The sequence below is a fragment of the Pseudomonas gingeri genome (genome assembly GCF_013385635.1).
In the GTDB taxonomy this organism is placed as follows: Bacteria; Pseudomonadota; Gammaproteobacteria; order Pseudomonadales; family Pseudomonadaceae; genus Aquipseudomonas; species Aquipseudomonas gingeri_A.
This window is the reverse complement of sequence record NZ_JACAPR010000003.1, coordinates 1-55,634: the sequence shown is the minus strand read 5'-3', so window position 1 is coordinate 55,634 and position 55,634 is coordinate 1. Positions and strand designations below refer to the sequence as shown.

54 protein-coding genes (1 of these 54 running past the window's edge) are annotated in these 55,634 nt (G+C 63.1%); 25 read left to right on the top strand and 29 right to left on the bottom strand.

What is annotated here, in order from left to right; genetic code table 11:
- On the bottom strand, positions 1-34 hold the beginning of the coding sequence (locus HX851_RS02815; RefSeq protein WP_177062934.1) for a DUF4879 domain-containing protein. Its footprint begins 410 nt before the window's first position; only the first 34 of its 444 coding nucleotides appear in the window; the start codon lies at positions 32-34; its stop codon lies off the left edge, out of view.
- A 237-nt stretch (positions 35-271) separates the two neighbouring features.
- Here HX851_RS02815 and HX851_RS02810 point away from each other — a divergent pair, with 237 nt between their 5' ends.
- Together HX851_RS02810 and trmA are read left to right on the top strand one after the other, a co-directional pair.
- A complete protein-coding gene (locus tag HX851_RS02810; protein WP_177064908.1) occupies positions 272-1,567 on the top strand; it encodes an NCS2 family permease in 1,296 nt (431 codons plus the stop codon).
- A complete protein-coding gene (trmA, locus tag HX851_RS02805; RefSeq protein WP_177064907.1) occupies positions 1,564-2,643 on the top strand; it encodes a tRNA (uridine(54)-C5)-methyltransferase TrmA in 1,080 nt (359 codons plus the stop codon). Before HX851_RS02810 ends, trmA begins: the two co-directional genes overlap by 4 nt.
- A gap of 250 nt (positions 2,644-2,893) precedes the next feature.
- Here trmA and HX851_RS02800 read toward each other — a convergent pair whose 3' ends face one another.
- The 3 genes from HX851_RS02800 to HX851_RS02790 form a co-directional block, all read right to left on the bottom strand.
- Positions 2,894-3,733: an amidohydrolase family protein gene (locus HX851_RS02800; RefSeq protein WP_177062931.1), complete on the bottom strand. Its 840-nt coding sequence runs from the start codon at positions 3,731-3,733 to the stop codon at positions 2,894-2,896.
- A 133-nt stretch (positions 3,734-3,866) separates the two neighbouring features.
- On the bottom strand, positions 3,867-5,150 hold the full coding sequence (locus tag HX851_RS02795) for an MFS transporter (protein ID WP_177062930.1): 1,284 nt from the start codon (positions 5,148-5,150) through the stop codon (positions 3,867-3,869).
- Positions 5,151-5,191: 41 nt separating this feature from the next.
- Positions 5,192-5,923 (bottom strand): GntR family transcriptional regulator, encoded by a 732-nt coding sequence (locus HX851_RS02790; protein WP_177064906.1) that lies wholly within the window; start codon positions 5,921-5,923, stop codon positions 5,192-5,194.
- A gap of 272 nt (positions 5,924-6,195) precedes the next feature.
- Between HX851_RS02790 and aroQ the strand changes: the two genes are divergently transcribed.
- Complete coding sequence (gene aroQ, locus HX851_RS02785) at positions 6,196-6,636, top strand: type II 3-dehydroquinate dehydratase (RefSeq protein ID WP_177064904.1); 441 nt, start codon at positions 6,196-6,198, stop codon at positions 6,634-6,636.
- 5 nt (positions 6,637-6,641) lie between these two features.
- A complete protein-coding gene (locus tag HX851_RS02780; protein WP_177062928.1) occupies positions 6,642-7,496 on the top strand; it encodes a shikimate dehydrogenase in 855 nt (284 codons plus the stop codon).
- A 90-nt stretch (positions 7,497-7,586) separates the two neighbouring features.
- Here HX851_RS02780 and HX851_RS02775 read toward each other — a convergent pair whose 3' ends face one another.
- The 4 genes from HX851_RS02775 to quiC all read right to left on the bottom strand — a co-directional run bounded on the left by HX851_RS02775 (position 7,587) and on the right by quiC (position 12,209).
- Positions 7,587-8,873, bottom strand: coding sequence for a type II toxin-antitoxin system HipA family toxin (locus HX851_RS02775; RefSeq protein WP_177064902.1), 1,287 nt, complete (start codon positions 8,871-8,873; stop codon positions 7,587-7,589).
- A complete protein-coding gene (locus tag HX851_RS02770) occupies positions 8,870-9,388 on the bottom strand; it encodes a helix-turn-helix domain-containing protein (RefSeq protein ID WP_177064901.1) in 519 nt (172 codons plus the stop codon). Before HX851_RS02770 ends, HX851_RS02775 begins: the two co-directional genes overlap by 4 nt.
- A 115-nt stretch (positions 9,389-9,503) precedes the next feature.
- Complete coding sequence (locus HX851_RS02765) at positions 9,504-10,193, bottom strand: TetR/AcrR family transcriptional regulator (protein WP_177064898.1); 690 nt, start codon at positions 10,191-10,193, stop codon at positions 9,504-9,506.
- A gap of 105 nt (positions 10,194-10,298) precedes the next feature.
- Positions 10,299-12,209, bottom strand: coding sequence for a 3-dehydroshikimate dehydratase QuiC (quiC, locus tag HX851_RS02760; protein WP_177064896.1), 1,911 nt, complete (start codon positions 12,207-12,209; stop codon positions 10,299-10,301).
- Positions 12,210-12,654: 445 nt separating this feature from the next.
- Here quiC and HX851_RS02755 point away from each other — a divergent pair, with 445 nt between their 5' ends.
- Positions 12,655-13,911 carry an MFS transporter gene (locus HX851_RS02755; RefSeq protein ID WP_256262799.1) on the top strand — a complete coding sequence of 419 codons (1,257 nt, stop codon included), beginning with the start codon at positions 12,655-12,657 and terminating at the stop codon, positions 13,909-13,911.
- Between the two features lie 175 nt (positions 13,912-14,086).
- Here HX851_RS02755 and pcaG read toward each other — a convergent pair whose 3' ends face one another.
- From pcaG to pcaQ, 3 genes are all read right to left on the bottom strand, one after another.
- Positions 14,087-14,692 carry a protocatechuate 3,4-dioxygenase subunit alpha gene (gene pcaG, locus HX851_RS02750; protein ID WP_177062922.1) on the bottom strand — a complete coding sequence of 202 codons (606 nt, stop codon included), beginning with the start codon at positions 14,690-14,692 and terminating at the stop codon, positions 14,087-14,089.
- An 11-nt stretch (positions 14,693-14,703) separates the two neighbouring features.
- A complete protein-coding gene (gene pcaH / locus HX851_RS02745) occupies positions 14,704-15,423 on the bottom strand; it encodes a protocatechuate 3,4-dioxygenase subunit beta (protein ID WP_177064892.1) in 720 nt (239 codons plus the stop codon).
- Between the two features lie 129 nt (positions 15,424-15,552).
- A complete protein-coding gene (pcaQ, locus tag HX851_RS02740) occupies positions 15,553-16,482 on the bottom strand; it encodes a pca operon transcription factor PcaQ (protein ID WP_177062920.1) in 930 nt (309 codons plus the stop codon).
- A gap of 179 nt (positions 16,483-16,661) precedes the next feature.
- On the opposite strand from pcaQ, the gene ypfJ reads away from it, so the two are divergent.
- On the top strand, positions 16,662-17,555 hold the full coding sequence (gene ypfJ, locus HX851_RS02735; RefSeq protein ID WP_177064890.1) for a KPN_02809 family neutral zinc metallopeptidase: 894 nt from the start codon (positions 16,662-16,664) through the stop codon (positions 17,553-17,555).
- Positions 17,556-18,545, top strand: coding sequence for an alpha/beta hydrolase (locus HX851_RS02730; RefSeq protein ID WP_177062918.1), 990 nt, complete (start codon positions 17,556-17,558; stop codon positions 18,543-18,545).
- A gap of 136 nt (positions 18,546-18,681) precedes the next feature.
- Here the strand turns inward: HX851_RS02730 and HX851_RS02725 are convergent, their stop codons facing one another.
- The 3 genes from HX851_RS02725 to HX851_RS02715 all read right to left on the bottom strand — a co-directional run bounded on the left by HX851_RS02725 (position 18,682) and on the right by HX851_RS02715 (position 20,897).
- Complete coding sequence (locus tag HX851_RS02725; protein WP_177062917.1) at positions 18,682-19,275, bottom strand: HAD family hydrolase; 594 nt, start codon at positions 19,273-19,275, stop codon at positions 18,682-18,684.
- Positions 19,272-20,141, bottom strand: a complete 870-nt coding sequence (gene tesB / locus HX851_RS02720; RefSeq protein WP_177062916.1) for an acyl-CoA thioesterase II — start codon at positions 20,139-20,141, stop codon at positions 19,272-19,274. Before tesB ends, HX851_RS02725 begins: the two co-directional genes overlap by 4 nt.
- Before the next feature lie 186 nt (positions 20,142-20,327).
- Positions 20,328-20,897: a GNAT family N-acetyltransferase gene (locus HX851_RS02715; protein ID WP_177062915.1), complete on the bottom strand. Its 570-nt coding sequence runs from the start codon at positions 20,895-20,897 to the stop codon at positions 20,328-20,330.
- Positions 20,898-20,990: 93 nt separating this feature from the next.
- Here HX851_RS02715 and HX851_RS02710 point away from each other — a divergent pair, with 93 nt between their 5' ends.
- The gene (locus HX851_RS02710) at positions 20,991-21,911 is read left to right on the top strand and encodes a histone deacetylase family protein (protein WP_177064888.1); all 921 of its coding nucleotides are present in this window, start codon (positions 20,991-20,993) and stop codon (positions 21,909-21,911) included.
- Between the two features lie 272 nt (positions 21,912-22,183).
- Complete coding sequence (locus HX851_RS02705; protein ID WP_177064999.1) at positions 22,184-23,422, top strand: TIGR03862 family flavoprotein; 1,239 nt, start codon at positions 22,184-22,186, stop codon at positions 23,420-23,422.
- Between the two features lie 91 nt (positions 23,423-23,513).
- Here HX851_RS02705 and rhlE1 read toward each other — a convergent pair whose 3' ends face one another.
- Together rhlE1 and yedA are read right to left on the bottom strand one after the other, a co-directional pair.
- A complete protein-coding gene (rhlE1, locus tag HX851_RS02700; RefSeq protein WP_177064886.1) occupies positions 23,514-24,854 on the bottom strand; it encodes an RNA helicase RhlE1 in 1,341 nt (446 codons plus the stop codon).
- Positions 24,855-24,911: 57 nt separating this feature from the next.
- Complete coding sequence (yedA, locus tag HX851_RS02695) at positions 24,912-25,802, bottom strand: drug/metabolite exporter YedA (RefSeq protein ID WP_177062912.1); 891 nt, start codon at positions 25,800-25,802, stop codon at positions 24,912-24,914.
- 158 nt (positions 25,803-25,960) lie between these two features.
- On the opposite strand from yedA, the gene HX851_RS02690 reads away from it, so the two are divergent.
- Positions 25,961-26,434, top strand: a complete 474-nt coding sequence (locus HX851_RS02690; protein ID WP_177064884.1) for an Lrp/AsnC family transcriptional regulator — start codon at positions 25,961-25,963, stop codon at positions 26,432-26,434.
- Positions 26,435-26,617: 183 nt separating this feature from the next.
- On the opposite strand, the gene HX851_RS02685 is transcribed toward HX851_RS02690, so the two are convergent.
- From HX851_RS02685 to HX851_RS02660, 6 genes are all read right to left on the bottom strand, one after another.
- Positions 26,618-26,908 carry a type II toxin-antitoxin system RelE family toxin gene (locus HX851_RS02685; protein WP_177064882.1) on the bottom strand — a complete coding sequence of 97 codons (291 nt, stop codon included), beginning with the start codon at positions 26,906-26,908 and terminating at the stop codon, positions 26,618-26,620.
- On the bottom strand, positions 26,898-27,185 hold the full coding sequence (locus HX851_RS02680; protein WP_177062962.1) for a type II toxin-antitoxin system Phd/YefM family antitoxin: 288 nt from the start codon (positions 27,183-27,185) through the stop codon (positions 26,898-26,900). Before HX851_RS02680 ends, HX851_RS02685 begins: the two co-directional genes overlap by 11 nt.
- A 149-nt stretch (positions 27,186-27,334) precedes the next feature.
- Entirely contained in the window at positions 27,335-27,832 is a 498-nt protein-coding gene (locus tag HX851_RS02675; RefSeq protein ID WP_177062909.1) for a BRO-N domain-containing protein, read from the bottom strand.
- A 441-nt stretch (positions 27,833-28,273) separates the two neighbouring features.
- The gene (locus HX851_RS02670) at positions 28,274-28,885 is read right to left on the bottom strand and encodes a 3'-5' exonuclease (protein WP_177062908.1); all 612 of its coding nucleotides are present in this window, start codon (positions 28,883-28,885) and stop codon (positions 28,274-28,276) included.
- Between the two features lie 131 nt (positions 28,886-29,016).
- Positions 29,017-29,493 carry a LabA-like NYN domain-containing protein gene (locus HX851_RS02665; RefSeq protein WP_177062907.1) on the bottom strand — a complete coding sequence of 159 codons (477 nt, stop codon included), beginning with the start codon at positions 29,491-29,493 and terminating at the stop codon, positions 29,017-29,019.
- A 282-nt stretch (positions 29,494-29,775) separates the two neighbouring features.
- Positions 29,776-30,549: a DUF2076 domain-containing protein gene (locus tag HX851_RS02660; RefSeq protein WP_177062906.1), complete on the bottom strand. Its 774-nt coding sequence runs from the start codon at positions 30,547-30,549 to the stop codon at positions 29,776-29,778.
- Between the two features lie 180 nt (positions 30,550-30,729).
- Between HX851_RS02660 and HX851_RS02655 the strand changes: the two genes are divergently transcribed.
- Together HX851_RS02655 and HX851_RS02650 are read left to right on the top strand one after the other, a co-directional pair.
- Positions 30,730-31,392 carry a YciC family protein gene (locus HX851_RS02655; protein ID WP_177064881.1) on the top strand — a complete coding sequence of 221 codons (663 nt, stop codon included), beginning with the start codon at positions 30,730-30,732 and terminating at the stop codon, positions 31,390-31,392.
- An 88-nt stretch (positions 31,393-31,480) separates the two neighbouring features.
- Complete coding sequence (locus tag HX851_RS02650) at positions 31,481-32,563, top strand: endonuclease/exonuclease/phosphatase family protein (RefSeq protein ID WP_177062904.1); 1,083 nt, start codon at positions 31,481-31,483, stop codon at positions 32,561-32,563.
- 112 nt (positions 32,564-32,675) lie between these two features.
- Here the strand turns inward: HX851_RS02650 and hrpB are convergent, their stop codons facing one another.
- Positions 32,676-35,207, bottom strand: coding sequence for an ATP-dependent helicase HrpB (gene hrpB, locus HX851_RS02645; RefSeq protein WP_177064879.1), 2,532 nt, complete (start codon positions 35,205-35,207; stop codon positions 32,676-32,678).
- 109 nt (positions 35,208-35,316) lie between these two features.
- On the opposite strand from hrpB, the gene pmcY reads away from it, so the two are divergent.
- Both pmcY and HX851_RS02635 read left to right on the top strand, forming a co-directional pair.
- On the top strand, positions 35,317-35,736 hold the full coding sequence (gene pmcY / locus HX851_RS02640; RefSeq protein ID WP_017123380.1) for a periplasmic Zn2+ metallochaperone PmcY: 420 nt from the start codon (positions 35,317-35,319) through the stop codon (positions 35,734-35,736).
- Positions 35,737-35,779: 43 nt separating this feature from the next.
- On the top strand, positions 35,780-36,685 hold the full coding sequence (locus tag HX851_RS02635) for a cation diffusion facilitator family transporter (RefSeq protein WP_177062902.1): 906 nt from the start codon (positions 35,780-35,782) through the stop codon (positions 36,683-36,685).
- On the opposite strand, the gene HX851_RS02630 is transcribed toward HX851_RS02635, so the two are convergent.
- Positions 36,686-37,831: a DUF6515 family protein gene (locus HX851_RS02630; protein ID WP_177062901.1), complete on the bottom strand. Its 1,146-nt coding sequence runs from the start codon at positions 37,829-37,831 to the stop codon at positions 36,686-36,688.
- A 427-nt stretch (positions 37,832-38,258) separates the two neighbouring features.
- Here HX851_RS02630 and HX851_RS02625 point away from each other — a divergent pair, with 427 nt between their 5' ends.
- Complete coding sequence (locus HX851_RS02625; protein WP_054052470.1) at positions 38,259-38,738, top strand: Lrp/AsnC family transcriptional regulator; 480 nt, start codon at positions 38,259-38,261, stop codon at positions 38,736-38,738.
- 216 nt (positions 38,739-38,954) lie between these two features.
- Positions 38,955-39,164 carry a DUF2788 domain-containing protein gene (locus HX851_RS02620; protein WP_017123375.1) on the top strand — a complete coding sequence of 70 codons (210 nt, stop codon included), beginning with the start codon at positions 38,955-38,957 and terminating at the stop codon, positions 39,162-39,164.
- On the opposite strand, the gene HX851_RS02615 is transcribed toward HX851_RS02620, so the two are convergent.
- The 4 genes from HX851_RS02615 to HX851_RS02600 form a co-directional block, all read right to left on the bottom strand.
- The gene (locus tag HX851_RS02615; protein ID WP_256262573.1) at positions 39,159-39,791 is read right to left on the bottom strand and encodes a pseudouridine synthase; all 633 of its coding nucleotides are present in this window, start codon (positions 39,789-39,791) and stop codon (positions 39,159-39,161) included. The two genes, HX851_RS02620 and HX851_RS02615, sit on opposite strands and share 6 nt — an antisense overlap.
- A 277-nt stretch (positions 39,792-40,068) precedes the next feature.
- Positions 40,069-41,541, bottom strand: a complete 1,473-nt coding sequence (amn, locus tag HX851_RS02610) for an AMP nucleosidase (RefSeq protein ID WP_177062900.1) — start codon at positions 41,539-41,541, stop codon at positions 40,069-40,071.
- A gap of 217 nt (positions 41,542-41,758) precedes the next feature.
- Positions 41,759-43,408 (bottom strand): acyl-CoA dehydrogenase family protein, encoded by a 1,650-nt coding sequence (locus HX851_RS02605; protein ID WP_177062895.1) that lies wholly within the window; start codon positions 43,406-43,408, stop codon positions 41,759-41,761.
- Positions 43,409-43,486: 78 nt separating this feature from the next.
- Positions 43,487-45,868, bottom strand: coding sequence for a hybrid sensor histidine kinase/response regulator (locus tag HX851_RS02600; protein ID WP_177064877.1), 2,382 nt, complete (start codon positions 45,866-45,868; stop codon positions 43,487-43,489).
- Positions 45,869-46,154: 286 nt separating this feature from the next.
- Between HX851_RS02600 and HX851_RS02595 the strand changes: the two genes are divergently transcribed.
- The 4 genes from HX851_RS02595 to HX851_RS02580 all read left to right on the top strand — a co-directional run bounded on the left by HX851_RS02595 (position 46,155) and on the right by HX851_RS02580 (position 49,722).
- Positions 46,155-46,952: a hydroxymethylpyrimidine/phosphomethylpyrimidine kinase gene (locus HX851_RS02595; RefSeq protein WP_177062893.1), complete on the top strand. Its 798-nt coding sequence runs from the start codon at positions 46,155-46,157 to the stop codon at positions 46,950-46,952.
- 71 nt (positions 46,953-47,023) lie between these two features.
- Positions 47,024-47,647: a thiamine phosphate synthase gene (thiE, locus tag HX851_RS02590; RefSeq protein WP_177062892.1), complete on the top strand. Its 624-nt coding sequence runs from the start codon at positions 47,024-47,026 to the stop codon at positions 47,645-47,647.
- Positions 47,648-47,664: 17 nt separating this feature from the next.
- Complete coding sequence (gene hemL / locus HX851_RS02585) at positions 47,665-48,948, top strand: glutamate-1-semialdehyde 2,1-aminomutase (RefSeq protein ID WP_177064875.1); 1,284 nt, start codon at positions 47,665-47,667, stop codon at positions 48,946-48,948.
- A 225-nt stretch (positions 48,949-49,173) separates the two neighbouring features.
- Positions 49,174-49,722, top strand: a complete 549-nt coding sequence (locus HX851_RS02580; RefSeq protein WP_177062890.1) for a tetratricopeptide repeat protein — start codon at positions 49,174-49,176, stop codon at positions 49,720-49,722.
- A 159-nt stretch (positions 49,723-49,881) separates the two neighbouring features.
- On the opposite strand, the gene HX851_RS02575 is transcribed toward HX851_RS02580, so the two are convergent.
- Positions 49,882-50,208 carry a DUF1820 family protein gene (locus HX851_RS02575; RefSeq protein ID WP_003215457.1) on the bottom strand — a complete coding sequence of 109 codons (327 nt, stop codon included), beginning with the start codon at positions 50,206-50,208 and terminating at the stop codon, positions 49,882-49,884.
- Between the two features lie 132 nt (positions 50,209-50,340).
- Here HX851_RS02575 and miaB point away from each other — a divergent pair, with 132 nt between their 5' ends.
- The 5 genes from miaB (at position 50,341) to lnt (ending at position 55,607) form a co-directional block, all read left to right on the top strand.
- Positions 50,341-51,669, top strand: a complete 1,329-nt coding sequence (miaB, locus tag HX851_RS02570) for a tRNA (N6-isopentenyl adenosine(37)-C2)-methylthiotransferase MiaB (RefSeq protein WP_177062889.1) — start codon at positions 50,341-50,343, stop codon at positions 51,667-51,669.
- A 73-nt stretch (positions 51,670-51,742) separates the two neighbouring features.
- The gene (locus HX851_RS02565; RefSeq protein WP_177062888.1) at positions 51,743-52,750 is read left to right on the top strand and encodes a PhoH family protein; all 1,008 of its coding nucleotides are present in this window, start codon (positions 51,743-51,745) and stop codon (positions 52,748-52,750) included.
- Positions 52,743-53,201 carry an rRNA maturation RNase YbeY gene (gene ybeY / locus HX851_RS02560; protein ID WP_177062887.1) on the top strand — a complete coding sequence of 153 codons (459 nt, stop codon included), beginning with the start codon at positions 52,743-52,745 and terminating at the stop codon, positions 53,199-53,201. Before HX851_RS02565 ends, ybeY begins: the two co-directional genes overlap by 8 nt.
- 34 nt (positions 53,202-53,235) lie before the next feature.
- Positions 53,236-54,075, top strand: coding sequence for a CorC family transporter (locus tag HX851_RS02555; protein WP_017123364.1), 840 nt, complete (start codon positions 53,236-53,238; stop codon positions 54,073-54,075).
- Positions 54,076-54,083: 8 nt separating this feature from the next.
- Entirely contained in the window at positions 54,084-55,607 is a 1,524-nt protein-coding gene (gene lnt, locus HX851_RS02550) for an apolipoprotein N-acyltransferase (RefSeq protein WP_177064873.1), read from the top strand.
- Positions 55,608-55,634: the final 27 nt, after the last annotated feature.

Below are 55,634 nucleotides of genomic sequence, written 5' to 3'. Positions count from 1 at the left end.
CACACAGGGCCAGGCGATTGAGTACTTGTTTCATCATTTGTTCCCTAAGGAATCCCCTCGTCTGCCGCAGAGTATGCCTCAGGCACGGATTTCGCAGTAGTTCGTGCCAGGCGGTCACGCGATGACCGCACCACCGCGCCCCATTCCCGCCACCGGCTGGTATGATGCGCGGCTTTTTCCCGCAGACGAATTTCATCAGGCCGCCAGAGTCTGTGCTTTGCTGTTGGGACCGATTCATTCAAGGCGCCGAACGCGCCATTGGGGAGCAGAGATGCTGGAAAGGCTGTTTCAACTCAAGGCACACAATACCAATGTGCGCACCGAGATTCTCGCGGGCGTCACGACCTTCCTGGCCATGGCCTACATCCTGTTCGTCAACCCGAGCATTCTCGGCGAAACCGGCATGGACAAGGGCGCGGTGTTCGTCGCGACCTGCCTGGCAGCCGCCATCGGCTCGACCGTGATGGGCCTGATCGCCAACTATCCGATCGCCCTCGCACCGGGCATGGGCCTGAACGCCTTCTTCACCTACACCGTGGTCCTGCACATGGGTCACACCTGGCAAGTGGCCCTGGGCGCGGTGTTCATCTCGGCGGTGTGCTTCTTCCTGCTGTCGATCTTCCGTATCCGCGAATGGATCATCAACAGCATCCCGCTGCCGCTGCGCTCGGCGATTGCCGCCGGTATCGGCCTGTTCCTGGCGCTGATCGCCCTGCACAACGCCGGTATCGTGGTCAGCAACCCCGCGACCATGGTCGGCCTCGGCGACCTCAAGCAGCCGGCGCCGATCCTCGCCACCCTGGGCTTTGCCGCCATCGTCGCCCTGGACGCCCTGAAAGTCCGCGGCGCGGTGCTGATCGGTATCCTCGGCGTGACCATCGTCTCGATCCTGATGGGCTTCAGCCCGTTCGGCGGCATTATCTCGGCACCGCCGTCGCTGGCGCCGACCTTCATGCAGCTGGACATAAAGGGCGCCCTGGACATCGGCCTGGTCAGCGTGATCTTCGCCTTCCTGTTCGTCGACCTGTTCGACAACTCCGGTACCCTGATCGGCGTCGCCAAGCGCGCCGGGTTGATGGGCAAGGACGGCCACATGCCGAAAATGGGCCGCGCCCTGATCGCCGACAGCACCGCCGCCATGGCCGGTTCGCTGCTGGGCACCTCGACCACCACCAGCTACATCGAGTCGGCCGCGGGCGTCAGCGCCGGTGGCCGCACCGGCCTGACCGCCATCGTGGTCGCCGTGCTGTTCCTCCTGGCACTGTTCTTCGCCCCGCTGGCCGGCAGTGTCCCGGCTTTCGCCACCGCCCCGGCGCTGCTGTTCGTGGCCGTGCTGATGGCTTCGGGGCTGGCCGAGATCAACTGGGATGACGTCACCGAGGCGGCGCCGGTGGTCATCACCGCCCTGGCCATGCCGTTCACCTATTCCATCGCCAACGGCATCGCGTTCGGCTTCATTGCCTGGACCGCGATCAAGCTGCTGTCTGGCCGCGCACGCGAGCTGAACCCGGCGCTGGTGATTCTGTCGATTCTGTTTGTGATCAAGTTGGGTTGGTTCAACGCATGACTTTTGATTCCTCGACCTACGCCGTCCAGCTCAACGACAAGGTCGCGCGCCTGCGCGACCTGCTGGCGCCGTTCGCTGCACCCGAACCGCAAGTGTTCGACTCGCCGCTGCAGCATTTCCGCCTGCGCGCCGAATTCCGCCTGTGGCGCGAAGCCGGCGAACGCCACTACGCGATGTTTTCCCAGGACGACAAGCGCACGCCGATCCTGATCGAAGAATTTCCCATCGCCAGCCTGCGCATCAATGAACTGATGCCCCGGCTCAAGGCGGCCTGGCAAGCCAGCGCGCCCCTGAGCCACAAGCTGTTCCAGGTGGAGTTCCTGACCACCCTGGCCGGCGATGCGATGATCACCCTGTGCTATCACCGCCCGCTGGACGAGCACTGGCAAACCGCTGCCGAACAACTCGCCGCCGACCTGGGCGTGAGCATCATCGGTCGCTCCAAGGGCAAGCGCGTGGTGATCGGTCATGACTACGTAGTGGAGAAGTTCGAGATTGCCGGTCGTACCTTCAGCTACCGGCAACCGGAAGGTGCCTTCACCCAGCCCAACGGCACGGTGAACCAGAAGATGCTCAACTGGGCCTATGAGGCACTGGGCGAGCGCTCCGACGACCTGCTGGAGCTGTACTGCGGCAACGGCAATTTCACCCTGCCGCTGGCGACCCGGGTGCGCAAGGTGCTGGCCACCGAGATCAGCAAGACCTCGGTCAATGCCGCCCTGAGCAACCTCGACGAGAACGCCGTGGACAGCGTCACCCTGGTGCGCCTGTCCGCCGAGGAACTGACCGAGGCGCTGAACGACGTCCGGCCGTTCCGCCGCCTGCACGGCATCGACCTGAAAAGCTACGAATTCGGCAGCGTGTTCGTCGACCCGCCGCGCGCCGGCATGGACCCGGACACCTGCGAGCTGACCCGGCGTTTCGACAATATCCTGTACATCTCCTGCAACCCAGAGACTCTGGCGGCGAATATCGCGCAACTGCACGATACCCACCGCATCGAACGCTGCGCGCTGTTCGATCAGTTCCCCTGGACCCATCATATGGAATCCGGGGTCTTGCTGACTCGCCGCTGAATCGGCACTACCACATAACCCTGCAGGAGCCGGCTTACCGGCGATGGCGTCCGCACAGGCGAGGCAAGGCTTGCTGGCCTCATCGCTGGCAAGCCAGCTCCTACACGGGCCGTGGCAGCAACGATATTGTGTGCCGAGGCGCAAACTTGTAGGAGCCGGCTTGCCGGCGATGGCGTCCACACAGGCGATGCAAGGCTTACTGGCCTCATCGCTGGCAAGCCAGCTCCTACAACATAAAACACCGTCGCGTTCAGTCGCGCACAAACCCGAACAGCTCCGCCGCCGTGTTGCACAGCAGATGCTGGCGCAACGGCGCGGCGCAGGCCAGGTGGCGCAGGCGATCGAATTCGGAGGCGAAATCCACCTCTTGCTCATGCTGGGTATGGGGCCAGTCGCTGCCCCACAGCAACCGGTCCGGTCCCACGGTCTGCAGCATCAGCGACAGGGACTTCTCGGCGAAATGCAGATTTTCCATCGGCGTACCACCGAGCCGATAGATAGCCGAGACCTTGATCCACAGCCGTCCGCTTTCCCCCAGTGCCAGCAAGCGGGCAAAGGCGGGCTGCTCGACCCCGAGTCGCGCGTCGGGACGGCCAAAGTGATCGACCACCACCCTGCAGCCCTGCTCCAGCAAGGGCTGGATCAACGCCGGCAGATCCTCCAGTTGACGATGCACTTCGACATGCCAGTCCAGGCGGCGCAGATGCTGGAAGAACACCTGCCACGACGCCAGGGCAAAGTCCGGCAGCGGCTGTCCCATCAGGTTCAGGCGTACGCCCGCCACCCCGAGCCCGGCCATCCGTTGCAGTTCCTCTAAGGCGATGTCGCGCTCGACCACCACCACACCCCGCAACCGCCCGGCCGCCTGCTGCAGCGCCGCCAGCAGGTAGCTGTTGTCGGTACCGAGAAAACTTGGCTGCACCAGCACGCCGTGGCTCAGGCCGTTTTCCTGCAAACACGCCAGGTAATCGGCCAGGGTGGCATCGTAGTCCGGCGCATAACGGCGCCCGGTCGCCAGCCCCAGGCCGCGCTCGAATACATGGGCATGGGCATCGATGCCGCTAATCGGCAATGGGCAAATCTCGGACATGGAACTCATCTATGCAAAGGTGGATACGGTACGTGTAGGAGCCGGCTTGCCGGCGATGGCGGCCGATCAGGCGATGCAAGGCTCACAGGCCCTATCGCCGGCAAGCCGGCTCCTACAGGGGGTTGTGGTGCTTTCAGGACAGCTGGCTGGCATCCGCGCGTCTGGCCGGTGCAGTGTCCATCGCCACGCCCTGCAGGTTGCGGCCTCTGGTTTCCGGCAAGGCCAATGCGGCCAGCACCGCCACGCCATAGGCGATCCCGGCATCGATACCGATGGCCGAACCGAGGGACATCGACTCGCTCATATGCCCGACCATGAACGGAAATACCGCCGACAGCACCCGGCCGAAGTTGTAGCAGAAGCCCACGCCGGCGCCGCGCACGTCCGCCGGGTACAGCTCGTTGAAGAAGGAACCGAGGCTGGCCGGGATACCCGCGGCGAAGAAGCCCAGGGGGAAGCCGAGGAACAGCATCTGGGTATTGCTCAGCGGCAGGAACAGGTAGCACTGCACCGTGACCACGCAGCAGAAGGCAAAGAGGATGATGTTCTTGCGCCGGCCGATACGATCCAGCAACAGGCCACTGACGATACAGCCGAACCAGAACGCGACGATGATCACCGCCAGGTAGCCGCCGGAGCTGAGTACCGAGAGGTTACGTTCGGTCTTGAGGAAGGTCGGCAACCAGGTCATCACCGCGTGGTAACCGCCGTGGGCGCCCAGGCCGAGGATGCCGCCCAGCAGCGTGACCCGCAGCAGCTCGGGACGGAAGATCCCCGCCATCGAGGCCAGCAGGCCGCGACCTGCGGCCTTGGCCTGGCGTTGCGTGCCGTCCGGCTCGACCACGCTGCGGCGGACATAGATCACCAGCAGTGCCGGCAACAGTCCCACCAGGAACATCACGCGCCAGGCCATGGCCTCGGGGACGAAGGTGTAGATCAGGGTGAAGACCCCGACCGCCGCGCCCCAGCCGATCGCCCAGGCACTCTGCACCGCGCCCATGACCTTGCCGCGGTAGCGGGCCTGGATGGTCTCGGCCATCAGCACCGCGCCCGCCGCCCACTCGCCGCCGATGCCGAAGCCCTGCAACGCCTTGACCACCAGCAACTGGTTGAAACCGGTGACAAACGCCGAGAGGAAGGTGAACAGCGAGAACCAGAGGATCATCCATTGCAGGGTGCGCACCCGACCGTAGCGGTCGGACAGCGTACCGCCGAGCCAGCCGCCGATGGCCGAGGTGATCAGAGTCACGCCGCTGACCAGCCCGGCATCGCCCTTGCTCAAGGCGAAGGCGGCGATCAGCGCCGGAATCGCCAGGCCGAACATTTGCACTTCCAGTGCATCCAGGGACCAGCCGCCGAAGCAGGCCCAGAATGTCTTGCGCTCGCGCGAAGTGATGTCGCGATACCAGCTGAACATGATTTCTTATCCTTATAGGTGAACAGGGGGTCGATCAGGACTCAGCGGATCTCGACGCTGTAGCGGAAGTGTCTGGCATGGCCACGGGAGCGCCGCCATTCCAGCGGCCGACCGGCGTAGTCGCGGGCCAGTCGCTCGATCACCACCACCGGGCTGTCGGGCTCGATCTGCAACAGTCGTGCATGCACTTCGCCCACGGCTTCGGCGGTGAGGGTTTCCTCGGCACAGGCGACCACCTGGCCGCACAGCGCTTCGTAGATCGGATAAAGCAGCGGCCCCTGGCGATCCAGGTCGACCGTCAGCAGGGCCTGGAACGGCGCTTGCGGCAGCCAGATTTCCTCGGCCAGCAGCGGTGTGCCTTCCAGCAACCGCAGGCGGACCAGGCGGATCACTTCGGCCTCGGGCGGCAGCCCCAGTGCCTGGCTGACGGCGGAAGGTGCGGGCAGGGAATCGACGGTGAGGATCCGGCTTTCCGGCATCTGCCGTTCACCGGCCAGGCTCTGGAAGCGGAAAAAGCGGAACAGCGAAGACTGGAACTGCGGGCGGCGGATAAAGGTGCCGCGGCCCTGCTGGCGTTCGAGGATGCCTTCCTCCACCAGCTTGTCGATGGCCTTGCGCACGGTGCCGATGGACAGCTGGTACTCGCCGGCCAGTACGGCTTCGGTGGGAATCGCTTCGCCCGGACGCCAGCGGTTGTTGGCAATCTGCCGGGCCAGCTCGTCGCGCAGGCGTTGATAGAGCGGAAGACGTTCGTCGCTGGAAAGTGTGTTCATTTTTGTAGTTATCCAGTCATCTATATGAATTTTTCCCGAGTATTCTCCTTGAACGAGACAGCGTCAAGTCGCAGACCGATCACTGGTCGTCAACGCCGCATGTCTTTGCCCTCCCCCAATCCGACACTGTTCGCTGATCGAACACTAAAGCGCGCGGTTTGCGCCGGGTTGATTGCTGGCATTTGACTTGGATTAACCAGTTAGTACATTTTATCCAAACAGACCCGAATGCCTTGCGGTCGACGCCAAGAACAACAACGGAGACTCCCCTGATGCCGCCTATCGTGCTGGTGCTCAACGGCCCCAACCTGAACCTGCTCGGAACCCGCGAGCCGGCCACCTACGGCCATGAAACCCTGGCGGACATTTCCGCCTTGTGCGGTCGTACCGCCACCGAGTTGGGCCTGACCGTGGAATTTCGCCAGACCAACCATGAAGGCGAACTGCTGGACTGGATCCACGCGGCGCGCGGGCGTTGCGCCGGAATCATCATCAACCCGGCCGCCTGGACCCACACCTCGGTGGCGATCCGCGATGCACTGGTGACCAGCGAGTTGCCGGTGATCGAAGTGCACCTGTCCAACGTCCATGCCCGCGAACCGTTCCGCCATCACTCGTTCGTCTCATCCATCGCCAAGGCGGTGATGTGCGGCTTCGGCAGCCACGGTTATCGCCTGGCGCTGGACTATTTCAGCCAGACATTGAAGGGGTGAGCGCAATGTCCCGGAGCAATAGCACCAGCGTACTGGCCGGACTGATCGGCGCCGGTATCCAGGGTTCGCGCACGCCCGCCCTGCATGAGCACGAAGGCGATGCCCAGGGCTTGCGTTACCTGTATCGGCTGATCGACCTGGATCAGCTGCAACTGGGCATCGATGCCCTGCCCGACCTGCTGCTGGCCGCCGAGCGCATGGCATTCACCGGCCTGAACATCACCTTTCCCTGCAAGCAGGCGATCATTCCGTTGCTCGACGAATTGTCCCCCGAGGCACGGGGGATTGGCGCGGTGAATACCGTGGTGCTCAAGGACGGCAAGAGGGTGGGCCACAACACCGACTGCCTGGGCTTCGCCGAAGGCTTTCGGCGCGGGCTCGAGGGCGTCGCGGTGGAGCACGTGGTGCAGATGGGGGCCGGCGGCGCGGGGGCGGCGGTGGCTCATGCGCTGCTCGCCGAAGGTGTGCGGCAACTGACGATATTCGATGTCGACAGCGACCGTGCGCGCAGCCTGGCGGACAACCTCAACCGGCATTTCGATGGCGGCCGGGCCAGGGCCGGAAGCGACCTGGCCGCCGCCATGGCCCGTGCCGATGGCCTGGTGAATACCACCCCCATGGGCATGGTCAAGCTGCCGGGCATGCCGGTGCCGCTGGAACTGCTGCGGGCCGCACTGTGGGTGGCGGAGATCGTCTACTTCCCCCTGGAAACCGAACTGCTGCGCAACGCCCGCGCCCTGGGTTGCCGCACGCTCGATGGCGGCACCATGGCCGTGTTCCAGGCGGTGAAGGCGTTCGAACTGTTCAGTGGCGTGATACCGGATACGCAGCGGATGGTGGAGCACTTTCAGCGCCTATAAGGCTCACCGGGGTGAGTNNACTCACCCCGGTGAGCCTTATGGGTCAGAAAGTCCAACACAGGCCAGCCCGACGCTGCAAGCCAGGGAAGCTCAGGCACCGGATCCCGGGCCCGCCGATAACCGGAACGCTGGTGCCATGCTCTCTTGCTCGCGTCTCGACAGTCCCAGCGCGTCCGCCACCGTCGGCCACTGCCTGACCACTTCCTGAAAGTCCGCGATGATTTCGTCGGCCTCCGCGCGCCGTACCCGGAAATATCCGGCGACTTCCCGAGCAAGTTCAAGGTCCAGGGCATTGTCCGCATCGGTGATATTGAGTTTCAAGCCATCGGCATGCGCAACCGGGTTCAGGTCGTAGGCCGCGGACAACCGCCAACCTCGACCCGGCTCAAGGATGAAGCCATGGTTAAGCAAGTGATCGTCCGTGTTGGACACCAGGAGGTTGAAGACAATACGCGACCACAGTTCCCGCAGATCCGCGTTCGTTTGCGCCCCTTGCCGTATCAACACCTCTGCCAACTCCAGATAGCTCGCGCCCACGGATGCGTCATCGCCATCAATCCGATCGGTCAGGGTCATGGCCGAAGCAAAATGCAGCCGCCCTCCCGCCTCCGTCCGGTCAAAACGCTTGACCATGAAACAGTGATGATCGCTGGCGAAACGATGGGCCATGCCGCTTGCCACCCGCAGCCCACAACTGTTGCCGAGGGCGTTGACCACCATCTCCCAGCCACCGACGTCATAATCGTCACGCACGCTCGGAAACTTGGCGATCCACAGATGCCCGCTATCATCGACGACACTCGCTTTCGGCCTGGCGCCGCCCAGGGAGCCTCCTGGCGCAATCAACATTCTCAACCAGTCGCGCCCGTCGGGCGAGGTGTTGTCCGGATCGCTTTCCAGCGCACGGCTGGCCCGCTCCAGGGCCCGCAACTCCACGAAAGGCGGAGCGGCGACGCCATCGCGATCATCCAGAAACCCACCTTCGTCATTGAGCCTGTAGCGAATGGCTCCCACGCGATAAAGATCGTGGACGCCCAGCAGAAAATCCGACTCGTGAAGCTTGCTCCCCCTGGGAACCAGCCCTTCGCGGATATCCCGTTCCAGGCGGCGCTTCATCAGCAGTTGCCCCCAACGATCAGGACTCGAGTCGGCAAATACGCCAAACCGGCTCTGATGCTGTCCAGGGTACTGAGCACCCTCGAAGAGCCCGATACGAGGATCCAGTGGGGTGCTACTCAATCCGGGATCCTTCAGTGCCCCGGAGTCATACTCAAACTCGAACACATCGGCAGCCCGAGCTCTCCTGACGTGCAACATGCCCAGGCGTCGGGGTCCCCCCAGCCCTTCCCAATCGGCATACACCGCAATCTCAGTCATTCGTCACCTGTCGCAGGTTTGCGCTTTGGTCTCTTCGCCAACATGCTGGATAGCTTCTGCGACACCAATTGGGATAGCGCTTGTGTATTGCTGGAGAATTCAACCGGGGGATCTATCGGGTAATCGGGGGCGGACTCCTGGACGGCCCCCCCCATCGGGTCGACCGGCTGCCCCGGGGCTACCAGGGAGGACGGGGCACGTCCGCTCCTGCTTCCCGAGCGGGCTGGCCGGACAAGCTGGGCATCCTGCAGATGGCGGCCGACTTCATCGGCGGCGGCAACCTTGACCAGATCCTTTTCCAGCCCAAGTACCTGCATCACCGAGAGGTAAGCCCCTATCGTCACTCCCGCGCCGCCCGACTCCAGGGAGCGCAAGGTCATCAGGGACATTCCGGCGCGCTCGGCAACCTGCTTGGCGGTCAGCTTGCGACGTAGACGGGCAAGCTTGAGCCGCTCCCCAAGATCAGCGAGCAATTGGCTGGTGGCCGGTAGCAGCGGCGCAGTCTTCTTGGCCATGATGCTATTATTCCTTCACTTCCTGAAGATAACTGCCAGAATAATAGCACTCCGTTGATTCTACTGCGGTAAAATCGGACAACAGGCATGGCAGCGCCCGTCCCCGGACAATCGATCACGCCTGCAGATACCTCAACACCGACTCGCAGATCATCTCCCGATGCCGCGCCTTGATCTGCTCGTCCGGCAAGTCGATCTGGAAGATCTCACCGATGGTATGGCGGTTCGAGACCCGGTAGAAACAGAACGAACTCACCAGCAGATGCACGTCCAGCGGGTCCAGGCCGCTGCGGAACAGTCCCTGCTGCGCGCCCCGTTGCAGGATCTCGCCCAGCGCGCCGAGGATGGTCACGTTCATCGAGCGGATCGCCCGGGACTGCTTGACGTACTCGCCCTTGTGGATGTTTTCGATGCTGACGATCCGCACGAAATCGACATTGCGGTCGTGGTGGTCGAAGGTGAACTCGACCATCCGCCGAATCGCCTCGCGCGGTTCCAGTTCCGTCAGGTGCAGGCGACTCTCGGTGCTGCGAATCTCGCCGTAGAGTTTCTCCAGCACCTCGACGTAGAGCTGCTCCTTGCTGCCGAAGTAGTAATAGATCATCCGTTTCGAGGTGTGGGTCCGCTCGGCGATCGCGTCGACCCGCGCACCGGAAAGCCCCTGCTGGACGAACTCGACAATCGCTTCCTGGAGGATGTTCTCGCGGGTCTTCTCTGGATTGTTCTTGCGACTCTTGCGCGGCGCGGCGGCGGGTACGGTCAAGGACACGTCAGGCGCGGCGGGAAGTTCTGAAGTCATGGTCATTCCGGGTTCACGGCCTTTTCAGCAGATGCTGGCGATTATGGGCTGCGTCCCACGGCGAAGGAAGCGGGCAGACAGGCCAATACCCATCTCCCGCACCCCACGGAGCTAAAGCCGGGCCTGACGCACGGCCCCGCTGCGGGACTTGGCCATCGCCGCCAGGCGCACCGCGACATTCGCCGCGCCATAGCCGGCATAACCGCCCTTGCGTTGCAATATCTCGAAGAAGAACCGCCCTTCGAACGGCTCGGTATAGACGTGGAACAGCTCACCCCCCTGGGCATCGCGGTCATACAGCACGTTGTAGTAGGCCAGTTCGCTGAGGAACTCGTCATCGAAATCGAAGCGCGCCGCCAGGTCGTCGTAGTAGTTGAGGGGGATATCCAGCAGCGCCACGCCCGCCTCTTTCGCCCGGCTGACCTCGGCGAAAATATCGTCGCAGTCAAAGGCGATATGGTGCACGCCGGAACCACGGTAGCTCGACAGCGCATGGGAAATCGCTGTGTTGCGGTTCTCGGAAATATTCAGCGGCAGGCGGATCGAACTGCAGCGACTGCGCAGCGCCCGGCTCTTCACCAGACCATAGGGATCGGGCAGTACCACTTCATCGTCGGCCTCGAAATCCAGCAGGCTCTTGTAGAACAGCACCCAACTGTCGAGGCTGTCGGCCGGCAGCGCCATGGCCATGTGGTCGATGCGCTTGAGACCGGCCCGCGTCGGCGCGAGGGGTAACAGGTTGAAATCGGTGGCGTAGAGTTTCTGCCCGGCAGCCTCCTTGTCCACCAGATAGATCAGGCTGCCATCCGGCGCACGCACCGCCGCCAGTTCCAGCTCGTTGGGACCGACCAGGCCGCGATAAGGCTGGCCCTTGTAGGCTATCGCCCGGGATAGCGCACTGGCGCTGTCGTTGACCCGGATCGCCGTGGCGCACAGGGACGGGCCATGGGCCTCGAAGAAATTGTGGGCGAAGGAATACGGTTCGCCATTGAGGATCAGGTTGATATCGCCCTGGCGCAACAGGCTGACGTTTTTCGAGCGGTGCTGCCCGGCCCGGGCAAAACCCAGGCGCTCCAGCCACTGGGTCAGCCTGGCGCCGAGGGTTTCGTCCACGGCGAACTCGAGGAACTCGATACCCTCGTTTTCACTGACCGGCGGCGGCGCGAACAGGCTGTCGAGATGAGCGACCGGCTCATTCCGCTGGAGCAGGCGCTCGCGGGTTTTCTCCTCCAGATAGAGCAGGGAACGCAAGCCATCGGCGGCATTGGCCCGGGGCGGCGCGGCGCGGAAACCATCGTTGAAGATTTCCAGGGACAGCGGCCCGGTATAGCCACTCTTGATGATCGGCGCGAGAAAACCCGGCAGGTCGAATTCGCCCTGCCCCGGAAAGCAGCGGAAATGCCGGCTCCACTCCAGGACATCCATCGCCAGGATCGGCGCGTCGGCCATCTGCACGAAGAAAATCTTGTCGCCTGGGATCTGCGCGATGGCGCTCGGATCACCCTTGAGCGAGAGCGTATGGAAGCTGTCGAGCAACACTCCGAGGCTTGGATGATCGGCCTCGCGGACAATGTCCCAGACCTGCTGGTAGGTGTTGACGTGTCGTCCCCAGGCCAGGGCCTCGTAGCCGATCCGCAGGCCTCGGGCACCGGCGCGTTCGGCCAGCAGATGCAGATCGTCGACCAGGATCTGCCGGTTGCCCAGGCTGTCGGCCGCGGCATTGCTGCATACCAGGACCAGGTCGGTGCCCAGTTCCTGCATCAGGTCGAACTTGCGCTCGGCCCGCTCCAGGTTGCGCGCCAGGCGATCGCGGCGGCAGCCTTCGAAATCGCGAAAAGGCTGGAACAGGGTAATGGCGATGCCCAGGTCCGCGCACATCTGGCGGATTTCCCGGGGGCTGCCGTCGTAGTACAGCAGGTCGTTTTCAAAGATTTCCACGCCATCAAACCCGGCGGCGGCAATGGCTTCGAGTTTTTCCGGCAAGGTGCCGCTCAGGGAAACGGTGGCAATGGAACGCTGCATAAGTGGACTCCTGGCGGTGGTGTTTTTGTTGAGTAACGTTCCAGCCACAACAACAGAAGCCGGGGCAGTTGTGGGAGCGGGCTTGCCCGCGAAGGGGACCCTGGGATCGCTAGAAGCTTCGCGGGCAAGCCCGCTCCCACAGGGGAATCCCATCGCCCTCAGGCAACCGGATTGATTATTGAGGCAGAGGAAGCCGGACAGCAATCAAAGTGTACGAACTGGTTAGTTTTGTGTGCGATTATCGACCACAAAGGCCCACGGCGAATTGACGGTTTTTTGCTCACTGCGCACCATCGTCCAGGCCAAGGCAAAGCTTCAAATACTGCAGAAACCCACCCAGACAATTCCAAGAAACGGGTAATCGCTCATGCTCTCGACTTCACAAAGCTCCCCTGCCACCCAGGGCAGCGCCCGCGGCGGTATCGCCGACAAGATCCGCGGCGCCATGGCCGTCGGCACGACCCGCTGGGGCATGCTGGCCCTGGTGTTCTTCGCCACCACCCTGAACTACATCGACCGCGCCGCCCTGGGCGTCATGCAGCCCATCCTCGCCAAGGAAATGAGCTGGACGGCGATGGACTATGCCAACATCAACTTCTGGTTCCAGGTCGGCTACGCCGTCGGTTTCGTCCTGCAAGGGCGGTTGATCGACAAGGTCGGCGTGAAGCGGGTGTTCTTCTTCGCCGTGCTGCTGTGGAGCCTGGCAACCGGCGCCCACGGCCTGGCGACCTCGGCGGCGGGCTTCATGATCTGCCGCTTCATCCTCGGCCTGACCGAAGCCGCCAACTATCCGGCCTGCGTGAAAACCACCCGCCTGTGGTTCCCCGCCGGCGAACGGGCGGTGGCCACCGGTATCTTCAATGCCGGGACCAATGTCGGTGCGATGTTCACGCCAATGCTGTTGCCCCTGGTCCTGCAGGTCTGGGGCTGGCAGGCGGCGTTCCTGTGCATGGCGGCGCTGGGCGGGATCTGGCTGCTGTTCTGGGGCCTGAAGTACTTCAACCCGGAAGATCATCCGTCGGTGAAACCGGCGGAACTGGCGTATATCCAGAAGGAAGTCGAACCGACGCAACCCGCCGTGCCCTTCTCGCGGATCCTGCGCATGCGCGGCACCTGGGCCTTCGCCCTGGCCTACTCGCTCACCGCGCCGGTGTTCTGGTTCTACCTGTACTGGCTGCCGCCGTTCCTCAACCAGCAGTACAACCTGGGCATCAGCGTGACGCAGATGGGCATCCCGCTGATCATCATCTACCTGACCGCCGACTTCGGCAGCGTCGGCGGCGGCATTCTCTCGTCGTTCCTGATCGGCCGCGGGATCAACCCGATCCGTGCCCGCCTGCTGTCGATGCTGCTGTTCGCCTGCTGCATCATCGGCGTGGTGATGGCAGCCGGCTCCAGCCACCTGTGGGTCGCCGTGGGCGCTATCTCCCTGGCCATCGGCGCGCACCAGGCCTGGACGGCGAACATCTGGAGCCTGGTGATGGACTACACCCCCAAGCACATGATGAGCACGGTGTTCGGCTTCGGCGGCATGTGCGCGGCCATCGGCGGCATGTTCATGACCCAGCTGGTGGGCTATATCCTGACCACCACGAACAACAACTACGCGGTGCTGTTCACGCTGATTCCGGCAATGTACTTCCTGGCACTGACCTGGCTGTACTTCATGGCTCCGCGCAAGATTCCGAAACTGGTCGATTGATCTCGACATGGTCGAAGGTTGGGCCAGGCTTGCTGGCCTGTTCGCGGGCAAGCCCGTCCCTGATCGTTCCCACGCTCCGCGTGGGAATGCAGCCCGTGACGCTCTGCGTCACAACAACGGACGCGGAGCGTCCAGAGAGGCATTCCCACGCAGAGCGTGGGAACGATCATCGACGTCAGAAATCGAAAAACACCGTCTCGCCTTCACCCTGGATACGAATATCGAAACGGTAGGCCGTCTTGCCGTTCACTTCACAGCGCTGGGCTATCAGGGTTTCCCGGCGCTGCGGTTGCTCGATCAGGTTGATCACCGGGCATTTCGCGTTGGCCTCGGCCTCGTCGGAGAAGTACAGGCGGGTCTGCAGGTGGATATTGATCCCCCGGGCAAACAGCGAGACGTTGATATGCGGCGCCATCGGCACACCGGCCGCGTTGTTCACCACGCCCGGCTTGATGGTCGCCAGCGTCCACTCCCCGGCATCGAAGGTGGTCGCCGTGCGGCCGAAGCTGTTGAAGGCCTTCTCGGAATCGAAGGCCTTGTCGTAGACGCCTTCGTGGTTGGCTTGCCAGAACTCCAGGAAGGAATCGCGCACCAGGTGGCCGTTGCCGTCATAGACATTGCCCAGCAACAGGATATGTTCGCCGGGCGCTCCGGGCCTGGCCATTTCATTCCAGATTTCCTCCGGACGGGGCGGGTTGCCGGCCGCCGCCAGCGCCAGGCCGATATGCACATAGGGACCGGCGGTCTGCGACGGGGTTTCGGCAAGCAATTGAACAGGCATGGTCGGTCTCCTCAGCAGTTTTCGAAGTGGGTCTTGCGCTGACCGCGCAACACGATGTCAAAGCGATACGCCAGGCAATCCATCGGATTGGCGTTGCCCATGTCCAGGCGCGCAATCAGGCTCTGCACCGCTTCGGCGCTAGCGATCGACTTGACGATGGGGCACATCGGGATCAACGGATCGCCTTCGAAGTACAGCTGGGTGATCAAGCGCGTGGCAATCGACGGTCCGCTGATGGACACGTGGATATGCGCCGGGCGCCAGTCGTTCGGACCATTGCGCCATGGATAGGGCCCGGGCTTGACGGTGCGGAAGCTGTAGTAGCCGTCCCGGTCGGTCAGCGCCCGACCGACGCCGCCGAAGTTCGGGTCCAGGGGCGCCAGGTAGCGATCGTTCTTGTGCCGATAACGTCCGCCGGCATTGGCCTGCCAGATTTCCACCAGGGTATGGGGAATCGGCTGGCCGTACTGGTCGCAGACCCGGCCGGCAAGAATGATGCGCTCGCCCACCGGCAAGCCGCCATTGTTGAAATTGAGCAGCAAGTCGTTATCGAAACGACCGAATTTCAGATGGGAAAAGTCCGGACCGGTGCTTTCACTGACCGATTGCGGGATGCTCACCAACGCCTGGCGCGGAGAACGGGCGATGGACGTCTTGTAATCAGGGGTCAGGGCTTTCGGGTGCCAATTACGGTCACGAATGACAAAACGACGGCTGTCTGCTTCAGACATGTCGATCTCCTGTTGTTTTTATGGGGAAAAGCAGCGGCAAGCTACACGGTATGAATCATGCGCTTGCAGCGTGCCCCAACAGCGAACCGCTGAATATTGAAAAGCCGCGTCACACTCATAACCAGATGGTTATGGATAACGGCCCTCGCGATACGCCTGCCCCACTTCCCGCAACATCTCCACCGACCATTGCGCGGCCAGCGACAACGGCAGGCTGGCATTGCTCGAAATGCCCACCGAGCCACCCGGCTCGCGCTGGCCCAAGTCAATCTCGTATAACTCGCCACGCGCCAGATCCAGGCGCACGGCATCCAGCGGCGCGATCCATAGCGCCTCACTGGACAACACATAGCGTCGACTCAAGGCCACCGACAGGGTTTCCAGACGCTGCCGCGACTGACGGATGCCGCACTGCACGAACAAGCTGTCGGCAAACTTGCGGATGGTGGTGCCCGCCAACGGCAGGACCAGGGGGAAGTTTTCCACGCTGCGGCGATCCAGAGCCCCGTTCAAGAGTGGATGATCGGGCCGCGCCACCAGGGTCATGGATTCGCTGTACAGGTGCTCGAAGGTCAGCCCCTGGATCTCCGGGCTGTCAGTCATGCGCCCGACCACCAGATCGACATCGCCGACCCGCAACTGCGAGAGCAGATAGGCGCTCGGCCCGGTCACCACACTCACCACCAGCGCCGGGTGCCGCTCGTGCAGGCGCCGCACCACCTCCGGCATCAACAGGCTTTCCACCGTCGACAACACCCCGAGCCGCACCACGCCCGCGGCGTATTCACCCTCACGCAGGGCCTGCACGCCTTCACGCAAGGTCTGCACCGAAGGCCCGGCATAACGCAGGAAAGCCACCCCGGCCTCGGTCAGGCTGATACCGTTTTTGCTGCGCACGAACAGACGGGTCTCCAGCAGCGCTTCCAGCTCCTTGAGGGTCTTCGACATCGCCGGCTGGCTCACCGCCAGGACATCCGCCGCCCGCGCCAGGCTGCCCTGGCGGGCCATTTCGAGAAAACACACGAGGTGACGGAATTTGATCCGGGTGTCGATATTCACGAGGTGAGCGGCTCCGCTGCGGGTCAGGACAGGTGCAATTGTGTCCGATATTAGCCGTCAGCGGCGGCTTCTGAACCAAATCCCCTGGCCGACCTCTATCTGCATGGCCTGACGACCGGACTGGCGGCTATCCCACCCAGCAGCAACACTCATCTGCACAACAAACAGAGGATTCCCACATGCTTTGGAAAAAAGGAAGGCGCAGCGACAACGTGGTGGATGCTCGTGATGACAACAATGCTGGAGGTGGCGGACTGCGTTTCGGCGGCGGCAAGGGCTTGAGCCTGACAGCCGTGGTGCTGATTGTCGGCATCGGCTTGCTCACGGGCCAGGACCCGATGCAGATTCTCGGACAACTCAGCGGGCAACTGACCCAGCAGCAATCCGCCCCCGTCAGCCCGCAAACCCGGCAGTCAGCGCCGGCCAACGACGAGCAGGCGGATTTCGTCCGGGCCATTCTCGGCGACACCGAAGATACCTGGGGCCAGATCTTCCAGCAGGCCGGACGCCAATACAAGGAACCGACGCTGGTGCTGTTCCGCGGCCAGGTCAGCTCCGCCTGCGGCCTGGCGTCCTCGGCCACCGGGCCGTTCTATTGCCCGGCGGACCAGCGGGTCTACCTCGACCTGGACTTCTTCCGCGAGATGTCCCAACGCTTCAAGGCCGCCGGGGACTTTGCCCAGGCCTACGTGATCGCCCATGAAGTCGGCCATCACGTGCAGACCCTGCTCGGGGTCTCCGCCAAGATGCAGGCCGCCCGCCAGCAAGGGCGCAAGATGGAAGGCGACGGCGGCCTGCTGGTACGCCAGGAGCTGCAGGCCGACTGCCTGGCCGGGGTCTGGGCCTGGCACGCGCAGAAACGCCTGAACTGGCTCGAACCCGGCGATATCGAAGAAGCCTTGAATGCCGCCAATGCAATCGGTGATGATCGCCTCCAGCAGCAGGGTCAGGGACGCGTGGTGCCGGACTCCTTCACTCACGGCACCTCTGCTCAACGGGTGCGCTGGTTCAAGACCGGCTTCGCTCAAGGGCAACTCAACCAATGCGATACCTTCGCCGCCAAGAGTCTGTGAATGAACAAAACACTGTTTGGATCATTGTTGTTGGGTATGTGCGTCATCGGGGGCCAGGTGCAGGCCGCTGAACACGGGGTCAAGGAAGTCAGCCCCAATCATCTGAAACTGTCGGCCGGCGAGTTGAGCGTCGGCCTCAACCGCGACTGGCTGGGGCCGATGCCGGATGTGCAGCGGGTACTGATCATCGTCCACGGGCGGTTGCGCAACGCCATGACCTACCTCAACAGCGCCGAGACCGCCGCGGCCCAGGCCGGCCAGGACAGCAACACGCTGATCATCGCGCCGCAGTTCCTCAACGAAAGCGATGTACGACGCAATCACCTGCCGGACAACCTGCTGCGCTGGCAAGGCAATGACTGGATGGCCGGAGAGGCCTCCACAGGCCCTTCGGCCATGAGCTCCTATGCCGCACTGGACGAAGTCCTGCAGCGTCTGGGCAATCGGAAAAAATTCCCGGCACTGCGTGAAGTGGTGATTGCCGGGCACTCCGGCGGCGGCCAGGTGGTGCAACGTTATGCGCTGGTGGGACATGGCGACACGCAACTGGCCGGCAGCGGTATCAAGTTGCGTTATGTGATCGCCAACCCGTCGTCCTATGCCTATTTCAATGCGCAGCGACCGGTGGCGGGGTTCAATCCGTCATCCTGCCCGGGATTCAACGACTGGAAGTACGGCCTGCAGAACCTGCCGTCCTATGCCATGGGACAGTCGCCGGCGCAGTTGGAAAAGGCTTATGTGCAGCGCGATATCACCTACCTGCTGGGCCAGCAGGACACCGACCCGAACCACCCGGCCCTGGACAAGAGCTGCGAGGCGGAGGCCCAGGGCCCGTATCGGCTGATTCGCGGACATAACTACTTCGCCTACCTGCAGCAACGTCACCCGCAAGGGCTGGCGCAGACCCTGGTTGAAGTGCCCGGGGTCGGGCATAACGGCGACGGGATGTTCACCTCGCCACAGGGACAGAAAGCGTTGTTCCAGCGTTAAGGGTTTGCGGTGCGGGCAGTGAGATCGAGGCTGCCTGCAGTGGCCTCTTCGCTGGCAAGCCAGCTCTCACATGGGATCGTATTGTGGCATCTTGCGCGATCCACTGTAGGAGCAGGGCTTGCCAGCGAACAGGGCCTCAAGCCGACAGCATCTGCCGCAACGCCACACAATCCTCGGCATGCCAATCCGTCAGCTCCGGCCACGGGTTATCCGGCAGGTTGACCAACACTGTCCGTGCCCCCGCCGCCCGTCCGCAATCGAGGTCGAAACGGTAATCACCGACCATCACCATCTCGGCCGGCGCGATGTCCCAGGCTTCGGCCAGTTTCAGCAATCCACCCGGATGCGGCTTGGGCGGTGCGTCATCGCGCCCCAGCACATCCGCCTCGGCGAAACAGTCGGCCAGGCCGATGGCCTCCAGCGTCACATGGGCCAGCTCACGGGCATTGCGCGTCAGGATCCCCAGGCGATAACCCCGACCGGCCAGCTCGCGCACCAACTCCACCGCCCCCACCGCCGCTTGCGAGCCCATGGCCAGGTCGCGCTCATGCTCCAGCAACCAGGCATGCTTGGCCGCTGCTTCATCGGCCGGCAACGCTGCCAGGTGCGTAAGGATGTCGTCTTCCGGCGGAATCGACAGGGCCACGCGAATGGCGGCGAAATCATGCACGGCAACAGTCAGGGTGCCATCCATGTCGAATACCCAGTGACGCACCTCGGACAGACTCATGACCAATCCTTGCGATGACGGATCAGGCCTTCCTGGGTGACCGACGCCACCAGTACGCCGGCGCGGTTGTACACACTGCCCCGGGAGAAACCACGGGAATTGCCGGCCCAGGGACTGTCCATCGCATACAGCAGCCAGTCATCGGCGCGCAGGTCGGCGTGGAACCACAGGGCATGGTCGAGGCTGGCGACCTGCATATCCTTCTGCCACACCGACTTGCCATGGGGCAGCAGCGAGGTGGTCAGCAGGCCGAAATCCGATGCATAGGCCAACAGGTACTTGTGCAGCGCCGGTGAGTCGGCCAGGGCACCGTCGGCACGGAACCAGACGTACTTGACCGGGTCCGACGGCTGCGGATTGTAGGGATCCTTCTCAGTCACCGGGCGCACTTCGATCGGCTTGGGGCACAGCAACTTGTCACGCATGTGCTCGGGGATCAGGTGGGCGCGTTGCTGGGTGATTTCCAGCTCCGAGGGCAGGTTCTCCGGCCCCACCACCTTCGGCATGCTGCTCTGGTGCTCGAAGCCCTCTTCGTCGTACTGGAACGAAGCGCTGCAGGTAAAGATCGGATGCCCCTTCTGGATCGCCGTCACCCGCCGGGTGCTGAAGCTGCCGCCATCGCGCACGCGGTCAACCGAATACACCACTGGCAGGCCGGCATCCCCGGGACGCAGGAAATAACCGTGCAGCGAATGCACATGACGGGCTTCCTCGACGGTCTGGCTCGCCGCCGACAGCGACTGACCCAGCACCTGGCCGCCAAACAGCTGGCGAAACCCCAGGTCCTGGCTGCGCCCGCGAAAGAGGTTTTCCTCGATGGGTTCCAGGGTCAGCAAGTCGACCAGGTCTTCCAGCACTTGGCTCATTCAAACGCTCCTCACACAGGGCAATACAGTTCACTTAAAGACGATCTCAAGCCATCCGTGCTTGTGGTGGCGGAACCTCAAGAACACCACATTCCTTTCCTGGAGCAGAGCTTTGCAGGAGCCACCGGATTGAATGATACAGCCTTTGTCGCGCCAGGCGTTGGGACGGATCGGCCACAACAGCCGCTATCCGTGCAGGGTTTCCAGCCACTGGTCGCGGCTGATGCGGTACAGCACATGCTTGCGCAACGGGTGATTACCGGCCAGCCTGGGGTGTTCGAAGTCGCCCAAGGGGTCGTAGTGCATGCCGATGGCCTGCATGACCTTCTGCGAAGGGGTGTTGGTCTCGGTGGTAAAGGCCACTACTTCCTCCAGCGCCAGGCGATCGAAGCCACAGCGCAAGGACGTCCATGCGGCCTCGCTGGCATAACCCAGGCCCCAGTGTTCGCGGGCCAGGCGCCAGCCCATTTCCACCGCCGGGGTGAAGGCTGCGTCGAAATTCACGTGGGCCAGTCCGGTCAGGCCGATAAAGGCGCCGTTGTCCTTGCGCTCCAGGGCCCACAGGCCAAAACCATGCTCGGCGAAATGCCCGCGGATCCGGCCGATCAGCGCCGCACTCTCCAGGCGACTCAGCGCGACCGGGAAATACCGCATCACTTGGGGATCGGCGCACATCCGGGCAAATTCCGGCAGGTCGTCATCGCGCCACTGACGCAGCAACAGGCGCGCGCTCTCGAGTTCCAGTATCGGCTCCATCAATCCCCCTCAGGATTCCTTGTAAAGCTGTTTCCCTGCTCGCAAGTGTATCGCGCTGATAAGATCCTTCACTCATTCCTACATGAATTCGCCATGCCGTTGCCTTTGATCTACCACGATGACTACAGTCCCGCGTTTGCGCCGGAGCATCGTTTTCCCATGGACAAGTTCCGCCTGCTGCGCGATCACCTAGTGGACAGCGGCCTGACCCGCGACCCGGACCTGCTGCGCCCGCAGATCTGTCCCGTGGATATCCTCGCCCTGGCCCATGACCGTGGCTATATCGAACGCTACATGGCCGGCGAATTGTCCCGCGAAGACCAGCGCCGCCTCGGCCTGCCCTGGAACGAAGCCCTGGCCCGGCGTACCGTGCGCGCGGTCGGCGGTTCGCTGCTGGCCGCCGAACAGGCCCTGGAACATGGCCTGGCCTGCCACCTGGCCGGCGGCACCCACCACGCCCACTACGATCACCCGGCGGGCTTCTGCATCTTCAACGACCTGGCAGTGATCAGCCACTACCTGCTGGCCAGCGGGCGTGTCGACCGGGTGCTGATCTTCGACTGCGACGTGCACCAGGGCGACGGCACTGCCCGTATCCTTGAAGACACTCCCGAAGCCATCACGGTTTCCCTGCATTGCGAGAAAAACTTCCCGGCGCGCAAGGCCCGCAGCGACTGGGACATTCCCCTGCCCATGGGCATGGGCGATGCCGACTACCTGAAGGTGGTGGATGACGCCCTGAATTACCTGCTGCCGCTCTACCAGCCGGACCTGGTGCTGTACGACGCCGGTGTGGACGTGCACAAGGACGACGCCCTGGGCTACCTGAAACTGACCGACGAAGGCGTGGCGGCCCGTGACGAACGGGTCCTGCGCCATTGCCTGGGCCGCGATATCCCGGTGGTCGGGGTGATCGGCGGCGGCTACAGCAAGGACCGCCAGGCGCTGGCGCGACGCCACGGCATCCTGCACCACAGCGCGCAGCGGGTCTGGACGTCATCAGGTTGTCACTGAAGCATGCTGCTTACCCACAATGTCTGTGGAACGGCCTGTGGATAACCTGCGTGAAACGCGCTACAGCGCTTACGGAACAAGGGCTACGGATAGCTGTATGTTTTTCGTACAGCGCTCCTGATGAGCCCGGCAGTTCCCCTGTGGGAGTGGGCTTGCCCACGAAAGTCCCACCGCGGTTTTATCGACATACCGCGTTTTCGTTCTTCGTGGGCAAGCCCACTCCCACAAGAAAACGTAGAATGCCCGCCTACCACGCCACTTCGCAGCCTGCCATGACCCGCACAGCCCCCGATTCCTCTCCCCACGTCGCCATTATCGGTGGCGGCCCTGCCGGCCTGATGGCCGCCGAAGTCCTGAGCCAGGCGGGTATCCGGGTCGACCTCTACGACGGCATGCCTTCGGTCGGACGCAAGTTCCTGCTGGCCGGCGTCGGTGGTATGAACATCACCCATTCCGAGCCCTACCCGGCGTTTCTCTCGCGCTATGCCGAGCGCGCTCCGCAGATCGCCCCGATGCTGCGCACCTTCGGCGCCGATGAACTGTGCGCATGGATCCACGGCCTGGGGATAACTACGTTTGTCGGCAGTTCCGGCCGGGTCTTTCCCAGCGATATGAAGGCCGCACCGCTGCTGCGCGCCTGGCTCAAGCGCCTGCGCGATGCCGGGGTAGTTATCCACACCCGCCATCGCTGGATGGGTTGGGAGGATGGCGAACTGGTTATCCACAGCCCGGACGGCGAAAAACGGCTCCAGGCCGACGCCACGCTGCTCGCGCTGGGCGGCGGCAGTTGGGCGCGCCTGGGCTCCGATGGCGCCTGGCTGCCGTTGCTGGAACAACGCGGCGTGCCCATCACCCCGTTGCAACCGAGCAATTGCGGATTTGAAGTCGAGGCCTGGAGCGAACTGCTGCGCGGCAAGTTTGCCGGAGCCCCGCTGAAAAACATCGCCATCGGCCTGCAACAGACAGTGCCACGCCTGGGTGAATGCGTGATCACCGCCAGCGGCATCGAAGGCAGCCTGATCTATGCCTTGTCCGCGCCGATCCGCGAGCAGATCAACCAGAGCGGTTCGGCAATCATCGAGATCGACCTGCTGCCGGGCAAGACCCGCCAGCAGATCCAGGCCGTGCTCGCCAAGCCGCGCGGTTCGCGCTCCATGGCCAAGCACCTGCACAGCCAGGTCGGTATCGACGGGGTCAAGGCGGCGTTGCTGCGCGAACTGACGGATGCCGCCTGCTTCAGCGATACCGCGCAGTTGGCGAGCGCGATCAAGGCCCTGCCGCTGAAACTGCTCGCCCCCCGCCCGCTGGACGAAGCCATCAGCAGCGCCGGCGGCGTTCCTTTCGAAGCCATGGACGAACAGTTGATGCTCAAGGCGTTGCCGGGCGTGTTCTGTGCCGGCGAGATGCTGGATTGGGAAGCGCCGACCGGCGGCTACCTGCTGACCGCCTGCTTTGCCAGCGGACGGGTGGCGGGGAAAGGGATGCTGGAGTGGTTGCGGCGGCAGGCCTGAAGCAGCGAGCACTCACCGATCGTTCCCACGCTCCGCGTGGGAACGATCAATCGCAATTGCCGGCAAGCCGGCTCCCACAATGGCGCCCGTCTCAGGGCTTGCGTTTACGCGGCCCGGTGTTGAACACCGGCACCTTGCGCACCGGTTTGACCGGTGGCGCCACGTCTTCCGGCTTCTCGCCGCTGTCCACCCATTTGCCCAGGTTGCGCTTGCCGCCACCACCGGCAGCCTTCGGCTTTTTCGGTTTCTTCGGCTTCTTGATCACCTGCCCGGACGCATCGGTTTCCGGCACACGGTGCTCGGGCTCGAAATCCTGTTCTTCACGGCGGCTCAGCGTCTGACGCGTCAGCGTCTCGATGGCCGACAGCAGGTTCACTTCATCGGCACACACCAGGGAAATCGCCTCGCCGGTGGCACCGGCCCGACCGGTACGACCGATACGGTGAATGTAGTCCTCGGCGACAATCGGCAGGTCGAAGTTGACCACCAGCGGCAGGTCTTCGATATCCAGGCCACGGGCCGCGACATCGGTGGCCACGAGGATCTGGATCTCGCTGGCCTTGAAGCGATCCAGCGCCCGTTGGCGGGTCGCCTGCGGCTTGTCGCCGTGGATACCGTCGGCGTTCACGCTCAGGCCCTGGAGTTTTTCCACCAACTGGTCGACGCCATTACGGGTCTTGGCGAACACCAGCACCTGCTTCCACTTGTGCTTACGCAGCAGGTGCACGAAGAGCTCCGGCTTGCGCTTCTTGTCGACCGTCACCACCCACTGCTTGACGGTGTTGGCCGCCACGTTGCGCGGGCTGACTTCGATGCTCAGCGGATCGTTGAGCATCTGCCCGGCCAGCAGGCGTATCGCATCGGAGAAGGTCGCCGAGAACAACAGGGTCTGGCGCTTTTTCGGCAAGGCCTTGTAGATATTGCCCAGCTCTTCCTGGAAGCCCAGGTCGAGCATGCGGTCGGCTTCGTCGAGTACCAGGGTCTGCAACTGGTTGAACTTGAGCGCGTTCTGGCGGAACAGGTCGAGCAGGCGTCCCGGCGTGGCCACCAACAGGTCGACACCTTTGCGCAGCTTCATCATCTGCGGGTTGATGCTGACGCCGCCATACACCGCATAAGTGCTCAACGGCAGGTGCTCGGCGTACTGGCGCACGCTTTCATGCACCTGCTCGGCCAGCTCGCGGGTCGGGACCAGGATCAGCGAACGGACCGAGTTGGCGGCGACCTTCGGTCCTTCCAGGGTCAGCAACTGCAACAGCGGCAGGGCGAAACCGGCGGTCTTGCCGGTGCCGGTCTGGGCCGCGGCCATCAGGTCGCGGCCGGCCAGCACGGCGGGAATGGCCTGGGCCTGGACCGGTGTCGGCGTCTTGTAGCCGAGGGTGTCCAGGGCCCGGGTCAGGGGTTCGATCAGGCCGAGAGTAGCGAATGTCATGCAGGTACCATAAGGAAAGTGTCAGCGCCGTGAAGCAATGCGCGGCAGTTTACCCTGTCAGGCCTCTTTCGGCTTGCGCCACTGCGGCAAACCGATCAACACCACGGCGCTGATGATCACACCCATGGCGATGCACTCGTGCCAGCCGATGTGTTCGTCGGCGAACAGGATGCCCAGCAACACCGCCACGGCCGGGTTGACGTAGGCATAGCTGGTGGCCGCCGCCGGGCGCACATGCTTCAACAGGTACATGTAGGCGTTGAAGGCGATGATGGAGCCGAAGACGATCAGGTAGAGCAGCGCGAGCCAGCCTTCGGTCGAGGGCATCTGGGTCATGCGCTCGCCCCTGATCAAGCTGGCCAGCAGCAGGACCACGCCACCCACCAGCATTTCCGCCGCACTGGCCATGCCGCCGGGGGGCAGCGGCAGATGCTTGCTCCATACCGAACCGAAGGCCCAGGTCGCCGCGGCCAGCAGCAACAGGACAGCGCCAAACGGACTGCTTTGCAGGTTGGAGCCCATGTTCAGCAGGGCGATGCCGATCAGGCCCAGCACGATCCCCGCCCATTCCAGGCCGGTATTGCGCGCCCCCCAGAAATAGCCGCAAAGCAGGGTGAACAGCGGCACCGTGGCCACCGTCAGCGCGGCGACACCGGAAGCCACGCCTGTGTGCTCGGCCAGGGTCACCGCGCCATTGCCGAAACTGAGCAACAGTACGCCAATGATGCCCGCCGCCTTCCATTGCCGCCAGGTCGGTGCCGGCACGCCGCGCCAGCGCTGGTAGGCATACAGCAGGCTGCCGGCGATCACGAAACGGATACCGCCCATCATCAGTGGCGGCCAGGATTCCACGCCGATACGAATCCCCAAATAGGTCGAGCCCCAGATGAAATACAACGCAAAGAAGGCACCGATCAGCGGCAACGGAAAACGGCGTGGGGCAGGCATGGAAGGCTCTAGGCAGGACAAGGGAGCGTTATTCTAGAAAGGCCATCGACAAATAATAAGTTACAAAACCGCGTTATCACGCCAGTACACTTTCTAAAACATGGGTATCAAGGGTATAAACCGTGCTTTCGAAAGTCGGCGAGCCAGAGGTCTTTTAGATGGACAAGTACGACCGTTTGATCCTGGGCGCCCTGCTGGAAAACGGCCGCGCCTCCTTCGCCGAACTGGCGCGCAAGGTCAACCTTTCCGCCCCGGCGGTGGCTGAACGAGTAGCGAAGCTGGAGAGCAGCGGCGTGATCACCGGCTACCAGGCCAAGGTGGACATGGCCAAGATCGGCCTGCCGATCCAGTGCGTGATCGAGTTGCGGCTCAACCAGCACGGCAGGCAACAGGTCTATGACGACCTGGCGCAGATCCCGCAGATCACCGAATGCCATCGGGTGACCGGCGACCCCTGCGTGATCATGCAGGCGGCGGTGGGCTCGATGGGAGAGCTGGAAGAATTGATCAACCGGATTGCCCAGTTCGGTTTCAGCAAGACCTCGATCGTGCTGTCGAGCGCTATCGAACCGCGGGTGCCGTTGGGGCATCTGGAAATGAATGGCAAGGTGAAGAGCCTGCATTGCGTCTGAACGTTCGTGTTTGCCGGTTTTGGGAGCGCTTCGCACCCCATCGCGAGCAAGCTTGCTCCTACAGGACCGCGTCGTGCACAAGCCGGGGGCAAACACAAATTCATCGTTCCCACGCTCTGCGTGGGCATGCAGCCCGTGACGCTCTGCGTCACAAGACGCGCAGATGAAGCAATATCGTAAAAGTCAGGTACGCTTCCTGGCCTGTTCATACGCGGCGCTACGCTCTCGCTTGCCTATCGCCAGCACGACAACAACAATTCGCTCGTCCTCGACACGATAGACGAGCCGATATCCTGCCCCGCGCAGCTTGATCTTGTAGCAATCCTTGAGATCGTGAAGCGCATCACCTGAAACACGCGGCGCATGTCGACGCTCTTCAAGCTTGCGTAGCAATTGCACTCGAAGAACCGCGTCGAGATTGCGCAGTTCCTTCAGGGCCATTGGGTCCCATTCAATACTGTATTCAGCGCCCATGTTCGATATCGGCCTGGGCTTCGGCAATCAAGTCGTCCAGAGAAACACGTACAGGGGGTTCATTGGCTTCGATGCGTTCTCTGGCCAACTGCGCGAGTTCCAGATCGTCCAGACGCTCCATCATCATCTCGAATACGTCAGCGGGCACCATATAGCCCATTACGCGATTATGGTTCAGTACCGCCACGGGTTCGCCTCCTGCTTCCCTCAATACGGCAGAGGGGTTTTTCTTGAGCTCGGAGACGCTCACGACCCTGTTGCTCAAAACACTTTGCATAATAAAGACTCCTGAATAGGTCTTTATTTTGGTCTTATCTTCACTACCAAGCAACGCAACAACTTGGCCGTCGGTCGCCTGAAGAAACATTCTGAACAGGTCACCGAAGATCGCTCCCACGCTCTGCATGGGAACGATCAGCCAATCACTTACCAGACACTGCCACAACCGCTGACGGGCACTACCTGCGGCATATCGCGCAGGCGGATCCAGGGTTCCTTGCGCCAATGCAACAGGCTCAGCGCGCCACCGTTCCATTCCAGCAAGCCCAGGCTCGGCGCCTGGGTCAGCGCCAGTTGCGGCTGATCGCGTAGCATCGGCAACACCTGATGCGTCAGCCACTGGCGCAGATGCCGGTTCTCCGGCAGGTAGTGATAGACCAGCATGGCGTAGACACCCGACTCGCTGAGCATCAGGTGTTCTTCTGCTCCGCCATTCCCCTGCAAGCTCAGCAGGCGACGCTGATCCGAATCAAGCTTGATCGCTTTGCGCTCATGCCACTCGATGCCCATCAGGTGCCCGATATCACGGGCGCAGAACCAGGCTTCGTCATGCAGGAGCAAGGCGCGGAGTTTGAGATTGTGGCGAGTGAAGACTTGAGGCGTGAGGCTGATATCAACCTGTATTTCGGGAATGGATTTTTCCATCTGGCGTAACTCCTAGATATCTATAGAGAGCTGCCAGAAAAGCCTTCCTACGAGCTTGGGTGGCAGCCGTACGCGGAGTAGGAACCGGATCCTAGGCTACCCGGCCACGCAGAAGCGTGCCCGCGCACGGCCACCATGACTGATTATCTCGGCATACAAAAAACACCGCAATCAGCAGATGGACGCAAAGCGCCTAGTTCAGCTCAGCAAGGGTTCCTACGCCCTGTCACCGATTTGGCGATGACCGCAAAAGGCTAGCGTTGCTAGCCCCCCCCGAAAAGACGGCACAGATCGCCACAGGAAGTACGACATTTCCTAAAAATTGATCGTTCCCACGCTCCACGTGGGCATGCAGCCCGTGACGCTCCGCGTCACAAGAGCGGACGCGGAGCGTCCGGTGAGGCATTCCCACGCGGAGCATGGGAACGATCGGATCGGGAGTCAGGCTCCCCGATAGCGCTTCAAATGCTCCCCCACCTTCGCCGCCGGTACTTTCTGCAATTTGCACAGCAGGTCGTGAGACAGCTCGCGCAGCCCGTGCTTTTCGCGCAGCTCGCCGGCCAGGTGCGCCAGCAGGTTCGCGGCCATCTCGGCGTCGGCCATGGCCCGGTGCGCCTGGCCGGTGTGCGGCAGCCGCGCGTAGGCGGTCAGGGTGCCCAGCTTGTGGTTCGGCGCCGCCGGCATCAGGCGCCGTGCCAGCAACAGCGAGCAGGCGAAATTCTGCAGCCGCGTGCGCTTGATGCGGCCCATCTCGAAATCCCAGAACTTCTGGTCGAACGCGGCGTTATGGGCCAGCAGCGGCGTGATGCCAACGAATTCGTTGACCTCGTTCATCACCCGCTCCGCCGCTGGCGCGGTGCGCAACATGGCGTTGCTGATACCGGTCAATTGTTCGATAAACGCCGGTACCCGCACCCCGGCGTTCATCAGGCTCTGGTAACGGTCGACGATGCGCCCCTCTTCCAGGATGACCACGGCGATTTCCGTCGCCCGGCAGGCGCTGCTCGGCGAGATCCCGGTGGTTTCAAAGTCGATAACCGCAATACGTTCCAAAATCCAACCCTTTCAAATAGTCCGTTGATCGTTCCCCCGGCGCGACAGGGAATACGCGTTGCTTCAGAAATGGACGCGGAGCGTCCAGGACTGCGTTACCACGCGGAGCGTGGGAACGATCATCAGCTCAATCATTTCAACAACAGTGCGCCTTCGATGGGCACGTAGCGGCTTGCCGCGCGGATCAGCGAATTGGCCGTCAGACCCGGCACGCCATAGGCTACAGCTTCGACGCCATGCTTGCCGATGATACGTTCGAGCAGCAGGTCGAAATCGCCGTCACCGGACGCCAGCACCACTTCGTCGACGTTCGGCGCGGCATCCATGATATCGATGGTGATGCCCACGTCCCAGTCGCCCTTGGCCGAACCGTCGCTGCGCTGGATGTACGGCTTGAGTTTCACCGTGAAGCCCAGGTTGCGCAGGATCTGCTGGAACTGCTGCTGCTTGCTGTCGCCACGATCGATCGCATAAGCATAGGCCTCGACGATCTGCCCGCGCTGGCTGATATCAGCCCACAGGGCGGCGTAGTTGAAGTGGCAACCGTAAGCCTGGCGGACGGTGTAGTAGAGGTTCTGAACGTCGGCGAACACTGCGATTTTCTTCACCGTGAATCCTCATGGCGCAGGCGCGCACTGGCGGGTGTGACGGACACTCGAAAGCGAGTAGACGCCCAGTATGCCAGCCCGAGGCAATATTCAGCGAACAATCAGCGGTGCGGGAGTTGGAGGAACAGCGTCAGGCGCCCCAACCCCTGAGGGAGTGGAGATTATGTGGGAGCGCGCTTGTCGGGACGCCGCACCGCCGCGAAGAGGCCTGTGAGGCCACTAAAAGCTTCGCGAGCAAGTCCGTTCCCACACAAGCACCGCTCCCACAACACCTGTCATCGATCAGACGTAGGAATCGTCGTCGCCAGAAAAGGAGGAACTGTCGTCGCTATAGTCGCTGTCGAGGAAACCGCCCTGGTCGTTGTTGCCCCAGGAATCGTTGTTGGCCATGCGCTGGTCATCACCCCAACCGCCGCCGTTGTTGTTGCTCATCGGGCTCGGCTCGATGATTTCCTCGATGATCTGCGGCTGCTGCTGGTTGTGATGGAACAGGCTGCTGATGCCTTCGGCCAACATGACACCACCGGCCACGCCGGCTGCGGTTTTCAGCGCACCGCCGAGGAAGCCGCTGCCGATAGGGGCAGCCGGAGCCGCCTGCTGCGGGGCGTAGTTGGGTTGCTGGTTATAGCTGGGTGGCGGGTTGTAGTTCTGCTGCGGCGGCGCATTGAACGCCGGGCGCGCCGGCTCACGCCAGCCGCCACCGGAGTTGCCGGGGGCCGGAGCCGGTGCCGGATCGCGACTGCCGCCACCAAAGATGCTCGACAGGAAACCACCGCTGCTCGGCGCCGGCGCGGCGCTCTGGGCGCGCGCCTGTTGCAGGTCGGCCTGGGCCTGCTGCAATTGGGCCTGGAGTTGCTTGTTCTGCTCGTCGAGACTCTTGATCGCGTGCTCTTGCACCAGGATCGACTGAGTCATGTAGTACGCCGCAGCCGGTTGGCGCGCCAGATGCTCCTTGATCCGCGCCTCGGCCAGGGCGTCACGCGGGGCTGAATCCTTTTCGGCTTGTTGCAACCGTGAAAACAGTCCATCGATCAGGGTTTGCTCTTCGCTGTTCATGGCGACCTCATCAGATTGCCGGGTAAAAATCGGTCGCCCTGGCCGATGCGGCCCGGGCGTACATCAGTTATGGGGCTGTTACAGGAAGTTTCAATGATCCTTACGTAACGTTTACATTTGAGTGTCGGCCCGCCTCATCGGTTAAAGTGTCGCTTTGCTTTGACCTTCGATAGCGAGCCCATGAACCCGCTCACCATATTGCGCGACTCCCTGTATTTCTTCCGGCGCAACCTAGGCCAGATCGCCCGCCTCTGCCTGCCGCTGGTGATCTTCGAGGCCGTGCTCCAGCAACTGCTGGACAACGCCATCGGCCCCGACGCTTCGCCCGCCTACGACCTGCTGGCCGGACTGCTGGTGTATCCGCTGTACACCGCGGCGCTGATCCTGTTTCTCGATGCCCGGACCCGCGGCGAAACCCCGCTCAATCGCGACCTGCTGGCCATGTCACTGCGCCTGTGGCCGCGCATGGCGCTGCTGGCGGCGATCAATACCGTGGCCATCGTGCTAGGGTTGTCGCTGTATTTCATTCCCGGTATCTGGCTGACCGTGGTGCTGGCGTTTGCCGAATACCAGTTGGTGCTGCGTGGCCGGGAACCGCTGCGGGCGATGAAGGAGAGTTTCAGCCTCAGCCGCGGGCATTTCTGGCGGACCTTCACCTGCATCCTCTGCGTCATGGGGCCGCTGTGGCTGCTCAAGGGCTTGAGTGCCAGTGCCTATCCCGAGCCGCAGAATCCGCTGCTGACACTGGTCATCGATAGCGCCCACAGCTTCCTGCAACTGTTTACCAGCGTCGTACTCTTCCGGCTGTACATGCTCATCAGCGAAAAATCCGACAGGGATTGAGCGGACAATCCTTCACAATAGAAGGTTGGGTGGTGACCAGACGCTCGGGTATGCTCCCCCCCATATTGCAACGTCATAAGCCGAGCCCATGACCCGTTTATTACGTTACACACTCTTGAGCGTGGCCCTTGTCGCCGGCCTGCCGGGCCTGTTCATCTACACCCTGAGCTGGCATCCCGCCGCCAGGGAAGAACTGCCGGTCAGTTGTACCGCCCAGGCCCCGGTGCTGGTTGCCGGCCAGGCGCTCAAGGTGATGACCTGGAATGTCCAGTACCTGGCGGGCAAACGCTATGTGTTCTGGTACGACATGGCCGACGGCAGCGGCCAGGATGAACGCCCGACCCCGGAAGACATGGCCTTCAGCCTTGATGAAGTGTCGCGGGTCATTCGCGACGAGCAGCCGGATATCGTGCTGTTGCAGGAGCTCGATGAGAACGCCAAGGCCAGCGCCTACCAGGACCAGTTCAAGCTGCTTCAGGAGCGTGTCGCCGACCTGTATCCGTGCAGCGCGCAAGCCTTCGACTGGAAGGCCGACTTCGTCCCCGACTGGCATATCTTCGGCAGCGTCGGCCGCACGCTGGCGACCCTGAGCCGCTATCAGATCGAGCATGCCGAGCGCCTGCAACTGCCCCTGGCCCCGAGCAACCTGATCCAGCGCCAGTTCCAGCCGCGCCAGGCGCTGCTACTCAACTACCTGCCGCTGAACGATGGCGGGCAACTGGCGGTGATCAATACCCAACTGGCGCCCTTTGCCCAGAACGACACCCAGTTGCGCCAGGTGCAGGCGACCACCCGCCTGCTGGATAAACTCGAAGGCCAGGGCACGCCATGGCTGATCGGCGGCGATTTCAATCTGCTGCCTTTGGGCCAGTACGTGCGCCTGCCGCCGCGGTTGCGCGGCGGCTATTCGGCTGACAGCGAACTGCACGTGCTGTGGGACAAGTACCCGATGATCCCGAGCAACAACGAGGCCAGCGGTATCGACCGCGAGCAATGGCTGACCCATTATCCTAACGATCCCGGCGTCAGTGGCCCGGACCGCACCCTGGATTACTTTTTCTACAGTGCCAAGATGCGGCGGGTCGAGGCGCAGGTGCGACAGGACGATACCCTGAAGATCTCCGACCACTTGCCAGTGATTGCGCGGTTTCTGTTGCCGCCGGCCCGCTGAATACTCCTGGATTTCTGCGGGAGGGGCTTGCCCCCGAAGCTTTTGGCGCGCTCACTGGCCTCTTCGCGACGGTGCGGCGTCCCGACAAGCCCGCTCCCACAAAGGCCCTGGTTTACTTGCGCGGCTTGATCCGCGCCGTCGCTTCGGCCACCAGCGGGTCGTCCGGCCAATAGTGCTTGGGGTAACGGCCCTTGAGGTCCTTCTTCACTTCGGCGTAGGTGCTGCGCCAGAAGTTCGCCAGGTCCTGGGTTACCTGGACCGGGCGCCGTGCCGGTGACAGCAGGTGCAGCTTCACCACCTGGCGGCCGCCGGCCACCCTGGGAGTCTCGGCCAACCCGAACAATTCCTGCAGGCGTACTGCCAGGATCGGCGGCTGCTCGCTGTAATCCAGGCGGATCGACGACCCCGAGGGCACGCTCAGATGATGCGGCGCCAGTTCGTCCAGGCGCTGGGGCAGCGGCCAGGGCAGCAGGTTATGGATGATATTGGCCAGCTCCAGGTTGGCGAAATGACTGAGCCGCGAGACCCGCCCCAGGTACGGCAGCAACCAGTGCTCCAGGCTTGCCAGCAGGGCCTTGTCGCTGACGTCCGGCCACTCGCTCTGGCCCTTGTCCGCCAGGTCCAGCTGACGCAGCAAGCTCACCCGCGCCTGCCATTGACGCAATTCCGGCGTCCAGGGCAGCAGCTCAAGGCCTTTGCGCCGGACCAGATTGACCAGCGCCTGACTGCGCGCCGCTTCATCCAGGCCGGTCAGCGGTTCGCGACTGAGGACCAGTTCGCCGACCTTGCGCTGGCGCTCGGCGCGCAGCATGCCTTCACGCTCATCCCAGTCCAGTTGATCGACATTGCTCACCTGTTCGGCCAACACCGTGTCGAACAGGGCCGGATCGAATTCCGCGGCCAGGTAGATCCGCTCTTCGCGCTGGCCCTGGCGACTGCCCAGATCGGCAATCACCAGCCAGGGCTGTTTCATCAGACTGTCGGTTTCGCTGAACAGGGCCGCGCGACCGTTGGCCAGGCGATATTCCGCCCCGCCCGCCCGGCGTTGCTGGGCGACCCGGTCCGGATAGGCCAGCGCCAGCAGTGCGCCCAGCCAGCGTGAATGCTCGGGATCGGCCACCGGCTCGCTGGCCTTGCCACGCAGATAGCCGCGATATTGCCGCGCCAGCTGCCGGGCCCGTTGCACACCGCCCTGGCCGCCGCGCGCTGCCCGCTCCCCTCCGGCCAGCAAGGCCAGGCGGGTGTGCAGGTCGGCACCACCACCGCGCTGGATATCCCGTTCACCCAGTAGCGCCGCAACATCGCAGGCCATGTTCGCCAGGCCCAACGCTTGTCCGCGTAACAGCAAATGGGCGATACGCGGGTGCGCCGGCAGTTCGGCCATGGCCTGGCCGTGCCGGGTGAGGCTACAGTCTTCGCCCGGCTTTGCCGCCAGCGCACCGAGGCGCTTGAGCAAGTCCCGGGCCTGGGCGTAAGCGGCGGCCGGTGGTACGTCCAGCCAGACCAGCTGGCTCGGGGCCACACCCCAGCGCGCCAGTTGCAAGGCCAACCCGGCGAGGTCGGCCTGGAGAATCTCGGCGCTGCCGTAGGCCGCCAGTTGCTCGTGCTGGGCTTCGGACCACAGCCGGTAGCACACGCCGGGCTCCAGGCGCCCCGCCCGGCCGGCGCGCTGGGTCGCGCTGGCGCGGGAAATCCTCTGGGTGTCGAGGCGGGTCATGCCGCTGCCCGGATCGAAACGCGGCACCCGCGCCAGACCGGCATCGATCACCACCCGCACGCCATCGATGGTCAGGCTGGTCTCGGCGATATTGGTCGCCAGCACCACCTTGCGTTTACCAGCCGGCGCCGGCTCGATGGCAGCGCGCTGGGCCGCCAGGTCCAGCTCGCCATGCAACGGGCACAAGAGGATATCCGTGCGCGCGCCGAGGGATTCTTCCAACTGCTGGTGGACCCGGCGAATCTCCGCCTGCCCCGGCAGAAACACCAGCAGGCTGCCGCTTTCATCGCTGACGGCTTCGAGCACTGTCTGCACCACTCGTGGCTCGATAAATTCGCCGGGTTGGAAGGCCCGTCCCCAACGGGTCGTCACCGGGAACATGCGACCTTCGCTGCGCACCACCGGCGCATCGCCCAGCAGACTGGCCAGGCGCTCGCCCTCCAGGGTCGCGGACATCAGCAGGATCTTCAGCGGCAGCTCATCGCGAAACATTTCGCGACCATTGAGGCTCAGGGCCAACGCCAGGTCGGCGTCCAGGCTGCGCTCATGAAATTCATCGAAGATCAGCAGCCCGACGCCTTCCAGGGCTGGGTCGTCCTGCAGCCTGCGCGTGAGAATGCCTTCGGTGACCACCTCTATCCGCGTCTTCGGGCCGACCTTGCTCTCCAGGCGGATGCGGTAGCCGACCGTTTCACCGACCTTTTCCCCCAGCTCGCTGGCCAGCCGCTCGGCCGCCGCGCGGGCCGCCAGGCGCCGTGGTTCAAGCATCAGGATGGTCTGCCCGGCCAGCCACGGCTCGTGCAACAGGGCCAGCGGCACCCGGGTGGTCTTGCCCGCGCCGGGTGGGGCTTCGAGTACGGTTTCGTGGCGTTCGCCCAGGGCCAGGCGCAATGCAGGCAAAACTTCATCAATCGGCAAGGAAATCATGGTGGCTCCAAAACTGACTGCCGAGTATAACGGCGAACTGCACGGCATTAATCAGGGTCTCAAGCGTTGACCCTTGTATAGTTTCGGCTTTCCTCCAGGAGATCTTTGCATGCGTATTCCTTCACGCGTTATCGGTGGTGTGCTGGTCGCCACCTTGCTGACCCAGTTGACCGCCTGCGGCTCGATTTTCTTCCCGGATCGTCGCGGCCAGATCGAAGGCAAGATCGACCCGCTGGTGGCCGGGCTCGACGCCATCGGTATCCTCTTCTATGTGCTGCCCGGCCTGATCGCCTTCGGCATCGACTTCGCCACCGGCGCCATCTACCTGCCCGGCGGCACCACCGCGCAGATCGCCCCGCAGAAACTCCATGAAGCCATCGGCGCCGACGGCCAGGTCGACAACACCAAGCTGCAGGCCATCATCCAGGCCGAGCTGGGCCAGACCCTGCCGCTGAACGATCCGCGCCTGATCCAGCACAAAGGCAGCCTGCAACAGCTGGCGATGTACGGCCTGCGTCCGTCCGCCTGATCCCTGACCGAACCGATACCCGAGAAAAAGGACCGCTACCCGCATGAGCAGCAGCCCGGAACACGCACGCCTGTTACGCCTGGCCACCCGGGCCTCGGTGTCGGTCGCCTGCATCCTGATCGTGACCAAGGCCATCGCCTGGTGGCTGAGTGGTTCGGTGAGCATGCTCGCCGGCTTGACCGACTCGCTGCTCGATGGCGTGACGTCATTCCTCAACCTGCTGGCGGTGCACTACGCCCTGCGCCCGGCGGATGACGACCACCGTTATGGCCACGGCAAGGCCGAGTCGCTGTCGGGCATGGCCCAGGCGCTGTTCATTGCCGGCAGTGCGGTGTTGATCGCGGTGCAGGCGATCGAGCGGATCAAGCACCCGGAACCGGTGGGCGCGCCGTGGATCAGTATCGGCGTGATCATCCTGTCGCTGGCCCTCACCGCCGCCCTGCTGGTGCTGCAGCACCGGGTCGTTCGCGAAACCGGCTCCACCGCCGTGCGCGCCGACTCGCTGCATTACCGCTCGGACCTGATGCTCAACGGCAGCATCCTGCTGGCCCTGGTCCTGGCCAGCTTCGGCTTTGCCCAGGTCGACGCCTGGTTCGGCCTGGGGATCTCGGCCTACATCCTGTGGAGCGCGATCCAGATCGGCCGCGAAAGCTTTGCCGTATTGATGGATGAGGAACTGTCACCCGAGATCAGCCAGCACATGCTCGCACTCGCCAAGGGCGTGCCTGGAGTGCTCGGCGCCCATGACTTGCGCACGCGGGTCTCCGGCAACCACTGGTTCGTGCAGTTGCACCTGGAGTTGCCGGGAGAATTGACCCTGTCGGTGGCCCACGGCCTCAGCGACCAGGCCGCCGACGCGATACATGCCGCCTACCCGAAGGCCGAGGTGCTGGTGCACGCCGACCCCAGGGAGGTGGTAAAGAGGGAGGTGGTGAAACGCCGCGACTGATCAGTAGTTGACCTGATACCCGCGACTGCTCAGGCAGTTGCCCTGGGCCTGGCGGTAGGTCTGCACCACCGCCGGATCCGGTGCATAGGTGACGTTGGCCGGGTCGAAGCCGCTTTGCTGCACGGCCCAGCGATAACAGTCCTCGCCGTCCTGCTGCACCTGTTGCGGGCTCTGGCCGTTGGCCGGATACGCCACCACGTCATAACCATTGCCCGACGGTGCGGGTGCCACCTGCGGCGCAGCGGTGGGTGGGTCGACGACCACGTAGTCCTGAGTGTCTTCCTGATAGAGGTAATAGGCACCCGCCGCGAGGAAAAACAGCGAACTGCCGACCCAGACTTCCCGCGCGTAATCGGGCAGGTAGCTGACGCGAATCCCCCGTGGCGGCGCGACCACCACATAGCGCGGCCCCTGCGGGCGGTACCAGTAGCCGCCGGAGAAGAAGTAGTCCTGGCCCCGGTACGGCACACGCCAGTTGCGGTCGGGGAAACGGTCGATCACATAACCCGGACGGTACTGCGGCCCAGGGCCCCAGCCATTGCCATGACCGGACGGACGCCCGGCCCAGCGATGGTCGTTGGGGTGATCGAAGCTGCCGCCAGGACGGCCGTTGTTGTTGCCCGGCTGCCACCCCGGATTGGGGTTGTAGCCATTGCGCCGGGGAATGTCCGAGTAGTTGCCGCGCAGCGGCTCCTGAGTCTGGCGCACGGTGTCGGGCCGGCTCTGGATCGGCAGGTTGTTCTGTGGCTGTGGCGGCGGTGCCGGGCGCGCCTGCTGGTTCGGGTCGTTCTGTGGTGGGCGGGCCTGCCACTGGCCGCCGGGGTTCTGCTCGTGGCGCTCGAAACGCTGGTTGTTTTCCGGGCGAACCTGATTCACCTCTGGCCGCACTTGTGGTTGCGGGCGAACTTCCGGCGCTTGTGGCCGCGGTTGCGGAGCCTGTGGACGGGGTTGATTGTTTTCCGGACGCGGCTGATTGTTGGCCGGATGTCCCTCGTTACCGCCAGGTCGTCCTTCGGGACCCCGCTGGCCACCGTTGGGATGTGGATGTTGCTGATTATCGTCACCCCGGTCTTCAGCCAGCGCTTGCGCACCGACACTCATACAGAGCAAGCCAACACCTGCCAAACGCCAGATGCGCGATTTCATGCGGTTCCTCACTGCGGTTCAGGGCATACCCATAAGACTGGGAAAGCGGATTCCGGTTCTGCAACACTTTATCAGTCGCGCAACTTATTTCGCGCAATAAAAAAGGGAGGCCCGTCGGCCTCCCTTTGGAGAATTTCGTCCGTGCTCGGCGCTTTTGACGCCGGCTCACCTCACGCCGTCTTCTGGACGGTGTGCAGCCCGGGGGCCGGGGCAACCCTGTGGGGTTGTCGGCCGCGGCGCGCCTGATTCGGCGGGCCGCTGTGGACTCTGTGTCCGGGCAGTGATTCTGTTGCAGTGATTCTGGTGATAAGAATAGGCCTGACGCGACGGCAGAGGATTGCGAACATTGCTCAGATAAACATGACTTGCGCAATAATTCGCTTCAGATAGATAATTCAGCGCAATAGTTCTGATAAAGGCCCGAATGATGAGCAAACTCGACCGCTACGACCTGAGCATCCTGGCGGAATTGCAGCGCGATGCCCGTATCTCCAACCAGGAGCTGGCCGAGCGCATCGGTCTGTCGCCGTCGCCGTGCTCGCGGCGGGTCAAGCAACTGGAAGACGACGGTTACATCTCGCGCCAGGTCGCCCTGCTCGACCGCAAGATGCTCGGCCTGAGCCTGACCGCCTATGTGCTGATCGGCATGGACCGGCATACACCGGAACGCTTCGAGAACTTCGAGGCGGCGATCCGCACCTTGCCCCAGGTCCTGGAATGCAGCCTGGTGACGGGGATGGACGCCGACTACCAGTTGAAAGTCGTGGTGCCGGACATGGACCACTACCAGAAACTGCTGCTGGGACACCTGACCCGTATCGAAGGCGTCACCAGCGTGCGCTCCAGCTTTGTGCTGAACCAGGTGCTCAACAGCACCGAGCTGCCGTTGACCCATTTGCGCGGTTGATAGCCGAAGCCAAGATTTCCTGTAGGAGCCGGCTTGCCGGCGATGAGGCCCATGAATCATGCGGCGCCTGTGCGGACGCCATCGCCGGCAAGCCGACTCCTACAAGGATCGGGATCGTCGGTCGACCTGAGTCAAACCGACGCAGGTCAATGCTCGCGGTCGCCCCCTGGCGTATAATCGGCCGGCTTTTTACCCCGCTCGCGCTGGAGAGATTCGATGGATCCTGCCGTTTTCGAAGAGTGGATGATGACTGGCCTGGTCAGCATCCTGATCATTTTCATGGGCTTCATCGTCTGGGACCTGGCAAAAAAATCCAAGGCCGGGCGCTTCGGCACCTTTATCCTGTTCTTCGTGCTGGGCCTGGGTATCGCCGCCTTCGTGATCAAGAGCGTGGTGATCGGCCTGATCGAGTCCGGCTCCTTATAAGTTCGCCGGAACTTCCTTCCACTGGCCCTGGTCGAGTCCTTCGAGCGTCCAGTCACCAATACGCACCCGCACCAGACGCAGGGTCGGCAAACCGACCGCCGCCGTCATCCTTCGCACCTGACGGTTGCGGCCCTCACGAATGATCAGTTCCAGCCAACGGGTGGGAATGCTCTGGCGAAAGCGCACGGGCGGGTTGCGCGGCCACAGCTCCGGTGTTTCCAGGGCCCGGGCCTGGGCCGGCAGGGTCATGCCATCGTTCAACTCGACGCCCTTGCATAAACGCTCGATCTGTTCCGCCGTCGGCACGCCTTCGACCTGTACCCAATAGGTTTTCGCCAGCTTGTGCTTGGGATCGGCAATCCGCGCCTGGAGCTGGCCGTCATTGGTCAGCAACAGCAGACCCTCACTGTCGCGATCCAGGCGCCCGGCCGGGTACACGCCGGCGACGTCGATGAAGTCCTTGAGGGTCGCGCGCCCCTCACCGTCGCTGAACTGGGTCAGCACATCGAAGGGCTTGTTGAACAGGATGAGCTTGGGCTCGACAGGCGGCGCCTTGGCGACCCGACGCGGCGCAACGGGACTTTTCGCGGCCGAACGGCGGACGACGGGACGAGGTGGTCGGGACATGGCAAAGAGGGTATCTGAAGATCGGAAGCCGTCATGCTAGGGCGTGCCAGGCATTATTTCCAGATATCCATCATCCGACACGACACTGCAACGGTAGGAGCCGGCTCCTACAGTAAGCGGATGTCACCCCATCGATCGTTCCCACGCTCCGCGTGGTAATGCAGCCCGTGACGCTCCGCGTCACAGATCCAGAGCGGACGCGGAGCGTCCAACGAGACATTCCCACGCGGAGCGTGGGAACGATCAACTTCCGGATGTGGGAACGATCATGGCTTGTTTAACGGAACGGTGGCTCGTCAAAGCTGCGCAGTTTGCGTGAATGCAGCGAATGCAGTTCGGTACGCAGCAGGTCCACCGCGGCGATGCCGATCTTCAAGTGCTGGCTGACGGCACGTTCGTAGAACGCGTTCGCCGAACCCGGCAGCTTGATTTCACTGTGCAGCGGCTTGTCCGAAACACAGAGCAAGGTGCCATACGGTACGCGCAGGCGATAACCCTGCGCGGCGATGGTGCCGCTTTCCATGTCCACGGCCACGGCGCGGGACAGGTTGATCAGCGGACGCTCCTGGGCCCAGCGCAGCTCCCAGTTGCGGTCGTCGTAGGTCAACACGGTGCCGGTGCGCAGACGCTTCTTCAGGTCGTCACCCTTTTCCCCGGTGACATTGGCGGCGGCCTGTTGCAAGGCCATCTGCACTTCGGCCAGGGCCGGAATCGGGATATTCGGCGGCACCACCCGGTCGAGGATGCCGTCGCGACGCATATAGGCGTGGGCCAGCACATAGTCGCCGATGGTCTGGGATTGGCGCAGGCCGCCGCAGTGGCCGATCATCAGCCAGCAATGGGGACGCAGCACCGCCAAGTGGTCGGTGATGTTCTTCGCATTGGACGGGCCGACGCCGATGTTCACCAGGGTCACGCCATGGCCATCGTTGGCCTGCAGGTGGTAGGCCGGCATCTGGTAGCGGTGCCAGACCACCGCCGCCGCGACCGCCTGGGCCTCGGCGTAGTCCATGCTCTTGTCGATGATCACGTTGCCCGGCAGGACCATGCGCACGAAACGCGGGTCGTCGCGCAGCTGCTCCAGGCCATGGAGAATGAACTGGTCGACATAGCGGTGATAGTTGGTCAGCAGGATCCACGGCTGCACATGGCGCCAGTCGCTGCCGGTGTAATGCACCAGGCGACGCAGCGAGAAATCGACACGGGCGGCATCGAACAGGGCCAAGGGCAGCGGCGAGGTGTTTTCCCAGTCGTGCAGGCCATCGGCGATGCCATCGGTGGCGGCGGACAGGTCGGTGCTCGGGAACACCCGCGCCAGGGCGGCGGCGGTCACGCCGGAGCCGGCCAGCTCATCGCCTTGCTCGACGACGTAAGGGTAAGGAATGTTCTGTTCGCTGACGCCGACCTCCACCGTCACGGTGAAATCGCGCATCAGCGGCACCAGTTGTTCCAGCAGGTATTTGCGAAACGCCGCCGGGTGGGTGACGGTGACACTGTAGGTGCCCGGTAGCTGGACCTTGGCGTAGGCGCGGGTGGTCGCCGGGACTTCGCCCTGGTAGGTGTAGGTCAGGCGCAGTTCGGGGTAGCGGAACTGCGCGCGCTGTTCGGCATCGGGCTCGACGCGGTCCTTGAGATAACGCTTGAGCGCCTGGCTCAGGGCCGTGGTAGCGCGCTCATGGAGTTCAGCCAGGCGGTCTACGGCCTGTTCGGGAGATTGCACGACAATAAAAGCTTCGGTCACGGAGAGCATCCTGTCTTCTGATGTTGCAGACCTTCATCTTGCCTGCAACATCGTCGGACGGAAACAGTGGCTTTGCGTTCACGGCCATCCCCCCTGTAGGGCGGGCTTGTGTGGGAGCGGGCTTGCCCGCGAATGGCGCGACGCGGTGTTTCAGATACACCGCGTTATCGTTCTTCGCGGGCAAGCCCGCTCCCACAGGGGCATTGTCCGGGCTTGGTCGAGTCTCTCAGAAACCCTGTGGCGTCGAGCGGGCAACGATGGCCTCGACATTCACGCCCCTCGGCAAGGTGCCGTAGACCCGGCCGCCAGTGCCCAGACGGCTGGCGATAAAGCCATCGCTGACCGCCGCGTTCCCCGCCTCCAGCAGCAGCTTGGCCTGCAGCGCCAGGGCAATGTCCTCGGTCAACTGGCGGGCGCGGTACTGGATGTCGTGGGTATCGGTAAACGCCAGCTTCAGGTGCTCGATATGCCGGGCCAGTTGCTTGTCACCATGGCCGTCGCCCAGCTCGCTGAACAGCACTTCCAGCACGCCCGGCTCTTTCGACAGCGAACGCAACACATCCAGGCACTGCACATTGCCCGAACCTTCCCAGGTCGAGTTGACCGGCGCTTCGCGGTACAGGCGCGGCAGGATGCTGTCCTCGACATAACCGGCGCCGCCCATGCATTCGGCCGCTTCGTTGATCATCGCCGGCGCGCGCTTGCAGATCCAGTATTTGCCCACGGCCGTGACCAGCCGGGCGAACCTGGCTTCATGCTCGTCTCCCAGCCGATCCAGCGCCCGGCCCATGCGCAGGCTCAAGGCCAGGGCCGCCTCGCTCTCCAGCGCCAGGTCCGCCAGGACGTTCTGCATCAGCGGTTGTTCGCTGAGCACCCGCCCACCAACCAGGCGATGGGCGCAATGATGGCTGGCCTGAGTCAGCGCCTGGCGCATCAAGGCACTGGAACCGACCATGCAATCGAAACGGGTCATCGCCACCATCTCGATAATGGTCGGCACGCCGCGTCCTTCTTCGCCGATCATCCAGGCCAGGGCACCGCGAAACTCCACTTCGCTCGAAGCATTGGAGCAGTTGCCCAGTTTGTTTTTCAGGCGCTGGATATAGAATTGATTGCGGCTGTCATCCGGGCGGTGCCGGGGCAGCAGGAAGCAGGTCAGGCCCTTGTCGGTCTGGGCCAGGGTCAGGAAGGCATCACACATCGGTGCCGAGCAGAACCATTTGTGGCCCACCAGTTCATAGGCCTGGCCGGGGCCACCGGCGCCCACCGGATAAGCCCGGGTGGTGTTGGCGCGGACGTCGGTGCCGCCTTGTTTCTCGGTCATCGCCATGCCGATGGTGGCGCCGCGCTTGTGGGCGATGCCGATATTACGCGGATCGTACTCGGTGCTGAGGATGCCCGGCAGCCACTGTCCGGCGATGTCCGGCTGCAGTTGCAGCGCCGGCACGCAGGCGAAGGTCATGGTCAGCGGGCAACCGGTACCGGCCTCGGCCTGGCTGTGCAGGTAAGTCATGGCGGCGCGGGCGACGTGGGCACCGTCCTGGGGATCGGTCCAGGGCAATGACGGCAAGCCATGCTCGACCGCCGTACGCATCAACTCGTGGTAGGCCGGGTGAAACTCTACCAGGTCCTGGCGATGACCATAGCGGTCGTGGCTGACAAACACCGGTTTGTTCTGGTTGGCCAGGAACCCCGCTTCCATCAGCGGCCCGCCGGCCAGCGCCCCGTAGCGGTCGATGCGCGCCTGCGCCCAGCCGGCGCCAAACCGTTGCGACCACTCTTGCAGAGGCAGGTCGATGCGGTAGAGATTGGTGCCATCCAGCGACGGCGGCTGATTGGTGACTTCGTGGGTTTCGGCGTATTGATGGAGGTTCATGGTGTCGGGCTCCTATGGGAAGTTGCCAGGAAGCCCAGTGAATCACGCACACCCTTCGGAAAAAAGTGACATATCCGCCTAAATATCGGCGCTTTCACCCTCTGTCTGATTCAGCAAGCGACGCACCAGCAAACTCTGCAACTCTTCGAAACGCACCGGTTTATGCAGATAGTCGGTAATTCCGGCGGCCAGGCAGCGCTCGCGCTCCACGCCATTGAGCAGGCTGGTCAGGGCCAGGATCGGCAGCTCCGCGCAGCCCGGCAGGCTGCGCAACTGGCCGCACAGAATGGTCTCGCCGGACTGGTCGGCGGAGCAATCGAGCAACAAGGCATCCACCGCCTCGACCCGCAGGATGTCGATCGCCGCCCGTGGATTGTTGGCCGTCAGCACCCGGTAACCGAGCTTGAGCAGCATCCCGCGCACCACCAACTGGCTGATATCGTTGCCGTCCACCAGCAACACGGTGCAGTCACGCGGACTGCGCGGTGTCGAGGCGGCGGCACGGTTGACGCGTGGGCTCAGCACCTCGACATCGACCTCGATCTGGAAACGGCTGCCCATTCCCGATTCCGATTGATGGGTCAGGCGCCCACCGAGCAATTCGATCAATTGCCGGCAGATCGCCAGGCCGATGCCCAGGCCGCCGTATTCGCGGGTCATCGAGCCATCGAGCTGGAAGAAGCGCTGATACAGGGTGGCTTCGTCCAGGTCGGTAAAGCCGATGCCGCTGTCGATCACGGCAAAGGACAGGGTCAATTGCCCGGGCTGCGGCGCATGACCGATCACCCGCAACACCAGCCCGCCTTCACGGGTGAACTTGATGGCGTTGTCCACCAGGCAGTCCAGGCATTGGGCGATTTTCGTCGCATCGCCATGGAGGCTGTCGGGCAACTCGTCGGCCACCTCGACGGCGAAGTGCAGGCCTTTGTTCAGTACATTGCCGGCGAACTGCTCCTGCAGCCCGTCCAGCAGTCCGCGCAGGCTGAAGGTCTGCGGATAGACCTTGAGACGCCCGGCCTGCAGTTCGGTCAGGGTCAGAATGCCGTTGACCATGCGCATCATGTCCCGCGCCGAGCCGGCGGCGGTCTGCTGGTACTGCTCCAGTTCCGGGTCCAGCTCCACGGTCTGCATCAGCTCCAGCGAACCGATAACGCCGTTCATCGGCGTGCGCAGTTCGTGGGTGACAGTGGCCAGGAACTCGTCCTTCAGGCGATTGCTGTTGGCCAGCTCCTGGTTCAGCACTTCCAGCTTCTGCCCGGACTCCAGCAACGTCTGCGCCTGCTGCTCGCGCATGGCATTGATCCGGTCGGCCAGGGCCAGGGACAACAGGCCGACCTCCAGGGCCGAACCGATCTGGCTGGCATACATGGTCAGGAACATGTTCGGCAGGTAGCCGAGCACCATCAGGGTGTTGACCAGCCCACCCAGCAGGAACGCCGACCAGGCAATGATGAAGTAGCGCGCCACCCGCTGGCCGCAATACCAGGCACTGATCCCGGCGTAGAAAATGGTCACGGTGAACGCCAGGGCCAGGGCCGTGGCCAGGCGCAATGCCAGGGCATAACTGGTCATCAGCGACAGGGCCATGACCAGCGCACCGAATCCCATCAGCAGCAACAGCAGGCGGTCCAGCCAGCGGCTGTGGGCCGCCGTGTGCAGGAAGCTGCGGGCGAACTGGCAGCCGAAGAACCCCGCCGAACCGATCAGGAACGGTGTCGCGGCATTGGCCCACCAGGGATTGTTCGGCCAGAAGTACTGCACCGCCGCACCGTTGACCGACAGCTGGTAGAAGCCGAACGAGGCGATATAGAAGATGTAGTACAGGTAGCTGGTGTCACGCACGCTGAGGTAGATGAACAGGTTGTAGACCAGCATCCCCAACAGCACGCCATAGATCAGCCCGAGCACGTACAGGCGCACCGGCTGCTCTTCCAGGTAGGCCTGGCTCGACCACAAGCTCAGCGGCGCCTGGACCGAGCCTTCGGTTTGCAGGCGCAGGTAGACGGTCTTGCTTTCACCGGGGGCGAAGTCGAGCTCGAACAGGTAGTTGTTCTGCTTGATCGGCCGGCTGGCGAAGGGCAATTCATCGCCGGTACGCTGGGCCAGGCGATACTCGCCGGCGGCGTCCGGCAGATAGAGGTCGATGTGGTCCATCGGCGGATAGGCCATTTCCAGCAGCCAGGTACGCCGTGCGTCGGGATGTTTCGGCTTGTAGCTCAGGTCGACCTTGAGCCAGAACGCCGAACGCGAATAGCCCGCATTGAGCGCGTCCTTGTCATGGCGACGGAACTGACCGGCTTTGGCAGGCGCGCTGATGTCCGCGATATCGGCCTGGCCGCTCACGTCCTCGAACACTTGCATGATCCGGCCCAGGGGCAGGCTCAGAGTGGACTCATCAAACTCGACTGCGCTCGCCATCAGCGGCAGACAGCTCAACAACATCATCAGCAAATAGCGCATACAGCCCCAGCATGGCCAGTCTGGTCGCGTCAGGAGCCCCCCTTCCCTTTGAGACGACGTGAAACCACATGACCTGTTATTCGTTTGGATCCACTCTAGCATAGCCACTAATGGCTAAATCACACCATTGAAACATTTTATCCAAAGGCTCTAGAGCGGGCGTTTCAGCGGCCGAATCGAATTCGTGAGTAGCAGCTATCGGCCGCAACGGACAAAGCTTCAGGAATCGAATACCCCGTTGTGCGGAAGATTCCGAAAAAGGCGTTTGGTGGTAAGCTCGCGCACCATGAATATCTACAGCTCTCGTCCCGTTGTCCTCTGTCTCTCCGGCCATGATCCCAGTGGTGGCGCCGGCCTCCAGGCAGATATCGAAGCCCTGCTCGCCCAGGGCTGCCATGCAGCTCCCGCTGTCACCGCGCTGACCGTGCAGAATACGGTCAATGTCCGCGATTTCCGCGTCCTCGATCGCGAATGGGTACTGGCCCAGGCCAATGCCGTGTTCGAAGATTCGACGGTCGCGGCGGTCAAGCTGGGCATGCTCGGTTCCCTGGAAATGGTCGACACCGTGGTCGAACTGCTCAAGGCGCATCCGCACCTGCCACTGGTCTGCGATCCGGTCCTGCGCGCCGGCGGCGGTGGCCGCCTGGGCAAGGACGAGGTCGGCTACGCCATGCGCGAACAATTGCTGCCACTGGCGACGATCGCCACCCCCAACCTTCCCGAAGCCCGCATCCTGGCTGAACTGCCTGAAGGCAGCGCCGACGAGTGCGCGGAAAAACTCCTGCCGTTCTGCCAACACCTGCTGATCACCGGCGGCCATGGCGATGAAGAAGAAATCCACAATCGCCTGTACAGCCGCGACGGCACCCGCCAGACCTTCAAGTGCCAGCGCCTGCCCGGCAATTATCATGGCTCCGGCTGCACCCTGGCGAGCGCCCTCGCCGGCCGTCTGGCCCTCGGTGAAAACCTGGTCAGCGCGGTGCAATCGGCGTTGAATTACACATGGCGCACCCTGCGTGACGCCGAGCAGTTGGGCCAGGGACAATTTGTACCGCGTCGTCTGCCACTGGATTTCTGCTCGTAACTGCTCATAACTTGAGGGCAGGGAGACGTGCGCTGGAAACCCTGTGTTCGTAACGCTTCGAGGCCGAACCGATGAAACTACGTGGCCTGTATGCCATCACCGATAGCCAGTTGCTGGCCGGCAAGTTCCTGTCCTATGTGGAAGCCGCGCTGGAAGGCGGCGTGACACTGCTGCAGTATCGCGACAAGAGCGCCGACGAGGCCCGCCGTCTGCGTGAGGCCGAGACATTGCTGAAACTCTGCGAGCGCTACAAGACCCGGCTGATCATCAACGATGACGCCGAGCTCGCCGCACGCCTCGGGGTCGGTGTCCACCTGGGCCAGACCGACGGACCGCTGACACCCGCCCGCGCCCTGCTCGGCAGCAAGGCCATCATCGGCTCCACCTGCCACGCGCAGTTGGAACTGGCCGAGCAGGCTGCCAGGGAAGGCGCCAGCTACGTCGCCTTCGGGCGCTTTTTCAATTCCAACACCAAGCCCGGCGCCCCGGCGGCGGATATCGCCCTGCTCGAACGCGCCCGCCCGGCGCTGCACCTGCCGATCTGCGTGATCGGCGGCATCACGCTGGACAACGCCGCGCCGCTGGTCGCCCACGGCGCCGACCTGCTGGCGGTGATCCACGGCCTGTTCGGCGCAGAAAACGCCCAGGAAGTGACGCGCCGCGCCCGCGCCTTCAATGCCCTCTTCACTTCATGATTTTTGAGAGCCCGACCATGTCTCGTTCCGAAACGCTGTTTGCCAATGCCCAGAAACATATCCCCGGCGGCGTGAACTCGCCCGTTCGCGCGTTCAAGAGCGTCGGCGGCACCCCGCTGTTCTTCAAGCATGCCGAAGGCGCCTACGTCACTGACGAGGACGACAAGCGTTATGTCGACTACGTCGGTTCGTGGGGCCCGATGATTCTCGGCCACAGCCATCCGGACGTACTGGATGCGGTGCGCCGGCAGCTTGAGCATGGGTTGTCCTACGGCGCGCCGACCGCCATGGAAACCGAGATGGCCGACCTGGTCTGCTCGATCGTGCCGTCGATGGAAATGGTCCGCATGGTCAGCTCCGGCACCGAGGCGACCATGAGCGCGATCCGCCTGGCCCGTGGTTTTACCGGCCGCGACAGCATCATCAAGTTCGAAGGCTGCTACCACGGCCACTCCGACAGCCTGCTGGTCAAGGCCGGCTCCGGCGCCCTGACCCAGGGCGTACCAAGCTCGGCCGGCGTGCCGGCGGCTTTCGCCAAACACACCCTGACCCTGCCGTTCAACGACATCGACGCCGTGGCGAAGATGCTCGGCGAAGTCGGCCAGGAAGTGGCCTGCATCATCGTCGAGCCGGTAGCCGGCAACATGAACTGCGTGCCACCGGCCCCGGGCTTCCTCGAAGGCCTGCGCAGCCTGTGCGACCAGCACGGCGTGGTGCTGATCTTCGACGAAGTGATGACCGGTTTCCGCGTCGCCCTCGGCGGCGCCCAGGCCCATTACGGCGTCAAGCCGGACCTGAGCACTTTCGGCAAGATCATCGGTGGCGGCATGCCGGTCGGCTGCTTCGGCGGCAAGCGCGAGATCATGTCCTGCATCGCCCCGCTGGGCCCGGTCTACCAGGCCGGCACCCTGTCCGGCAACCCGCTGGCCATGGCCGCCGGCCTGACCACCCTGCGCCTGATCAGCCGTCCGGGCTTCCATGCCGAGCTGACCGACTACACCACGCGCCTGCTCGACGGCCTGCAACAGCGCGCCGATGCGGCCGGTATCCCGTTCGTCACCACCCAGGCCGGTGGCATGTTCGGCCTGTATTTCAGCGGTGCCGACGATATCGTCACCTTCGACGACGTGATGGCCAGCGATGCGGAACGCTTCAAGCGCTTCTTCCACCTGATGCTCGACGGCGGTGTGTACTTGGCGCCGAGTGCCTTCGAAGCCGGTTTCACCTCCATCGCCCACGGCGAAACCGAGCTGAAACTGACGCTGGATGCCGCCGAACGCGCCTTCGCCGCACTGAAGTAAGCGCTCGGTCCGACGCCGGTTTCAGCCGGCGTCGGTTTTCCCACCTAAACTTCCCTCGTTTCTTCCCGTCATCTAACCCATTACTTGCAAAACAAGGCGATATAACGCCCGCGCAGCAGAAAAACGAGTAAAGACTTTGTAAGGTGGCCCCCGCTTATTTCATAATGCGCGCCATACACATCCCCTGGCCGGGTACGCCCGCCCTTCAGAGGTACGTCGATTCCCATGAACCGCACCGGCCGCGCCCTTTCACTGGGCTGCCTGTTGCTCCTTCAGCCGCTGCTGGCACATGCAGGCGGTAACTCGTTGTTGATCCCGGCGATGGGTCGCTGCACCCTCAATACCCAGCCCCAGGATCTCGCCGAGGCCCTGACAGCCTGTGAACAGGCGGCCAAGGGTGGTGATGCTGAGGCGCAATACGAGTTGGGCGAGTTCTATTACGACGGCAAGAATGCGCCGCGCGATCTCAACAAGGCCCTGAACCTCTTCGAACAGGCTTCGCTGCAAGGCCATGCCCAGGCGCAATTCCAGCTTGGTATCATGTTCTACAAGGGCGAAGGCGTGCCGGCCAACAATGTCCAGGCCTATATCGTGCTGAAGATGGCGGCGGTCAATGGCGCCGAAGACGCGCTGGACACCGCGGATGAAGTCGCCGCGCAGATGCCGCGGGACGAACTGGAAATGGCGACCCAGGTACTCGGACAGATTTTCCGCAAGTACCTGCTGGAGTTGCAGACGGTTGACGGACGTACACCGTTTTCACCATTACCCTGAATCCCCTTTTTTATTGATCGTTCCCACGCCCCGCGTGGGAATGCCTCACTGGACGCTCTGCGTCCGCTTCAAAAGCTTCGCGGGCAAGCCCGCTCCCACAGCGTCACGGGCTGCATGCCTTTGCTACGCGCGGGAACGATCAGGATCAGTCGGACAGGGTTATTTCTCGGGCATCGGCATCGGAAACGGCATGACATTGCTCATGCCCCGGGCCTCGCTGATCTTCGGCGTGCCCAGGCGCTCGACCTCGTCGATCCGCACGATCGAATGCATCGGCACGAAACTGCGCACCACGCCTTCGAACTGGGCCTTGAGTTTTTCCTCGCCCGGGTCGACCACCAGTTGCGTACGCTCGCCAAAGACGAACTCTTCGACTTCCAGGAAGCCCCACAGATCGCTCTGATAGATCTGCTTGGCGTACATTTCGAACACCTGGCCCTGGTTGAGGAAAATCACCTTGTAGATCGGGGCTTCACGTTTGGTCATGGTGGGCGGGCAACACATCGGGGATATAAAAGAGGGCGCGAACTATAGCATAGCCGCCAGACGCGCAATGCTAGGAAGCGACCGCGATGACCCTTATAATGCGCGGTTCTTTGAATCACTTGATGAAACCCCATGGCCAAGAAGCTTTATATCGAAACCCACGGTTGCCAGATGAACGAGTACGACAGCTCGCGCATGGTCGATCTGCTGGGCGAACATCAGGCCCTGGAAGTCACCGCCCGCGCTGAAGACGCGGATGTGATCCTGCTCAATACCTGCTCGATCCGTGAACGTGCCCAGGACCGGGTCTACTCCCAGCTGGGCCGCTGGCGCGAACTGAAACTGGCGAACCCGGAGATGGTGATCGCCGTCGGCGGCTGCGTCGCCAGCCAGGAAGGCGCGGCCATCCGCGACCGCGCGCCCTATGTCGACGTGGTCTTCGGCCCGCAGACCCTGCACCGCCTGCCGGAAATGATCGATGCCGCGCGTCAGACCAAACTGCCGCAAGTGGATGTCTCGTTCCCGGAAATCGAAAAATTCGACCACCTGCCCGAGCCGCGCATCGACGGCCCCAGTGCCTATGTCTCGGTGATGGAAGGCTGCAGCAAGTACTGCACCTTCTGCGTGGTGCCCTATACCCGTGGCGAAGAAGTCAGCCGACCATTCGACGACGTGATCGCCGAAATCATCCACCTGGCCGAGAACGGCGTGCGCGAAGTGACCCTGCTGGGGCAGAACGTCAACGGCTATCGCGGCACCACCCACGACGGCCGCCTGGCCGACCTGGCGGAACTGATCCGCGTGGTCGCCGCCGTCGATGGCATCGAGCGTATCCGCTACACCACCTCGCACCCGCTGGAGTTCTCCGACAGCCTGATCCAGGCCCATGCCGAGGTGCCGGAACTGGTCAAGCATCTGCACCTGCCGGTGCAATCGGGCTCGGATCGGATTCTCGCGGCGATGAAACGCAACCACACCGCCCTGGAATACAAGTCCAAGCTGCGCAAGCTGCGGGCCGCCGTGCCGGGGATCTGCATCAGTTCGGACTTTATCGTCGGCTTCCCGGGGGAAACCGAGAAGGACTTCCAGCAGACCATGAAGCTGATCGAAGACGTCGGTTTCGACTTCTCCTATTCGTTCGTCTACAGCCAGCGCCCGGGCACACCCGCCGCGGACCTGCCGGACGACACGCCGGAGGCACTGAAAAAAGAGCGCCTCAATGCCCTGCAGCACCGTCTGAACCAGCAGGGTTTCGAGATCAGCCGACAGATGGTCGGCTCGACCCAGCGCATCCTGGTGACCGACTACTCGAAAAAGGACCCCGGCGAACTGCAAGGTCGGACCGAGAATAACCGTATCGTCAACTTCCGCTGCGACAATCCGCAACTGATCGGCCAGTTCGTCGAGGTACATATCGACGCAGCCCAGCCACATTCGCTACGGGGCTCGATGCTGCAATGAGCGCTTTCACCCCCAGGCTGCTAGCGTTATCCTTGAATCCATATCCATTGCCGTCGGGCGGCTAAAAACAACCTTGAACGCACCCATAGAACCCCATCGTTTCATTCTCGAGCCCTTCGAGGCTCGCCGCTTCGCCAATCTGTGCGGGCAATTCGACGAGCATTTGCGCTTGATCGAACAGCGCCTGACGATCGAGATCCGCAACCGCGGCAATCAGTTCGAACTGATCGGCGAACCCAAGCTCACCACTTCCGCAGAAAACCTGCTGCGCCGCCTGTACCGGGAAACCAAGGGCACCGAACTGTCTCCGGACATGGTGCACCTGTTCCTGCAGGAGTCGGCCGTCGAAGACTTGAACAGCAACCCGGTCGCCGAAGCCGCCGTGGCCCTGCGCACCAAGAAAGGCATGATCCGCCCGCGCGGCATCAACCAGCAGCGCTACGTGAAGGAAGTCCTGGCCAACGATATCAACTTCGGTATCGGCCCGGCGGGCACCGGCAAGACCTACCTGGCCGTGGCCTGCGCCGTGGACGCCCTGGAACGCGAGCAGGTGCGACGCATCCTGCTGGTGCGCCCTGCGGTCGAAGCCGGTGAGAAACTCGGCTTCCTGCCCGGCGACCTGGCCCAGAAAATCGACCCGTACCTGCGCCCGCTCTACGATGCGCTGTACGAGATGCTCGGCTTCGAGTACGTGGCCAAGCTGATCGAGCGTCAGGTGATCGAGATCGCCCCGCTCGCCTATATGCGCGGACGTACGCTGAACAACAGCTTCATCATTCTCGACGAAAGCCAGAACACCACCGTCGAGCAGATGAAGATGTTCCTGACCCGGATCGGCTTCGGCTCCACCGCCGTCATCACGGGTGACATCACCCAGGTCGACCTGCCCAAGGGCACCAAGTCCGGCCTGGCCCATGTCATCGAAGTGCTCAAAGGCGTGCCGGGTATCAGCTTCACCCACTTCCAGCCCAAGGACGTGGTCCGCCATCCGCTGGTGCAACGCATCGTCGAAGCCTACGAGCGCTTCGAGAATCGCCCGGTCGAAACGTCATCCGTGAAGGACATCCGTCGCGATGCTTGAACTCGACCTGCAACTGGCCAGTGAGGCACCCGCTCCGAGCGAAGCCGACTTCCGTACCTGGTGCGAGTTGGCCCTGCGCCAGCGCAGCGCCGACTCGGAATTGACCATCCGCCTGGTGGACGAAGCCGAAGGCCGCGAACTCAACCATACCTGGCGACAGAAGGACTACGCAACCAACGTGCTGTCCTTCCCCGCCGATGTGCCGGACGAATTGCTGGATATCCCCTTGCTGGGGGACCTGGTGATCTGCGTACCGGTGGTCGCCCGCGAGGCGGCCGAGCAAGGCAAGGCACTGAACGCCCACTGGGCCCATCTGGTCATTCACGGCTGCCTGCATCTATTGGGTTACGACCATATCGATGACGAGGAAGCCGAGGAAATGGAAGCACTGGAACGAGAGTTGCTTGCTGAACTGGGTCATCCCGACCCGTACATCGATGACGAAAACTGATCACTCAACAACCAAGGGAAACGAGTAAATCGCTATGAGCGAAGACCGATCGAGCAACGGGCAGAAGTCCTGGCTGGGTAAACTGACCCAGGCTTTTGCCCATGAGCCGAAAAACCGCCAGGAGCTGCTGGAGCTGCTGCGCGAAGCCCACCAGAACAAATTGCTGGACAGCGAAGCGCTGGCCATCGTCGAAGGCGCCATCCAGGTTGCCGACCTGCAGGTACGGGACATCATGGTCCCGCGCTCGCAGATGATCAGCATCAAGGCGACCCAGACACCCCGCGAATTCCTCCCCGCGGTCATCGACGCGGCGCACTCGCGCTACCCGGTGATCGGTGAAAGCCACGACGACGTCATGGGCGTCCTGCTGGCCAAGGACCTGCTGCCACTGATCCTTCAGGAGAACGGTGACGGCTTCAACATCAAGGACCTGCTGCGTCCGGCGACCTTCGTCCCCGAGTCCAAGCGCCTGAACGTCCTGCTGCGCGAGTTCCGCGCCAACCACAACCACATGGCCATCGTCATCGACGAATACGGCGGCGTGGCGGGCCTGGTGACCATCGAGGACGTACTGGAACAGATCGTCGGCGATATCGAGGACGAGCACGATGTCGAGGAAGACAGCTACATCAAGCCATTGCCCAGCGGCGACTTCCTGATCAAGGCGCTGACGCCGATCGAGAACTTCAACGAGTTTTTCGACAGCGAATTCTCCGATGACGAGTTCGACACGGTCGGCGGGCTGGTGATGAGTGCGTTCGGGCATCTGCCCAAGCGTAATGAAATCACCGAAATCGGCGCGTATCGTTTCCGCATCCTGAATGCCGACAGCCGTCGGATTCATTTGATTCGCCTGACTCCCATCAGCCGCTAAGGATCCACATGCTGCGCTTAACCCGTCCCGGCTGGCCCGGTAATCTGCTGGCCGTGGTGGCTGGCGCACTGACCACCCTGGCCCTGGCGCCGTTCGACATCTGGCCGCTGGCACTGCTCGCGGTCGGCCTGTTCTATGCCGGCCTGCGCGAGATGTCGCCGCGCCAGGCGCTGTGGCGCGGCTGGTATTTCGGTTTCGGCCTGTTCGGCGCCGGCACCAGCTGGATCTACGTGAGCATCCATACCTACGGCGGTGCCTCGATCCTGCTGGCGGGATTCCTGATGCTGCTGTTCGTGGCCGCCATCGCCTGGTTCTTCGCCCTGCCCGCCTGGCTTTGGGCACGCTGGATACGCCGCAATGAGGCACCGCTGGCCGATGCCCTGGCCTTCGCCGCACTGTGGGTCGGACAGGAAGCCTTCCGGGGCTGGTTCCTGACCGGCTTCCCGTGGCTCTATTCCGGCTACAGCCAGTTGGATGGCCCGTTGTCCGGGCTCGCCCCGCTGGGTGGGATCTGGCTGATTTCCTTCGCCCTGGCCCTGACCGCCGCGCTGCTGTACAACGCGCCGCGCCTGCTCAAGGGCGGTCGCAAGGCCTTTGTCGCGCTGGGCGTGGTCCTGCTGATCGGCCCCTGGGCCATCGGCCTGGCCCTCAAGCATCACGCCTGGACCAGTCCGGCGGGTGAGCCGCTGAGCGTGGCGGCGATCCAGGGCAATATCGAACAAAGCATGAAGTGGGACCCGGAACAGCTCAATGCGCAGCTGGCGCTATACCGTGACATGAGCTTCAGCGCCAAGCGGGTCGACCTGCTGGTCTGGCCGGAAACCGCGGTCCCGGTGTTGAAGGAGTCCGCCGAAGGCTACCTGTCGATGATGGGCAACTTCGCTGCCGATCGTCATACGGCGCTGATCACCGGGGTACCGATCCGCCAGACCGTGCACAACGAAAAACGCTATTTCAACGGCATTACCGTGGTCGGCGAAGGCGACGGTATCTACCTCAAGCAGAAACTGGTGCCGTTTGGCGAGTACGTGCCCTTGCAGGACCTGCTGCGCGGACTGATCGACTTCTTCAACCTGCCGATGTCCGACTTTGCCCGCGGCCCGGCCGACCAGGCGCTGTTGCAGGCCAAGGGTTACCAGATCGCGCCGTTCATCTGCTATGAAGTGGTCTATCCGGAGTTTGCCGCCAGCCTGTCGGCCCGCAGCGACCTGCTGCTGACCATCAGCAACGACACCTGGTTCGGTACGTCCATCGGCCCGCTGCAGCACCTGCAGATGGCGCAGATGCGCGCCCTGGAGGCCGGACGCTGGATGATTCGCGCCACCAACAACGGCGTGACCGGGCTGATCAACCCGTTCGGCCAGATCACCGTGCAGATTCCCCAGTTCCAGCGGGGCATCCTCTACGGTGAAGTGGTGCCGATGCATGACCTGACGCCTTACCTGCAATGGCGCTCGTGGCCGCTGATCATCCTCTGCGGCCTGTTGTTCGGCTGGGCATTGCTGGCCAGCCGGATCGCCAAGACCGTCTGAGCCTGACCGGCTCCTATGTATGGACTC

What these genes read in the sequence shown, in the direction of transcription:
- HX851_RS02810 (WP_177064908.1), top strand. Translation starts at nt 272, where the DNA reads ATGCTGGAAAGGCTGTTTCAACTCAAGGCACACAATACCAATGTGCGC.
- trmA (WP_177064907.1), top strand. Translation starts at nt 1,564, where the DNA reads ATGACTTTTGATTCCTCGACCTACGCCGTCCAGCTCAACGACAAGGTC.
- HX851_RS02800 (WP_177062931.1), bottom strand. Translation starts at nt 3,733, where the DNA reads ATGTCCGAGATTTGCCCATTGCCGATTAGCGGCATCGATGCCCATGCC.
- HX851_RS02795 (WP_177062930.1), bottom strand. Translation starts at nt 5,150, where the DNA reads ATGTTCAGCTGGTATCGCGACATCACTTCGCGCGAGCGCAAGACATTC.
- HX851_RS02790 (WP_177064906.1), bottom strand. Translation starts at nt 5,923, where the DNA reads ATGAACACACTTTCCAGCGACGAACGTCTTCCGCTCTATCAACGCCTG.
- aroQ (WP_177064904.1), top strand. Translation starts at nt 6,196, where the DNA reads ATGCCGCCTATCGTGCTGGTGCTCAACGGCCCCAACCTGAACCTGCTC.
- HX851_RS02780 (WP_177062928.1), top strand. Translation starts at nt 6,642, where the DNA reads ATGTCCCGGAGCAATAGCACCAGCGTACTGGCCGGACTGATCGGCGCC.
- HX851_RS02775 (WP_177064902.1), bottom strand. Translation starts at nt 8,873, where the DNA reads ATGACTGAGATTGCGGTGTATGCCGATTGGGAAGGGCTGGGGGGACCC.
- HX851_RS02770 (WP_177064901.1), bottom strand. Translation starts at nt 9,388, where the DNA reads ATGGCCAAGAAGACTGCGCCGCTGCTACCGGCCACCAGCCAATTGCTC.
- HX851_RS02765 (WP_177064898.1), bottom strand. Translation starts at nt 10,193, where the DNA reads ATGACCATGACTTCAGAACTTCCCGCCGCGCCTGACGTGTCCTTGACC.
- quiC (WP_177064896.1), bottom strand. Translation starts at nt 12,209, where the DNA reads ATGCAGCGTTCCATTGCCACCGTTTCCCTGAGCGGCACCTTGCCGGAA.
- HX851_RS02755 (WP_256262799.1), top strand. Translation starts at nt 12,655, where the DNA reads ATGGCCGTCGGCACGACCCGCTGGGGCATGCTGGCCCTGGTGTTCTTC.
- pcaG (WP_177062922.1), bottom strand. Translation starts at nt 14,692, where the DNA reads ATGCCTGTTCAATTGCTTGCCGAAACCCCGTCGCAGACCGCCGGTCCC.
- pcaH (WP_177064892.1), bottom strand. Translation starts at nt 15,423, where the DNA reads ATGTCTGAAGCAGACAGCCGTCGTTTTGTCATTCGTGACCGTAATTGG.
- ypfJ (WP_177064890.1), top strand. Translation starts at nt 16,662, where the DNA reads ATGCTTTGGAAAAAAGGAAGGCGCAGCGACAACGTGGTGGATGCTCGT.
- HX851_RS02730 (WP_177062918.1), top strand. Translation starts at nt 17,556, where the DNA reads ATGAACAAAACACTGTTTGGATCATTGTTGTTGGGTATGTGCGTCATC.
- HX851_RS02725 (WP_177062917.1), bottom strand. Translation starts at nt 19,275, where the DNA reads ATGAGTCTGTCCGAGGTGCGTCACTGGGTATTCGACATGGATGGCACC.
- tesB (WP_177062916.1), bottom strand. Translation starts at nt 20,141, where the DNA reads ATGAGCCAAGTGCTGGAAGACCTGGTCGACTTGCTGACCCTGGAACCC.
- HX851_RS02715 (WP_177062915.1), bottom strand. Translation starts at nt 20,897, where the DNA reads ATGGAGCCGATACTGGAACTCGAGAGCGCGCGCCTGTTGCTGCGTCAG.
- HX851_RS02710 (WP_177064888.1), top strand. Translation starts at nt 20,991, where the DNA reads ATGCCGTTGCCTTTGATCTACCACGATGACTACAGTCCCGCGTTTGCG.
- HX851_RS02705 (WP_177064999.1), top strand. Translation starts at nt 22,184, where the DNA reads ATGACCCGCACAGCCCCCGATTCCTCTCCCCACGTCGCCATTATCGGT.
- rhlE1 (WP_177064886.1), bottom strand. Translation starts at nt 24,854, where the DNA reads ATGACATTCGCTACTCTCGGCCTGATCGAACCCCTGACCCGGGCCCTG.
- yedA (WP_177062912.1), bottom strand. Translation starts at nt 25,802, where the DNA reads ATGCCTGCCCCACGCCGTTTTCCGTTGCCGCTGATCGGTGCCTTCTTT.
- HX851_RS02690 (WP_177064884.1), top strand. Translation starts at nt 25,961, where the DNA reads ATGGACAAGTACGACCGTTTGATCCTGGGCGCCCTGCTGGAAAACGGC.
- HX851_RS02685 (WP_177064882.1), bottom strand. Translation starts at nt 26,908, where the DNA reads ATGGGCGCTGAATACAGTATTGAATGGGACCCAATGGCCCTGAAGGAA.
- HX851_RS02680 (WP_177062962.1), bottom strand. Translation starts at nt 27,185, where the DNA reads ATGCAAAGTGTTTTGAGCAACAGGGTCGTGAGCGTCTCCGAGCTCAAG.
- HX851_RS02675 (WP_177062909.1), bottom strand. Translation starts at nt 27,832, where the DNA reads ATGGAAAAATCCATTCCCGAAATACAGGTTGATATCAGCCTCACGCCT.
- HX851_RS02660 (WP_177062906.1), bottom strand. Translation starts at nt 30,549, where the DNA reads ATGAACAGCGAAGAGCAAACCCTGATCGATGGACTGTTTTCACGGTTG.
- HX851_RS02655 (WP_177064881.1), top strand. Translation starts at nt 30,730, where the DNA reads ATGAACCCGCTCACCATATTGCGCGACTCCCTGTATTTCTTCCGGCGC.
- HX851_RS02650 (WP_177062904.1), top strand. Translation starts at nt 31,481, where the DNA reads ATGACCCGTTTATTACGTTACACACTCTTGAGCGTGGCCCTTGTCGCC.
- hrpB (WP_177064879.1), bottom strand. Translation starts at nt 35,207, where the DNA reads ATGATTTCCTTGCCGATTGATGAAGTTTTGCCTGCATTGCGCCTGGCC.
- pmcY (WP_017123380.1), top strand. Translation starts at nt 35,317, where the DNA reads ATGCGTATTCCTTCACGCGTTATCGGTGGTGTGCTGGTCGCCACCTTG.
- HX851_RS02635 (WP_177062902.1), top strand. Translation starts at nt 35,780, where the DNA reads ATGAGCAGCAGCCCGGAACACGCACGCCTGTTACGCCTGGCCACCCGG.
- HX851_RS02630 (WP_177062901.1), bottom strand. Translation starts at nt 37,831, where the DNA reads ATGAAATCGCGCATCTGGCGTTTGGCAGGTGTTGGCTTGCTCTGTATG.
- HX851_RS02625 (WP_054052470.1), top strand. Translation starts at nt 38,259, where the DNA reads ATGAGCAAACTCGACCGCTACGACCTGAGCATCCTGGCGGAATTGCAG.
- HX851_RS02620 (WP_017123375.1), top strand. Translation starts at nt 38,955, where the DNA reads ATGGATCCTGCCGTTTTCGAAGAGTGGATGATGACTGGCCTGGTCAGC.
- HX851_RS02615 (WP_256262573.1), bottom strand. Translation starts at nt 39,791, where the DNA reads ATGTCCCGACCACCTCGTCCCGTCGTCCGCCGTTCGGCCGCGAAAAGT.
- amn (WP_177062900.1), bottom strand. Translation starts at nt 41,541, where the DNA reads ATGCTCTCCGTGACCGAAGCTTTTATTGTCGTGCAATCTCCCGAACAG.
- HX851_RS02605 (WP_177062895.1), bottom strand. Translation starts at nt 43,408, where the DNA reads ATGAACCTCCATCAATACGCCGAAACCCACGAAGTCACCAATCAGCCG.
- HX851_RS02600 (WP_177064877.1), bottom strand. Translation starts at nt 45,868, where the DNA reads ATGCGCTATTTGCTGATGATGTTGTTGAGCTGTCTGCCGCTGATGGCG.
- HX851_RS02595 (WP_177062893.1), top strand. Translation starts at nt 46,155, where the DNA reads ATGAATATCTACAGCTCTCGTCCCGTTGTCCTCTGTCTCTCCGGCCAT.
- thiE (WP_177062892.1), top strand. Translation starts at nt 47,024, where the DNA reads ATGAAACTACGTGGCCTGTATGCCATCACCGATAGCCAGTTGCTGGCC.
- hemL (WP_177064875.1), top strand. Translation starts at nt 47,665, where the DNA reads ATGTCTCGTTCCGAAACGCTGTTTGCCAATGCCCAGAAACATATCCCC.
- HX851_RS02580 (WP_177062890.1), top strand. Translation starts at nt 49,174, where the DNA reads ATGAACCGCACCGGCCGCGCCCTTTCACTGGGCTGCCTGTTGCTCCTT.
- HX851_RS02575 (WP_003215457.1), bottom strand. Translation starts at nt 50,208, where the DNA reads ATGACCAAACGTGAAGCCCCGATCTACAAGGTGATTTTCCTCAACCAG.
- miaB (WP_177062889.1), top strand. Translation starts at nt 50,341, where the DNA reads ATGGCCAAGAAGCTTTATATCGAAACCCACGGTTGCCAGATGAACGAG.
- ybeY (WP_177062887.1), top strand. Translation starts at nt 52,743, where the DNA reads ATGCTTGAACTCGACCTGCAACTGGCCAGTGAGGCACCCGCTCCGAGC.
- HX851_RS02555 (WP_017123364.1), top strand. Translation starts at nt 53,236, where the DNA reads ATGAGCGAAGACCGATCGAGCAACGGGCAGAAGTCCTGGCTGGGTAAA.
- lnt (WP_177064873.1), top strand. Translation starts at nt 54,084, where the DNA reads ATGCTGCGCTTAACCCGTCCCGGCTGGCCCGGTAATCTGCTGGCCGTG.